The following is a 57,671-nucleotide window of genomic DNA, read 5'->3' as shown; positions in this document are numbered from 1 at the left end:
CGGCCCTCCCAAACGATCGCTTCTGCGTCCACTCCAGGAACGCGCGGCCAAGAACGGCATCACCGATCCAGCCGCTCGCGAACGCCGAACCCAGCGAGCACACACCGTCGGTTCGGTGTTCAAATCGGGCGTCTCGATCCTGGTGCTCTGCTGGGTCGTCCTTCAGACCCTCGACACCCTCGGGTTCAACGTTGCACCATTCATCGCGTCGGCCGGTATCGCAGGTGTCGCGCTCGGTTTCGGCGCCCAGAATCTGGTTCGGGATTTCATCTCCGGCATGTTCATGCTGCTCGAGGACCAGTACGGTGTCGGCGACGTGGTCGATGTAGGCGACGCCATCGGCACCGTCGAATCGGTCGGGCTCCGTGTGACGACGATCCGCGACATCGACGGGACGCTCTGGTACTGCCGCAACGGTGAGATCCTGCGCGTCGGCAATATGAGCCAGGGTCACGCCTTCGCGGTGGTGGACGTGCCGGTCGCCCCCACCGCAAACGTCGACCGCGCCCAGCAAGTGGCCTTCAAGGCGGTGCTGGACACGGCCGAACGTGAGGATCTCGCTCAGTACATTCTCGAGAAGCCCGAACTGCTCGGCGTGAACTCGGTGACCGCGGGCGCGGTGACGCTGAGGATGACGGTTCGGGTGCGAGCAGGCAAGCAGTGGGCGGTTCGGCGCGCTCTGACCGGCGCGGTGCTCGAATCGTTCGACGCGAACGGCATCGAGTCGCCGTCGCTGATGCTCGCGCCGGTCGCCGGCTCTTAGGAGACCGCAATCTCCTGTTCGGTGGCCTCGGGTTCCCTGCGACGACGAGCGGCGTCGATCGCGATGGTGCACAGCAGCGAGACACCACCCCAGATCGCGAACGTCGCGAGGTGGCCACCGACGTTGTCCGCACCGAAGTACAGGATCGACCTGATCGATTCCACCGCTGCCGGCAGCGGCAGAATCTCGTGCAGCACACGGAAGACCTCCGGGCTCATGAAGATCGACATCGCACCGTTCGACGCCGGCACGCCCACGAACATAAGGACCGCGACGGCAGGGATGACAGCGAGCATGCCGAACAACCTGGTGAGCACCGTGGCGAACATCGCAACGCAGAAGATCGCCACGATTCCGGTGCCGAACAACTGCAGGAAATGCCCGTCGACGGCGCCGGTCAGCGGATCGGCGATCACCCACACGACGGCCGACATGAACACCGAGAATCCGGCCGCGATCGGCAGCAGGGACTTCAGTCGCATCGCCTCCGGAGCGGCGCTGTTTCCCACGACGGCGAGCATGAACCCGGCCATGATCCAGCCCATGGCCACGTACAACGTCACCGTTCCCATAGTGTCGGACCCCGGCAATGGCGCAAGATCCTGCGTGGTCAGCGGCACCTGCATGCCAGCAGAGACCTGCTCGAACGTCATTGCCACTACCTGCTGCTGACTCATCCCGGCGGATTCGCTGGTGATCAGCGTCGCCGTCGGCGACTCGGCCGACGGCAGCACGAACGCGGCAACGACACTACGGTCCTGCACTGCGTCACGCGCCTCGTCGACAGACGCCGACGCGGTGAAGTCGAACAGGCCGCTCATACTCTGCTCGAAACCTGCCACTGCCTGCTCTGCAGCGCCCTCGGTGGCGGCCACCACCGTCACGGGCATCTCGCGCGGCGCCGGCTGGTACATCGCACCGAGCATGACCGAGAACATCAGCACCACCATCGCAAGCGGGAAGCAGCCGAGGGTGACGTAGCGGACCCAGTTGCGCTGGGGACGCGGACCGGCCGTCAGCGAGGCCACTGTGATTTCGGGGTCGCCGCCGGTGGGGTTGCGTTTGCGCTTGATCGCATCGACACCGAGAATTGCGGCAAGCGCCACCACCGTGCCGATGGCCAGGACGAGCACGTACCCGCCGAGTCCGTCACTGTCGAAGTACAAGAGCGAACGGAGCGCCTCACCGGTCGCCGGTGTCGGCAGGAAGGTGTGCAGCGTCCCGTACAGCGACGGGAGGGTGTGTATCGACATGCCCATGTTCGACGCAGGAACACCGAGCACCATGATGAAGAGCATGCCGACGAGCACGGCCATCGGACCGAAGATCTTGGTGAGGAACAACTGCACCGACCCCACGGCGAATACCGCAAGCCACGAGATCCCCAGAACCGCGAAGACATGCCCTTCGATCGCGCCGAGCACCGGACCTGCGACGAACCACACGAGTGCAGCGATGAGTGCGGACCACCCGGCGAGAAGCGGCACCGCACGTCGCGTGCGCAGCAACTCGGGTGAATTGGACAGCATGATGCTCCAGGGCATATAGCCCGCGAGCATGAGTGCAGTCGCCATGAACATGGCGGCAAGGCCTGCCGTGTCCTGCTCGGGCAGCGGGGCGAGGTCTTCGGACACGAGATCGAAACCCTGCCCGATCACCTGCGGCGCGAGCAGGCCGGTGACGGTCGACGACTGCGACGCACCCGCAGCACCCGCCGTGTAGAGGGTGGCGGTTCCGGTGTCGGACAGCACCACCGCGCCGGCAACCTCACGGCCGAAGACCAGATCGCGTGCTTCGTCGGCGGAAGCCGCGATCCGGACATCGACTGCGTCGGGATCGCTGTCCTCGAGTGAGCGAGCGAACTGGACGGCCTGCTCGGTGGTGCCTGCCACCGCAATCGGCATGTTGTTCGGCGCCGGAGCGTGCATCGCGGCGAGGTACCCGGTGATCATCATCCCGACCATCAGGAAGGGCATGACGAAGATGGCGACGTAGCGGCCGATCGCTTCCTTGCGGGCGCGATCGGCGTCGGTGGATCGGTCATCGCCCGGCGGTCCGTCCGAAGCTTGCTCGAGGGTGGTCGTGGACATCGGCGGCACTCCTCGGATAATTACGTTGCTTGACTTAAAAAACAGTACGCTGGGTGTCTTAAATCCTTCAAGCTGTAAGACTGGTGACGTTCGTCCCACGACGCCGGAGGACGTTGGACCACGAGGAAGCGACGGAAACGAGCAATGGGCAATTACGGTGATCGAGTTCGGCAGGCTCTGCTCGACTCGGCCGAAGAACTCTTCGCACAACACGGCATCGACGCGGTGTCGAACCGGCGCATCGCGGAGCACGCAGGCAACTCCAACCACTCCGCGGTCCACTACCACTTCGGCGGTCGCGACGACCTGATCCGAGCCTTGCTGTACCGATTCTCCGACGACACCCGCGTCCGGCGTCGAGAGCTCTTCGCCATGCTCGGCCCGAATCCGGGCGTGCGAGATCTGTTGACCTGCCTCATCGTTCCGTTCACCGACCAGCTGGCAGCGATACCGTTCCCTGGTTGGCGTGCACGATTTCTCCGGCAGCTGCGAAGCGTCCCGTCGATTGCCGAGATCGTGGCCGGGACCATCACGGCCGATCCGGTCGTCGAGGAACTCATCCGTCGCTTACGCCTGCTGCTGACCGAGATCCCGCCGTCGGTACTGACGGGCCGGTCGTGGATCCTCGGTCGCATCGTCACCGACCTCTGCGCCGACTACGAGGAACGGCTCGGGGCCGAGCAGATCGAGCCCAACTGGAGCGGCTTTGCGAACTTCCTCATAGACGCATGCACAGGACTCCTCGAAGGCCCGGTCACCAGCGAGGGAGATTTCCTCGGGGCGCGCAGCTCCCTGGTCTGGCCGTGACCGCCGGGCGGTGATCAGCGGGCAGTCAGCGCCTCACGCAATGCGGGCACCGAGGTGACCGGTCGATCACACACGAATCCCCGACAGACATAGGCGGCGGGCGCTCCGTCGACGAATGACCGGCCGACGAAGAGCGCGGAGGATTCCGGCTCACCACCGACGACGAGCGATCCACCCGGTGCCTCCCGCCGCGCCACCTCGAGCAACTCTCCCCCACCTACGACTGCCACCTGGATCGGCCCGCACACCGCGGCCTCGGCGACGGTGAGCCAGTGCCCCGCCGAGCGCGGGGCCCGGTCGAGCAGGAGTGACGCGGCGCTCAACGACGCATGCGCCGCCTCCGCGTAGCGGTCCCCGTCGTCGACCACCGCAGCCAGTGAGAGCATCGCCTCGGTGATCAGCGAGGCACCGGACGGCGTCGCGCCATCGACCGGATCGCGCGGCCGCGCCACGAGCTGCTGGGAGTCGTGGGCGGTATCGAACCAGCTTCCCGGCGTGTCCGGATCGGCGAAGTGGATCAGCGTGGTGTCGGCCAACTGCCTGGCAGGGTCGAGCCACCGGGCGTCACCGGTGGCCTGGTACAGCGCGAGCAGAGCGGTGATCAGAGCACCGTGGTCTTCGAGCACACCGGCGGGCACACCCACCGATCCACCGAGTGACGCGCGCCGCAGACGACCGTCAACCACGTGCGAACTCACCAGCGCGCGAGCGCACCTCGCGGCGGCGTCGACCCAGTCCGGCCGACCCGACGCAAGACCGGCCTCGACGAGACCGGTGATCGCCATCGCATTCCACGCGGTGACGACCTTGTCGTCGCGCCCCGGCTGGGGCCTGGCCTGCCGCGCAACGAACAACCGGGCGCGCACCGAGTCGAAGCGCTCGGTCTCGTCCGGATCGGCCGGCAGCTGCAGGACGGAGGTGCCGGCCTCGAACGTTCCGGAATCGGTGACGGCGAACACGTTCGCTGCCCACGCGCCGTCGTCGTCGCCGAGAACTTCGGTGAGCTGCTGCGGCGTCCACGTGTAGGTCAGCCCTTCGATTCCGTCGGTGTCGGCATCGAGCGCCGACGCGAAACACCCTTCGTCGGTGCGCAGGTCGCGGAGCAGAAACTCGACGATGCCCTCCGTCACGCGACACGGCATGGGCGCCGTAGTGATGCGGGCGAGGTGCGCGTACGCGCGCAGGAGCAGCGCGTTGTCGTAGAGCATCTTCTCGAAATGGGGCACCACCCAACCCGAATCGACACTGTAGCGGGCGAAACCACCGCCGAGCTGGTCGTGGATGCCGCCACGCGCCATGGCCTCCGCGGTGCGGTCGACGAGCCCCAGCATCTCGGGCGCTCCCGTGCGTTCGTACCCGCGGAGCAGCCCCTCGAGCAGGTTCGACGGCGGAAACTTCGGTGCGCCGCCGAAACCACCGTGCACTCTGTCCTCGTCGCCCGCAACCGTCGCTGCCGCCGCGTCGAGAAGCTCCGGGCCGACGGTGCGGGTACCCGGGGGGAGCCCACCGCTGCTGCGCCCGAGTTCGGCGACGATCGCGGCCGCCGCCTTGGCAACATCATCACGACGGTTGCGCCACGTGTCGGTGATCGCCCCGAGCAACTGACTGAACGACGGCATTCCGCCGCGCGGCGCGTTCGGGTAGTACGTGCCGCAGTAGAAAGGTTCTCCGGCGGGCGTGAGGAAGCAGGTCATGGGCCATCCGCCCTGCCCCGTCATGGCGACGGTGGCGTTCATGTACACCGCGTCGATGTCGGGACGCTCCTCCCGGTCGACCTTGATGCACACGAAATCCGCATTCATCACCGACGCGGTGGCATCGTCCTCGAACGACTCGTGTGCCATGACATGGCACCAGTGGCACGCGGCGTAGCCGATGGACAGGAGGATCGGCACGTCACGGCTACGGGCCTCAGCGAGCGCGTCGTCGCCCCATTCCTGCCAGTGCACGGGGTTGTCGGCGTGCTGACGCAGGTACGGGCTGAGGGACTCGGCAAGCCTGTTCGCCATGCACCCACGCTACGTGGGACTCACTTGCCGCCGTGCGGAGTCTGTTTCCCATCCTTCTCGGTGGCGTCCTCTGCGCGTGCCTCCGCCGCGCCGCGGTCGGTACCGTCGTCCGCCGCCTGGTCCGCTTCCGGGCTCTCTGGCTCGAACGTGTCGGGAAGCCTGCTGAGACGCTTGTTCATATTCCAGATGAGCAGGACGATCGCGACCAGGAGAATGAGAACCAGGGCCAGTCCGACCGGCGACGCCTTGCCGAACTCGGGGCCCACAGGGTCCTGCGCAAGCACCTCGATTGCCAGCGTGCCCAACGTCATCTCACCTGTCCGTCCTCGATACCCGCGAACAGATCCGACTCCGGGATCTTCGTGGTGACACGGGTCTTGGCCAACTCGAACTCCTCGGTCGGCCACACCTTCTGCTGGATGTCCAGCGGCACCGCGAAGAACGACCCGTTCGGATCGATCTGCGTTGCGTGTGCCCGAAGCGCATCGTCGCGATTCGGGAAGTAGTCACCACAGGTTATCTGGGTGGTGACCCGCGCCATGAGGTCGCCCTGCTCGGTGCGCCAGCGGCTCAGCCACTCCTCCATCGGGAACGGTTCGCCACGGCGTTCGTACTCGTCACGGAACAGTTCGATGCGCTTACGGATGAAGCCGTGCGAGTAGTAGGCCTTCTGCACCTCCCACGGTTCGCCGAGCTCGGGGTGATACTCCGGATCGGCTGCCGCGTCGTACGCCGCCATCGACACCTCGTGGCAACGGATGTGATCGGGGTGGGGGTAACCGCCGTTCTCGTCGTACGTGGTCATGACGTGGGGACGGAACTCCCGGATGACCTCGACGAGCTTGCGTGTGGGCCCGTCGAGCGGCACCACGGCGAAGCACCCCTCGGGCAGCGGCGGCTTGGGATCGCCCTCGGGAAGACCGGAGTCGACGAAACCGAGCCAGCGATGCTGCACGCCGAGGTGACGGGCGGCCGCCGCCATCTCTTCGCGACGGACATCGGGCATGCGATCCCGGATACCGGGCACGTCCATCGCCGGATTGAGGATGTCTCCTCGTTCGCCACCCGTGAGGGTCACGACGAGCACGTCGTTCCCCTCCGCCGCGTAGCGGGCCGTGGTGGCGGCACCCTTGCTCGACTCGTCATCGGGATGGGCATGCACGGCCATGAGCCGTAGTCCGCTCACGTGTTTCCTCCACCTCACCGTCGTGTACATCTCGGGACCGGACAGCGACCGCCGGTGCGGGCCGTTCGACTCCCTCCCCTATAGTTCCACCTGACAACTCCTCCGTCAGCCGTGGCCCCACGGGAGCACCCGAACTTCGGCCCGGGCACGAAAGAAAACATGATGACCGACACCGCAGAACCACCCCGGCGCAGCGCGAGATATCCGTCCAGAACACGGACGGCTCGCGGCAAGAAGTGGGGGTTCACCGCGCTCGGCGTCATCGCGGGAATCGGCATCGGATTCATGATGTACCAGCAGTTCGGACCCGCCGAGATCGAATACGAGGTGGTTGCGTTCGACGTCGTCGACGACGACACCCTCGACATCAAGATGTCCGTCACGCGCCAGGACCCGTCACAGGAAGCCGTGTGCATCGTCCGTGCGCGATCGCGGGACGGCAGCGAAACCGGCAGGCGTGAAATCCTCGTCCCGGCGTCGGACTCATCGACGGTGGTCCTGGATTCGACGGTCAAGACGTCGCAGCGCCCCGGCATGGGCGACGGGTACGGATGCAGCTTCAATGTTCCGGAATACCTGCGCACACCCTGATCACGGTGCCGTTACGCTGCGATTTCGGCGCGTAGCCCGGATCGGGTGTTAGAATAGGCCGATACACGGTTCCACCCATTGGGGCCGTGTATTGCTGCATAAGAGAAATTGCTGCACCAGAGCCAGTACGACCCCGTTCACCAGATTCCAGGGGGGAACGACGAGGGTCGTGCTGTTGCGGTCGTTGCGTATGCACGACTTGTCCGCGGAGCCGGGGGCTCCAACCCGAAGGAAGTGATCGATGATGACCGAGACCCAGGTGACCTGGCTGACACAGGAGTCCTATGACCGCCTCAAGGTGGAACTGGACCAGCTCATCGCCAATCGTCCCGTCATCGCGGCCGAAATCAACGAGCGGCGTGAAGAAGGTGACCTCAAGGAAAACGGTGGTTACCACGCCGCCCGCGAGGAACAAGGTCAGCAGGAAGCACGCATCCGTCAGCTGCAGGAGTTGCTGAGCGCCGCGAAGGTCGGCGTCGCACCCACACAGTCCGGTGTCGCGCTGCCAGGCTCGGTCGTCACGGTGTACTACGACGGTGACGAATCCGACAAGGAAACGTTCCTCATCGCGACCCGTGAAGAAGGCGCGCGCAACAGCGAGCTCGAGACGTACTCACCCAGTTCCCCGCTCGGCAACGCCCTCATCGAGGCCAAGGTCGGCGAAACTCGCGAGTATGCGCTGCCCAATGGCAAGACGATGAAGGTGACGCTGGTTTCCGCAGAGCCGTACCACGGCTGATTCCGACGTACGCGCCAGCGAACCCGGGCCGGAGTTTCCGGCCCGGGTTCGCTGTGTTCGCACCGCGTCAGATGATCCGACGTGCCTTCATGTCGGGGAAGACAGCGCCGACACGCACCACGTCGCCGGTGGTCGGCGCGTGCACCATCTGTCCACCGCCGATGTAGATCGCGACGTGACCGGGCCCGCCGGCCTGCCAATTACCGAACAAGAGATCACCCGGACGGGCGTGCTCGAGCGGAATCTCGGTGCCCACATGCCACTGGGTTTCCGAGGTGCGGGGCAAGGTGATGCCGGTCGCGGCGTGTACCGCGTAGGACGTCAGACCCGAGCAGTCGAAGCCGCCGCCGGACGGCCCGTGGATGTTGCCGCCGCCCCAGACGTACGGCAGCCCCAGGAATTTGAACGCGAGATCGACGACGCGGTTGCCGACGTCGCTCGCGCCCCCCAGACCGAGACCGAAGAACGGCGACAGCAGCCTGGAGAACGCCGCTTCGGTAGCCCGGATCTTCGCCACGTACGGCTTGGTCTGGTTCTCGTAGTCGGGCGACCCGGACGGCATGCCACCCGACCGGCGAACCGCACCCGCACCGGCGTTGTACGCCGCGAGTGTCAGATCCAATGTGTTGCCCTGGACGAGACCGCGCTCCTTCCAGTCGTCGATCTGCTTGTAGTTGTCGCACAGCAGGTTGCCGGACGCCATGACGGGATCGGCGATGCCGAGGATGTCGATCTTGCCGTCGCCATCAGCGTCCTTGCCGTACTCGCGCCACGTGCCGGGCATGAACTGGCCAGGGCCCTTCGCCCCGACGGGCGAGACAGGGGCGGTCGGTCCGAAACGGAAGCCGTTCTCGGCCGAGTAGAGTGCCGCGAGGACCGGCGCAGTGATCCCGTCGCAGATTTCACCGGCCTTGCGCAGCCATGGAGCGAACACCGCGATCGCACCGATCGGCGCCAAGCCCGTGCCCGGCAAGATCGCTGGAATCGACGGGAGGGTGACGCCTCCGATGGTGGCAGTGGGTTGCGGGCCGAGCGTCGGTGCCTGTGGCACCGGTGCATTTCCGAACGCGCTCGGCCGCGGCGCGGGTGGCGCCGGCACGAGGTCGGATTCGGGTTCCGGTGGGTGGAGCGCTTCGAGCGCCTCCTCCGGCAGGTGCGGTTCGATGGCCGCGGCGACAGAATCGGTGGTGTCGGCGACCACCTGTCCGGCTTGGTCCTGCACCTGCTCAGGTAACGATGCGACGAAGTCCTCGACCTGCTTGTCGGTGTCCGGGGCCCCCGCCTCGAACGATTCGATCGCCGACATCACCTCATCTTGTATCTCTGCTGGTATGTCCGCTCCCTGCACGAGCGCACTCGCTGCCGTGGCCACTGCCACGATGACCGCAGACGGGTCTACCGACATACGCAACCCCCACATCCATCTTCGAACGACCCCAACCGTACTTGTGATACCAGTCACGAGCATGGGTTCCGCTTATTGATATCACATATATTTAGGAACACGTTCTAGTCACTCGACAAGGTGGGGTTGGTGTGACGGGAGGTACTTTCCGTTATCCGTCCGTTGTCTCCGCAGGCTCGAAGAAACCGCTCAGCGCTTCGACGAGCGCGACTCCGGCGTACTCGTCGGCGCGCTCGCCGCCGACGAAGAGCCCGAGGATCGCATCGCCCTGCTCCTGAGTGACAGGTGTGGCGGCCCCCAGAATCCGCCACGTCTCTGCGACCGGAACGACTCGCGCGCACAACAGGCCGCCGACAGGGATGTCTCCTCCCACCTCGGGCGCGGTCAGCTCTCTCTGCCGGCCGGTACGCACGTCTCGCAGCGTCAGGCCTTCCCCGGCCCGGACGGCCTCGACCTCGTACACCGACCGCTCCACCGGCAGCCACTGCGCCAGCAGATCACGTTCGTCGTCCGGTAGCAGGTAGCCACGCACCTCCCCGAACTCTGCCAGCCCACCGCCTTCCCCGAGCATCACGTCGTCGAGCAGCGGATCGGACAGCGCCTCGAACAGATCGGCGTCGTCGGCGCTGTAGCCGCTCCACGCCTCCGCAAGCGCGAACCTGTGGTCCCGCCACGAGAACTGCAACAACTGCATGCAGGCCTTGAAATACAGCCAGGGGGCGCGATCCTCCAGCGAGTACTCGGCCGCTCCGAGATGGCACACCTTGTATTTGCGACCCGACCCGCACCAGCACCGATCATTGCGGCCCAGACCGGGACGCTCGACGGGCTGGAAGGCCTCCAACACCGAGTACAGCGGGTGATCCGGACCGTCGAGCGACCGGCCCAGCAACGACAACGCGCGGACCGCGTCCCCGCTGTCGGAGACATACCGGGCGAGGTCCTCGAGCGCCGGATCGAACCCCGAGTCCAGGTCCGCGGAACGCTCGAAGTAACGCGCCGCATCATCGATGCGAGCATCGGTCTCCGCGGCCTTGCCCGCAATCCAGCACGCCGCCGCACCGACCTTCCGCGGGCCGTGGTCCTTCATCCACACCGCGGCCCGTTCGATCGACGCCGGATCGATCGCCTGCTCGAGGAGTTCGTCGACGACCGTCATTGCCACATCGGGGTCGGCCAACGCCGCGAAAAGCCCGGACTTACCCTCCGCGAACCGCGACTCGAGGTCGCTGTCGTCCCCGTCACTGATCGCATCGACCAGCGACGCGAACAACACCACCCCCGGCACTGCCTCGACCGGGACACCGACCTGCTCGGCGTAGGAATCGACCGCGCTCTGGGCGAGATATCCCGCGAAGTCGAACCCGGGCGGTGCCACGAGACCGCCCGAGATCTCGAGTCCCGCTTTCGCGATCTGTTCCGACAACGGCAGGGACGGAACGGTGAACGCAGTGGGCGTATCGACCAGTGCCGCGAACACCGACGATTCGAGATGCGCCGGGTCGCCCGACGCGAGGGTCTCCGTCAGCACCGCGGCCAACGCGGGAACTGTGTCGATCTCGGCGGTTGCCGAAGCAATTGCCAATCCCGTCTCCGTCACGGTCGCGGCCACGAGGTCGCCGGGCGACAACTCGGCGAAAGCACCCCGGGGGAACACGAGCGCCTCGTGGCCGAACGGGGTGAGGTCGGTGATACCGCGACCGTCCAGCCGGTCGGGTTCGTGGTCGACCTCGACGAGGTCGTAGTCCTCGTAGCCGGTCACGAACACGAGAAGCGGAGAAAGCTCGTCGATGGGCAGCACAGCAGACGCCACCTCGGCGTCGGTGAGCCGATGCGTCAGGACACGGCCGCCGAGGAGCGCGTCGAATGCGGCGTATCGACCATCACTCAGGTAGACCAGCATCGGATGCTGGGGCAGCTCATCGATGGGCAGATTCAGATCGTCGGCTCCTGCAACCGATACGAGTTGCTCCCCTATCTCGTCGAGTGTGAGCGGGCCGCGCTCCCGAAGTAGGAGAAGCACGGCGGCGATCAGCGCATCATCGGCGGCGAGGTCGTACTCGAAGTCCGTCACGCGTGCGATCGTACGGGCCGGATGCCCGGTCAGTCGTCTTCCTCGATCACCTCATGGTGATCGTGGTCCGCCTTGCCCCGACGCCAGTACCCGTCGACCTTCGCGCGGCCCCGCGCAAGCCCCAGCTCGCGGGTGAGATAAGAACGGATCGGCTTGATCGATCCCGCCTCGCCCGCCACCCACGCGAACATTTCCCCGTCCGGGAAGTCGCACGCGCGGACCGCGTCGGCGAGCAGTGTCGTCGCACCCGGTTCCGCCAAGCCGCGATACAGGTAGGTGAGCTCGACTCCTTCACGTCCCGGGGCGGCGAGTTCGGAGTGCTCGTCGGCGACTTCGGCGAAGGCCAGCACTCTCGTGCCCGAGGGCAGTTCTTCGATCCACCTGCAGAGCGCAGGAAGTGCGGTCTCATCGGCAACCAGCAGATACCAGTCAAATCCCGTCGGGTAGACGTGCGAGCCGCGCGGCCCGAGCACACCGACCTCGTCTCCCGGCGCTGCCTTCGACGCCCACTCACCCGCGATGCCATGCGAGTGGAGAACGAAGTCCAGTGTCAGCTCCAGCAATTCACGATCGAACGCACGGACGGTGTAGTCGCGGGACACGGGCCGCGACCCGTCGGACGGAACACGCATTCCGTTGGGACCAATCTCGGGCATCACGATGCACCCGGTCGCGGCATCCGGGAAGAACAGCTTGACATGCTCATCCGGAGCCATGCTCACGTATGGAAAGCCCGCCAGTGCACTACCTCCCACGACGATCCGGCGCATCGTACGCGAGAGCTCCTCTACCCGGACCACGCGCAGGATCCGCGGTGTCAGGTCGTGCATGACCAGCTCGATCTCACCGCGTCCTTCGGATACGGCCTGCACGGAATCAGCGCTCATCGATCATCCTCTCGTAGTGAACTGCGAATCCGTCCAAAAGGATTCGCAGCTGTCGGTCGAAATGGTGCCGCGGTCGCGACAACCTGTCCTGCTCGACGGCCCGCATCTCGGGACCGAGAACTCCCAGTCGCGCATCCAATGCCTGTACCGCACCCGGCCGCTGCTGGAATGCGAGCAGCAGTCCGTAGTCCGCGGCGGCGGCGGCGATGGCTGCGACGACTCCGCGCGCGTCGACGAGGTCGAAGCCGGCGGCCGCGACCCGGAGCGCCACCCACTCGTTGCGGTGTACCGATGCTACGACAGGTCGCCCGGTTCTGGGCCATGCCGCGACCAGTTCGGGATGCCCCTCGTACAGTCCCCAGCGTAGGTCGCACTCCTGCTCGAGCAGACTTCGCCAGCCTCGGAAGGGATCCGGCCGGGGCGTCTCGGCGATGAGAAGCTCGAGAGCTCCGATGACGATGTCGTCCTTGCTTTCGACATGCCGGTAGAGAGCCGCTGCCGAGCAGTCCAGCTGCTCGGCGATCCCGGTGATGGTGATCTCTCGCGAGGTCGCCAGCGCGGCACGCAGGATCACCTCTCGCGACAATCGGGCCTTCGGCCCTGGCTTGCGGGACGGAAACATCATCGCGTCGACACCGTCATTCCGGGGTTCCGGTGGTAGCGATCGGGTGGTGGCTACGTGAAAGTGTCGCCTCGAAATCGGCGTAGCGTCCGCCGGCGGCCATCAGCTCGTCGTGGCTACGGGCTTCGATCACCGCACCGTGCTCGAGGAAGACGATGCGGTCGGCGTTCACGATGGTATGGAGACGATGCGCGATGACGAGAACCGTCCGGTCGCGGCACAATTCGTCGAGAGCAGCGAGTATCGCCGTTTCGTTCTCGCGATCGAGTGCCGACGTCGCCTCGTCGAGAACGAGCACCGGCGGATCGGCGAGAATCGCACGCGCGATCGAGATGCGTTGGGCCTCACCCCCGGAGAACGAGACGTCTTCTCCGACCACGGCGTCGTAGCCGAACGGCTCTTCCAGGATCCGGTCGTGGATACGTGCCGCGCGCGCCGCAGCGTGGACCCGCTCGTTGCTCGCCTCCGGATCCGCGAGGCGGATGTTGTCGGCCACGGTTCGTCGCAGCATGCGCACATCCTGGAAGACGAATCCGATCAGCCGGTAGAGCTCGGCAGGATCCAACCGGCGGATGTCGACCCCGTCGACTGTGATCGCGCCGCCGGTGACATCCCAGAATCGCGGCAGCAGACGGGTCAACGTCGACTTCCCCGACCCGGACGGGCCGACCACTGCGGTCACCGTGCCTGGCGCCAGCTCGAGGTCGAGATCATCGATTACCTTTGCTCCCCTGTTGTATTCGAATGTGACGTCGGAGAAACGGAGGGTGATGTCGCGGCGTGCGGCAAGCGTCCGGTCTCCCGTCGGGAGTTCCGGGATCGCGAACACGCGGTCGAGCGATTCGGTGAGGACACGACCACGACGAATCAGCGTGCGCAATGTCGGCACGAGCCACACGGCGCGCGACACAATCCAGCACATCAGCAGGAACGGGATCAGATCCGCCGCGACCACAAGGTCGGCAGCGACGAAGACCGCACCCCATACGATCGTCCACACCAGGATGAACGACCACGACGAAAGCGTCAGCGGAAGCCGCCCCCGCTTGTCCCGGGCATGTTCCATCGCAAGATAGGAGCGGGTGTGCTCGTCGATGGCATCGACGAATCTGTCGTCGGCGAGGCGAGTACCCGAGAACACCCTCCAGACGGCCATACCCTGGCAGAGTTCGGTTGCGCGCTCACTCAGCCCCCGTGCCGCGCGGCGATACTCCCGTTCGAGGTCTGGGGCTACCGGCGGACGGCGGATCAAGAGTACGGAAGCGATGATCACCGGCAGGACGACCACTGCCGCGAAAAGCGGGTCGATCCAGACGAGGTAGACGATCGCGAGGATCGACACACCCGCAAACCGGGGCGCGAGCGGAATGGCCTCACCGATCAGACCGGTGAGGCCGGCCACGTCGCTGCTCACGAGCTTGCGTAGTCCACCCCCGGTGACGCCACCGAACCAGCCCAGCGGCACCCGCGCGAGATGGCCGACCAGGTTCCGCCGTGTCCGGTACTGGGTGTCGCGGCTCGCGCCGAAGCTGAGCGAAAACGAGAAGCTGTGAAGGAGCGGCGTCACCAGCAGGGCTACCACCGCGACCCACACCCAATTCCAGGAGACGCCTCCGCCGTGGAGCAATGTCCGCGTGACCTCGGCTATCGCGAGGAATGGAAGCAGGGTTCCGATCGCGCAGAACACCTGCAGCGCACCGGAAACCAGCAGCCGAACGCGTACCGGATGCAGCAGGCCGCGAAGACCCGATCCCGCAGCCATAGATTGCATGCGCCTTTCCTGAACGACATTGATCAGGCTAACCTTAGCCAATTGCGAAATAGTTTCGCAATTACGCGTGCCCCTACGGTACCGCGTTCCTTGCCCCACGAGAGGTCCCATGTTCGCCATACGTTCACGCCGCAGAATCGGAGCCGGTGCTCTTGCCGCAGCGGCAAGCCTGGCCCTGCTTCTGACGGGATGCAGTTCGTCCGGACCGGCCGAGACCACTCCGACAGAAGCCGACGTCCGCACGGTGACCGACGGCTCCGGAGAGGTGGACATCCCCGTCGACGCCGAGCGCATCGTCGCCATCCATCACATCGCGACCCAGCCCTTGATCAACCTCGGAGTCGTCCCGGTCGGTCGCGGCGCCGTGGATGAAACGTCCGTCACAGCGGAAACCTGGGAACAGATCGCGGATGTCCAGGTGGTGTCCAACGGGTCAGAACCCGACATCGAGCAGATCGCCACCCTCGAACCGGACGTGATCATCGCCCACAACCGCATCGAAGACAGCGACCTTGCCCCGCTGCGCGAGATCGCACCCGTGCTGGTACTCGACATCGCCGGACCCGGTCGCGCCGACTGGCAAGGGCGCGTCGAGCTCGTCGCGCAGGCACTCGGTAAGGAGGACGCCTACGAGCAGCTGACCACCGACTTCGACGAGCGCGCCGCACGCATCGCCGAAACACACAGCGACACACTCGACACCGAGACGTTCGCACTGCTCGGCTCCTGGAATGCCGGCACCTTCAACACCTACAGCGGCGAAAGCATCTGGGGAAGCGTGTTCACGAAGGCCGGCGCGCGCATCGCACCCGCCGAGGAAGCCGTCGCGGGCGCAGAGTCGGCCGGTGAAGCCGAACTGAGCGTCGAGCAACTTCCCGTCGTACTCGACGGCACCGTGCTGCTCCACGTGACGAACCTTCGCGGGGAGCCGAACGCAGAACTCGAGGCCGTCATGACCGAACCTCTGTTCCAGGCGGTACCTGCGGTCGGCGCCGGCACCGTGTATCCCGGCGGCAAGGACACCGTGGGCGGGTTCGAGGATGCGAACTACAACCTCGACCTGTTCGAGCACGCGCTGACGACACTCGAGTCACAGCGGGGTTGAGCCACTGACTCAGCGCGGGAGTGCCGTCGAGTCCTGGCGTTCGGCCTGGTCGTCCTGTGCGACGGCGAGGCCGGCCTACTCGATCTCCACCACGTAGCCGGCCTCACGCAACGCGTCGAGCACCTCGCCACGGTGTTGCGCGCCACGGGTTTCCATCGTCAACGCGACCTGCACCTCGTCGAGGGCGAGCTGCCCCGCCGTGCGCGAATGCACGACGTCGACGACGCTGGCGTCCGAGTCGCCCACCACGCTCAGCAACCCCACCAGGGCACCAGGCCGATCCGGAATCGGTACTCGCACAGCGAGGTAGCGTCCGCCTGCCCGAAGGCCGTGCCCGATCACATGGGTGAGGACGAGCGGGTCGATATTGCCGCCGGACAGGATCGCGGCCACTGGACCGTCGAACTCCAGGCCGGCGGTCGACAGCGCAGCGACCGCAGCGGCGCCGGCAGGTTCGACGATGAGCTTGGATCGTTCCATGCACAGCACCAGAGCTCGCGCCAGAGCATCCTCGCTGACAGTGACGACACGTTCGACATGGTCCTGCACGAGCGGAAACGGTACGGTCCCGGGCATCCCCACAGCGATGCCGTCCGCAACGGTGGACATGTCGTGCACTCGTTCGGGGTGCCCCGCTCGCAATGACTCGGGCCACGCGGCTGCACCCTCGGCCTGCACACCGATCACCCGAACCTCGGGCCGGACCGCGGCGAGCGCCGCTGCCACCCCGGCGAGCAGTCCACCACCGCCGGTCGGTACCACCACAGCACTCACGTCGGGGATCTGTTCGGCGATCTCGAACCCGACGGTGCCCTGTCCTGCCACGACATCCTCGTGATCATAAGGGTGGATGAACACCGCCCCCGTCTGCGCCGCGAAGTCCTGCGCCGCCACCAGTGCGTCGTCGATCGTGTGGCCTGCGAAATGTACGTCGGCGCCGTAGGACCGGGTCGCGACGATCTTCGGCAGAGCAGCGCCCACCGGCATGAACACCGTCGAGGCAATGCCGAGCCCGGTCGCCGCCCACGCGACCCCCTGCGCATGGTTTCCGGCGCTCGCTGCCACAACACCGCGCGCACGCTCGTCCGGTGCGAGTCGCGCAATGCGGTAGTACGCACCCCGCGGTTTGAACGAGCCGGTGTGCTGGAGGTTTTCACATTTGAACCACACCGGGACGCCAGTCCGTTCGGAGAGCACACGCGATGGCAGCACGGGCGTTCGCCGCAGGACGGGCTCGAGTTCCTCGTAGGCCGCACGAATCTCCGGTTCACCCACGCGCACCTGATCGAATGCACCCACCGCCTCAGGGTAGGCGACCCGGAATGCGAAGAGGCGCCCCGAAGGGCGCCTCTGGTCGTGTCGTCACGAAAACGATGTGGTCACTACCCCAGTGCCTGCTCGATGTCGGCGAGCAGATCTGCGGCGTCCTCGATGCCGACCGACAGCCGCACGAGATCGTCCGGCACCTCGAGCGCCGAACCCGCCGTGGACGCGTGGGTCATGGCGCCCGGGTGCTCGATGAGCGACTCGACGCCGCCCAGCGACTCGGCGAGGGTGAAGATCTCCGTGCGCTTGCAGAAGTCGAGCGCGGCCTGCCGCCCGCCGGCGAGCCGCACCGAGATCATGCCACCGAACCGGCGCATCTGCTTCGCAGCCGCCGCGTGGCCCGGGTGCGAGTCGAGGCCCGGGTACAGCACCTGGGTGACCCCCTTGTGCCCGGCCAGTGCATCGACGATCTTCTCGGCGTTGTCGCTGTGCCGCTCCATGCGCACCGCAAGGGTCTTGATGCCGCGCAGTGTGAGGAACGCGTCGAACGGCCCGGGGACGGCACCCGCACCGTTCTGCAGAAATGCGAACGCAGTGTCGAGTTCTTCCTCGTCGGTCACCAGTGCGCCACCGACGACGTCGGAGTGACCTCCGATGTACTTGGTGGTCGAATGCAGCACGACATCGGCCCCGAGCGACAGCGGCTGCTGCAGGTACGGCGAGGCGAACGTGTTGTCGACGACGAGTTTCGCGCCACCGCTGTGCGCGACGTCGGCGAGCGCGGCGATGTCACCGATATTGAGCAGCGGGTTGGTGGGAGTCTCGATCCATACGAGCTTGGTGTTCGGCCGCAGGGCCGCGCGCACCTCGTCGAGGTCGTTGACCGCGGCCGGCGTGTACTCGATGCCCCACTGTGTGAAGACCTTGTCGATGAGCCGGAACGTGCCACCGTAGGCGTCGTTGGGGATCACGAGGTGATCGCCGGGCCGCAGCGCCGACCGCAACAGGCAGTCGGTGGCGGCCATCCCCGAACCGAACGCACGGCCGTAGGTGCCGCCCTCGAGTGCGGCGAGATTCGCTTCGAGCGGACGGCGAGTGGGGTTTCCCGTGCGCGCGTACTCGAAGCCGTTGCGCATCTCACCGACGCCGTCCTGAGCGAACGTCGACGACGCATAGATCGGCACGTTGACCGCGCCGGTCTGGGGATCGGGCTCGAAGCCGGCGTGAATGGCGCGCGTGGCGAACCCGTGCTGGGTGTTGTCAGTCATGGGGAATCGGTGTCCTATCGGCCTTCGGAGATGAAACCAAGCAGATCGTGGCGGGTGATGACGCCGACGGGCTTGCCGTCGTCGATCACCATGAGCGCGTCGGTGTCGCCGAATGCCTTCGTCGCAGCCGAGATGGATTCGCCGACGCCGATGTTCGGGAGCGGCGGACTCATGTGCTTCTCGACGGAGTCGGCGAGGTTGGCGCGTCCTTCGAACACCGCACTGAGCAGTTCCCGTTCGCTGACCGACCCGGCGACCTCACCGGCGGTGACGGGCGGTTCGGCACCGACGACGGGCATCTGCGACACGCTGTATTCACGAAGGATCTCGATCGCGTCGCGCACGGTTTCCGACGGGTGGGTATGCACGAGCGCGGGCAGGTCGCCGGATTTGCCGCGGAGCACATCGCCGACGATGGAGTCGTCGGGCTTGCCGTCGAGGGGAGCACGCAGAAAGCCGTACGAGGCCATCCACTTGTCGTTGAAGATCTTCGACAGGTAGCCACGGCCGCCGTCGGGCAGCAGCACCACCACCACCGCGTCGGGGCCCTCACGCTCGGCGACCTCGAGTGCCGCGACCATCGCCATGCCGCACGAGCCGCCGACGAGCAGGCCTTCCTCGCGAGCGAGGCGACGGGTCATCTCGAACGAGTCGGCGTCGGAGACGGCAATGATCTCGTCGGGGATGGCGGGGTCGTATGCGGAGGGCCAGAAGTCCTCGCCGACACCTTCGACGAGGTAGGGGCGGCCGGTGCCGCCGGAGTACACGGACCCTTCCGGGTCGGCGCCGACCACCTTGACCTTGCCGCCCGACACCTCCTTGAGGTAGCGGCCGGTACCGCTGATGGTGCCGCCGGTACCGACACCCGCGACGAAGTGGGTGATCTTGCCGTCGGTGTCGTTCCAGATTTCGGGGCCGGTGGTCTCGTAGTGGCTGTCGGGGCCACCTGGGTTGGCGTACTGGTTCGGCTTCCAGCCGCCGGGCAGTTCGCGCGCGAGCCTGTCGGAGACGGTGTAATAGCTGTCGGGGTGCTCCGGCGGTACCGCCGTCGGGCACACCACCACTTCGGCGCCGTACGCCTTGAGGACGTTGCGCTTGTCTTCGCTGACCTTGTCGGGGCAGACGAACACGCACTTGTATCCGCGCTGCTGGGCGACGAGCGCCAGGCCGATCCCGGTGTTCCCGGAGGTCGGCTCGACGATCGTGCCGCCCGGCTTCAGTTCTCCCGAGGCCTCGGCCGCGTCGATCATCTTGACGGCGATGCGGTCTTTCGAGCTGCCGCCGGGGTTGAGGTATTCGATCTTCGCTGCCACCAGCGCCGATCCGGGTTTGACCACCGAGTTGAGTTTGACCAGGGGGGTGTTGCCGATGAGGTCGACGACAGAATCCGCGATGCGCATACCACCATGTTCTCAGACCGCGGTTGCTCGGGGCCGGGTACCCGTCCCGCATCGGGCGACTCGACGGCCGGCGCCGGGAGACGACAACGGCCGGACCACCCTGTGGATGATCCGGCCGTGTGTGCTGGAATCTAGTCGCTCTGGAAGTAGCTCAGCAGTCGAAGGATCTCGACGTACAGCCAGACCAGGGTGACGGTGAGACCGAGCGCCACACCCCACGCCGCCTTCTCCGGCGCCTGGGCCCGGATCAGCTGGTCGGCGGAGTCGAAGTCCAGCAGGAAGCTGAACGCGGCGATGCCGATGCACACGAGGCTGAAGATGATGGCGAGCGGGCCACCGTCGCGCAGGCCCAGCCCGCCGTCCATGAAGAAGCCCGCGACCAGGTTGCCGAGCGCGAGGATCAGCACACCGACGAGCGCGCCGACGATCATGCGGGTCAGCCGCGGGGTGACGCGGATCGCGCCCGTGCGGTAGACGACGAGCATGCCGAAGAACACACCGAAGGTACCGAGGACCGCCTGTGCGATCAGCGTCCCTGCACTGGTGCCGCTGACATTGAAGGTGAAGAGGAACGACAGCGCGCCGAGGAAGACACCTTCGGCGGCGGCGTAGGCCAGGACGATGGCAGGGTTGTCCATCTTGCGACCGAATGTCGCGACGAGGACGAGGACGAGCCCGATCAGACCGCCACCGATCACGAAGGGCAGCGCCAAGCCGGTGTTGGAGTTGACGAGGACGTACGAGATCAGCGCCGTGACGGCGAGCACGCCGAGCGTCATACCGGTTTTCGTGACGACGTCGTCGATCGTCATGGATCGCTGATCGGTGGGGCGTGCCCACGGATCAGCAGGCGCATGCTGAGGCTGTCCGAATTGCTGGGTGGCCTGAGCGGCGCCCGCTGTCGCAGTGCCGAATGAGGCGTATCCGCCGCCCTCTTGCTTGGGCAGGTTGCGGAACACCGGATTGCTGGTGGTGCGCACCGTGCACTTCCCTTCTGATGGTTCGCTTCTGTCCGTTGAACCTACTGTTCGATGAACGAGGCAGCCGCGGCGGAAGTTCCCGTCGCGGAGCGGACCGTCTTCGAGCCGCCGAGCGGGCCCCGGACAAACCGGACTCTACCGGGCGCGGACAGATCGGGTCACGGTGAACTTACGGTTGCGACCCGCAACCGTGGTCCTGCCGACAAGTTGTTGCAGGTTGCGGTGGTAGCCGAGGTTGGAATTGTGCACGGTCCACAGTTCGCCGCCGTCGCGGAGAACGCGGGCAGCGGCCTCGAACATCTTGACCGCGACTCCGGTGTGCACCGCAGCGCCGACATGGAACGGCGGATTACATACCACCACGTCGACGGAAGCGTCGGGCAGCGAGCCCCCGACGTCGTCGCGCAGGGTCTCGATTCGGTCGGCCAGACCGTTTGCGGCAGCGGTCGCGGACGCCGACGCAACCGCGGCAGCCGAGTGGTCGGTTGCGATGACCCGCGCCGACGGGCGGAGCCTGGCGAGTTCGGCGGCGAGGATCCCGGTGCCACACCCGAGGTCCACCGCAACACCGATGTCGCGCGGGGTCTGGCGCAGGAAGTCGAGGAGATAACGGGTTCCGATGTCGAGCCGCGGCCCGGCGAAGACGGCGCCGTGCGCGACCACTGCCAGGTCGAGGTCGGCCAGGGTCTCCGTGACCGGATAGGTCGGCTCGCCGGGAATCGGCTCCCGGGCCGTGAGCACCCTCGACTTCTGCCGGCCTCGCGACGCACGGACCTGACCGAACGAGCGCCCGAGAACATCGTTCATCGCCACGGTGATGTGCTTGTCCCGGCCACCTGCGAACACGGTCACATCGGGCGACGCGTGCAGGGCGACGGCCTCCGCGATCTCGGCGAGCGCACTCAGCGAGCGCGGCAACTGCATCAGCACCACCTGCGCGCCGATGAGAAGCTCCGCATCGAGACCGTGGGAGGTGAACCGATCCGACAGTCCCTCCCGATCGGCATTCGAGGCCAGCGCGCGTTCGGCGACGATGGAATCCTGATGGACCCGCACTCCGGACGCGTTGTGCCGCACCGCGGTGCCGAGGGTGAGCGCACCGAAGTGGTCGTCGATGACGACGATGGATCGGGCGGGTGCGTCCGCGAGAGCGGCGTCCGCCTCGTCGAGAATCAGGCGGTCCGCCGCATCGACGGCGAGCAGATTGGGCGCTTCCACGTCGGGGAAGCGCCGCAACCTGTCGAACAACTCGCTGCTTATGAGCACTGCCCCTTACCGGCGTCTTCGATGGCACGAAGAGTATCGGCCTGCTCTTCTTCGCTCAGGTTCTCCCATTCGGGCAGCTGCTGCTGAGCTTCGGCGACACCGGCTGCCGCCTCAGTGCGATCCTGGCCCCATTCCTCGAGTTCGTCGAGATACGGAAGCAGTGCCGCGCAGTTGTCCTCGTAGCTGTCACCGAGGGTCACCGCCGGGCTGCTCGGCGTGCCGGATTCGGCCGATGCCGATGTGCTCGTGCCGGTGGTGTCCTCGGTCGAGTCGGATGCCTCGTCGGAGGATCCACACGCCGCCGCCAGCAGGACCATGCCTGTACCGAGCAGCGCCGCGAGAGTCTTCTTCATGTGTGTGTGTCCACTTCTCGTCGCAGTGTCGTTTTCGCCCGGGTCATCGGCTTCGTCGACGCGCCCCGGCGGCACAAAGGTAATCGAGGACGGAGGAGTGATCAGCGCCGGGCGTGCACCCAGCGGGACTATCCTGGAGAAATACCTGAACGAGGCGCCCCGATGACCGACAACGACCCACTCGCCACCCGAGCCGCGCTGGTCCTCACCGCGAACGAGGCCGACACCGTTCGAGCGCTGACAGCCGCCGGATTCACGAATTCGGAGGAGATCGGGCGAGGCGGCTTCGGGGTGGTCTATCGATGCCGCCAGGAGTCTCTCGACCGGACCGTGGCGGTGAAGGTGCTCAGCACGACCCTCGACCCCGACAACCTCGATCGGTTCCTACGCGAGCAACGCGCGATGGGCCGGTTGTCCGGTCATCCGCACATCGTCACAGTGCTGCAGGCCGGCACCGGCAACACGGGACTGCCGTACCTCGTGATGCACTACCACCCGCACGACTCGCTCGAGGCACGAATCCGCCGGCACGGACCGCTGGGGTGGCCCGAGGCGGTGCGCATCGGGATCAAGGTTGCGGGAGCGCTCGAAACCGCGCACCGGAACGACGTACTGCACCGCGACGTGAAGCCCGGCAACATCCTCATCACCGAGTACGGCGAACCGCAACTGACCGATTTCGGCATCGCACGGGTCGGTGGCGGGTTCCGCACGTCCTCAGGAGCCATCACCGGATCACCGGCATTCACCGCCCCCGAGATCCTCCACGGCACCACCCCCACCGCCGCGGCCGATGTGTACGGCCTCGCGGCGACCCTCTTCGCCGCGATCACCGGCCACGCCGCCTACGAGCGCAGGGAGGGAGAGAGGGTCGTAGCGCAATTCCTTCGGATCACGTCGGAACCCATCCCCGACCTCCGGGGTGGTGGGCTCCCCGATTCCCTGTGCGACGTGCTCGAACGCGCCATGTCGACCGACCCGGCACTACGTCCGCAGACCGCCATGGAATTCGGGGAGGAACTCCGGACACTCGAACGCACCTTCGATCTTCCTGTCGACGACATGGCATTACCCGACAACATGGCACTATCCGAGGACACTCCCGGCCGATCGGCACACGAGTCGCTACCGTCGACCGCCTCGACCGCCGCATCAGGAGGACGGTTCCCGTCGTCGTTCACATCGCCGTCCACCTCCCCCGCAACCCGCTTCCGACCGCCGGCTGCGAACCGACCACTCATCGACCGCACCCGGCTGATCGATCTGCTGCGGGCCGGCCAGCGACGCCGGCTCACGGCGATCCACGCGCCCACCGGTTTCGGTAAGTCGACCCTCGCGGCGCAGTGGCGCGACGTGCTCGCAGGCGACGGGGTGGAGGTCGCGTGGCTCGCCGTGGACAGCGACGACAACAATGTCCTGTGGTTCGTCACGCACCTCGTCGAGGCGGTCGATCAGGTGCGCCCGCAACTCGGCCGGCAACTCGCACAGATCCTGGAATCACGCGGCGACGATGCCGAACGCTACGTCCTGAGCACCTTGATCGATGACCTGCACCGCACCGGTGCCCACATGACCCTGATGATCGACGACTGGCATCGCGTCACCTCACCCGAGACGATCGCCGCTCTGGACTTTCTTCTCGAACGCGGATGCCACCACTTGCAGATCGCCGTCACCAGTCGCACGCAGGCAGGATTACCGCTGAGCCGCATGCGAATGCGCGATGAACTCGTCGAACTCGATTCGAGCGTCCTGCGTTTCGACACGGACGAGTCGGAGTCGTTCCTCCGCGAAGTGAGCGGGCTACACCTCGATCGGGACGATGTCCAAGACCTCAACAAGTCGACCGAGGGCTGGGCAGCAGCGTTGCAACTCGCCTCGTTGTCGTTGCGCGACAGTGACGATCCGACGGGGATGATCGAGAACATCACCGGCCGGCACCACGCGATCGGCGAATTCCTCGCCGACAATGTGCTGTCCACGCTCGAACCCGAGGTATACGAATTTCTACTGTCCACCTCCATCACCGAATCCATCAGCGGCAGTCTCGCTTCTGCCCTCACCGGACACCCGCGAGCGCAGGCGATGCTCGAAGAGATCGAACAACGCGACCTGTTCCTCCGGCATATCGACGACGAACGCATCTGGTTCCGGTATCACCACCTGTTCCTCGACTTCCTGCGGCGCCGGCTCGAACACGACCGTCCCGACGAAATCCCGGGTCTGCATCGCAAGGCTGTGGCATGGTTCGAGCGTCACCACATGCTCAGCGAAGCCGTCGACCATGCTCTCGCGGCCGACGACGAACAAAAGGCCGTCGATCTGGTGGCCGCCGACGGAATGTTCCTGATGGAGCACTCACGGATGTCGACGCTGCTCGCACTGATCGATAAGCTACCTCCACCCGCCGTCGCCGTCAGCGCACACCTGCAACTCACGCAGGCATGGGCACAAGTTCTTCTCAACCGCAGGCACGAATCCGTCGAATCTCTCGAGACTGCGAGGAAACTCCTCGCCCACAGCGATCTCGGGACAAGCGCGACAGAGGTCATGCTCATCGAATCGGACGTTCTCGAGGCGGTCATGATCTGCCACACCGATCACATCTCCGGCGTCGATCGCCTGATCGCCGCGTGCCTCGAGCAGGCAGAGGCGATGTCGCCGTGGGTGGTCTCGGCGGCAGCGAACGTGGACTCCTTCTCCGACATCTACCAGTTCGACTTCGATGCAGCACTACGACGACAGGAATGGGCCCAGCTGTTCCACAGCCGCACCCGCGGCGCCTTCAGTTCCGTCTACGGTCAGTGCCTCGCCGGGATCGCAGCAAACGAACTCCTCGATATGCACGATGCCGAGGAGCACTTCCGCGCCGCACTGCGACTGGCACGCCGCAACGGCGGAATCCACTCGCACGCAGCACGCCTGGCCGCGGCGATGCTCGGTGAACTGTTGTACGAGTCGGGACGGGTCAATGAGGCCGAATCCCTCCTCGACGAGAGCCGCGAGCTCGGGATTCGAGGTGGCATACCCGATTTCATGATCGCCCGGTTCGTCATCGGTGCGCGCCTGAAAACGATGCGCGGACGACGTGACGATGCCATCGCTCTCCTCGACGAAGGCCTGCGCGCCGCCATCGAGTACGAGCTGCCGCGGCTCCACGCCAGAGTCGAGAACGAACGCGTACGACTCGGGCTTCCCCTCACCTCACCGCTACCCCGGACGATGCCCACATCGTCGGATCCGAACCCCGACGGGTTCGTGGAGATCACCGAACAGACCGAAGACGCTACCGCGATCCGCCTGCTGTACCGCAGTGGCAAACTCGAGTCGGTGGCCCGAGCAGTCGAGTGGGCACGCCTGTGGCACACACGCACCTCGGGCGGTCGCCGTCCACGCGCGCATCTGCAGGCCACTCGGTTACTCGTCGCCTGCCTACACATCGCGGGCCTCGACGACGCAGCCGAACACGCCGCTGCCCCCGCGGTGGAGCTATGCGGCGACCGCGGCATGCTCAGGTACCTCGTCGACGGCGGCACCCATGTCGTCGCCGTACTCGCCGCGCTCCGCGACAGGTTGCGCGAAGATCGCTGGCCGGCGGAATGGCCCGTCGTCGACGCAGCGTTCCTCGACGAGATGCTACGACTCACCGACACCGGAGAAACCAGCACCGAGCTCTGAATACGGCACACTTCGACCATGGCCAGTCTCCCCGGAGGGGTGCGTACCCGGTTGTGGCGCGACGGTGCGCTCGTCGCGGACGAGTTCCCCCTCGACGACGTGTCCGAGCACCTGACGGACGACCGAACCCTGGTGTGGGTGGATTTGTGCGACCCGAGCCACAGTCAACTGAACGCACTCGCGGCCGAGTTGGGATTCGACCGCCACGCGGTCGAAGACGCGAGTGCACGCGGCGAACGCACCAAGACCACCCGCTACCCCACACACACTTTCCTCACGGTGTATACAACCCATCTCGATCGGGAGTCCGATGCCGCGGAGACCGTCGAGTCACGCCTGTACACCACCCGCGTATCGGCGTTCGTGTTGCCGCGCGGGGTCGTGACGGTGCGACGGGGACAGGCATTCGACATCGACGAGGTGGTGGAGCGGTGGGACGAGCACGCCGACCTCATGCAGTTCGGCACCGGCGCGCTCATCCACGGTCTGCTCGACGTGATCGTGGACGGTCAGTTCGACACGATCCAGACTTTGGACGAGGCAATCGAGACCATCGAGGACGGCCTGTTCGGCGCGACTCCACTGACGCGCGCGACCCAGCGCCGCATCTACCGGCTTCGCAAGGAGCTCGTTCAACTCAGACGCGTCGTACTACCAATGCGCGAAGTCGTGTCCACGGTGATGCGGCATCGCGCCGAGACCGGGAGCCACCCTGAACTCGACAGCTGGTACACCGATCTCTACGACCACGTGATCCGGGCGACGGAATGGACCGAATCGCTGCGCGACATGGTGAGCACGCTGTTCGAGACCAATCTGTCGCTTCAAGATGCCCGCCTGAACACGGTGATGAAGAAACTGACCGGATGGGCCGCGATCATCGCCGTGCCCACGGCGGTCACCGGGTGGTACGGCATGAACGTGCCCTACCCGGGCTTCGGCCACGGCTGGGGTGTGCTCGCGAGCAGTGCTGTCATCGCAGCATCGGCGGGATTGCTCTACCTGGTGTTCAAGCGACGCGATTGGCTCTGACCAGTGCAGCGGGTTCAGATGAGCGCGAGAACCAGCACGATGATCAGCACCACCACGATCAATACTGCGACCACCCATGCCGTGGAGTTTCGGCGAGTGCCCGCGTCACTACCTAGGAGTTCTGGATCCGCGTCGGGGGCGCCACCGATCGGATCGTCGTCGCTCTGTCGAGACATGTCACCTCCCGCAATCCGTGCGTCTTCAGGCAGTCTCGCACGGTCGGGGTGCCGGCCGGTGGATGTTTGTGTTCCTGCAGACCGGGTATGCGTGGCTGGCACGGTGATTCCATCGGCAACATGAGGAGGATCGATGGCCGACTTCATCGACAAGGCGAAGCACAAGGTGGAAGAAGCGACCGGCAAGGCCAAGGAAAAGACCGGCAAGGCCACCGACGACCGCGACCTCGAAGCCGAAGGCAGAGGCGATCAGGCGTCGAGCGGGCTCAAGCAGGCCGGCGACAAGGTCTCCGATGCTGTGGACGACGTGAAGAACGCGTTCAAGAGGTAACCGCTGAACCATGAAACGAACGAGGGTCGGTGTACGAGAAATCCGTACACCGACCCTCGTTCGTGCGTCTACTCCGACGCTCCCTCGGTGCTGTCGAAGAAGTGCCAGGTCCCGTCGGTCTCGTGCTGCGCCTCCATGCGCCACCCGAGTTCGGTGTTGTCGGCCCGAATGTCGACGAACCATGCGTGCGCATCATCGGCACTGTCGATGTCCTTGGTGTCCACTACGTCCCCGCTGGGGTCGATCACTCTGTACATTGCCATGTAGTACGGCTTCCCGGAGGGGCAGGTGACCAAACGTCGGTAGAGCTCAGTCAGCTGCCGCCCAGGTTGCCGGACAGCATCTCGACACGTCGCAGGCTTGCCCCGTCGAGACCGACGATCTGCGCGGTTTTCCCCTTCTCCGCGTACTTCTGGAGCACCGAGTCGAAGGTCGCGACCGTCGACGCGTCCCATACTTCAGCAGCGGTGAGGTCGATGACGACGCGGGCGGGGTCGTGGGCGTAATCGAACTGGTAGACAAGATCGTTGCTCGACGCCCAGAACAGCTCGCCCGACACCCTGTAGGTGCGCACGCCGTCTGCATCGTCGACCGCCTGCACTCGCGTCATGTGTGCGACCCGGCGCGCGAACGCAACCATCGCGGTGAGCACACCCGCGACCACCCCGACGGCGAGGTTGTCGGTGATCAGGGTTCCTATCACCGTCACCAGCATGACGAGGGTCTCACTGACGGGCATCAGTTTCAGAGTGCGGGGGGTGATGCTGTGCCAGTCGAACGTGGTTGCGGCGATCACGATCATCACCGCGACGAGCGCCGCCATCGGGATCGCACCGACCACATCGCCCACCGTGACGCACAGCAGGAGCAGGAACAGACCTGCGCAGAATGTCGAGATGCGGGTGCGGGCGCGGCCCTCCTTGACATTGATCATGGTCTGGCCGATCATCGCGCAGCCACCCATACCCCCGAACAGGGCTGCGGCACCGTTCGCGACGCCCTGGCCCCACGCTTCGCGAGTCTTGTCGGAATGGGTGTCGGTGATGTCGTCGACGAGCTTCGCCGTCATCAGCGACTCCATCAACCCCACCAGCGCCAGGCCGACTGCGTACGGCGTAATGATTCCGAGGGTCTCGACCGTGAACGGCACGTCCGGGATCATCCACGCGGGGAAACCACCGGGCAGCTCGCCTTGATCTGCCACGTCCGGAACGTCCACGCCGAACAGTACGACGATCCCGGTCAACACGATGATCGCGATCAGGGCGGCCGGCACCGCGGTGGTGAGCTTCGGGATGAACACCACCATCGCGATGCCGAACCCCACCAGGGGATAGACGAGCCACGGCACGTCGAACAGATGCCCGAGCTGAGCGCTGAAGATGAGGATCGCCAGCGCGTTGACGAAGCCGATCATCACCGAACGAGGAATGAAGCGCATCAGTCGCGCAACGCCCACCAACGCCAGCACGATCTGCAACGCCCCCGCCAACCAGACCGCCGCGATCAGATAATCGAGCCCGTGCGACGCTACGAGCGGTGCGATGACCAGGGCCGTCGCGCCCGCAGCCGCCGACACCATCGCCGGGCGTCCACCGACGAACGCGATCGTGATGGCCATGACGCATGACGTGTACAGCGCCACTTTCGGATCGACCCCCGCGATCACCGCGAACGAGACGACCTCGGGAATCAGGGCCAGCGAGGTGACAAGGCCGGCGAGAATTTCGGTGGTCAACCTCCGAGGCGATCGGAGCGTTGCAAGGACGGTACTCACCGGTGAAGTCTAGGCACGCCCGCCGTGGCGTCGCGCGTCGCAGCCATGCGAGGTGTAGAGTTGGACCATCGACCGGTTCGCTGCATCCCGGATGTCCTTCCCGACACGAACCTCGATGATCATTCCTCGAGCTGCACGTTCCTGGTTCTGCGTACCCCGCACCCGCGTGTACCTCGCCAACACATGAAGTGGTCGAAGCAGTACCCGAAAGGACTCGTATGAGCCAGCACACCGAAGGCACCGGCCCGCTGTTCCTGCAGCCGGTCAACCCGAACCAGACCGAACCCGACGTGGTGGAAGCCGAACACCAGACGTCGACCGAGCCGTTCGACTACACGTCGATCTTCTCGTCGCGCGGAGCCTGACCGGCCTGCCTCTTCGCGAAGTCGACGAGTGCCGCCGAAGCCGGTTCGAGGCGCCCGTCGTTCCACTGCAGTGTGAGGATCCGATGCCGTGGTCCCCAATGCCTCGGGCGTGACCGAGACCGGAAACAGCTTGTCCTGCACGGGGATCTCCTCTGGTGAATCACCCGAAGAGTGCATGCCCGGAGTGCGACGGGCGATTTCGATGGCGATACGACTACACAGCGCGGGGCCGCGGACAGAAGCAACAGTTCAGGAACGCCGCTTCTGTCCGCTGGCGTTGTGGTTGCGCGGCACAGTCGCGTAGCGGTTGCCCGCCGGACTCACGCCACGCTGAGGACACCACCGCACGACGTGGTCGGAATGCTCCACAGCGGAATGCTGTTGACGGCACTCACCGTGAACTCGACATCGCCGGGACCCGACACCAGATCGAACGTCACGACGTCGTTGCCAGGATTCGACACGGTCGCGGTGTCATAGAGCGTGCCACGCTCGCCGGTGTCGACGTTGTGCCAGTCGAGTTTGACATCGGTCTGATATCCGCCGGTGAAGAACCACAGGCTCGACACGTCGGGCATCTGGAGTTGTGTTCTGCCAGGCTCGGTCTGCCAGCTGAACAGTCGCGCCGGGGCGTAGGGCTGGTCGAGGATGTACGGGCTCACACCCCAGCACCGATCCATCGGCACTTCGACAGTGTCTGCCGTGGCCGTGCCGGTTCCCACCGCGAGTCCTGTGAGCATGCCTGCGGCGGCAATCGTGGCGGCACCGACGCGGCGAAGGGCTCGTGAAGACATACATGCACCTTTCTCGTAGACGGACTGCCCACCCAGTGGACCATGATCAGAATCAGTTTTAAACATCCTTGTGAATTCTGGTACCAGGTGTAACACTCTGGACGATTTGGACGATCCTGCAGCGACACGGTCACACACGCCCGACAGATGTCTCCACATACGGCGGCCTATCGATCACGACGAGGAAACGACACATGCGCCTGACCGCACGATCCCTGACTCTGCGGCTCAGCACTGCGATCGCACTCGCCGTCACCGCGGCGCTTGCCACCGCGACACCCGCGATAGCCGACACCGTCGTCTACCCCGCCGCCAACAGCGACCCGTTCCACACCACCCCCGACGACATCGCCGATCGTCAGCCCGGCGATGTACTCGCCTCGCGTATCGTACCGGCACCACTGGGATTCCCCGGTACCGATGCCGTGCAGCTCAAGTATCGGACGACGAACTCCCACGGCGCTCCGATCTCCGCTGTGACGACCGTGTTGTCGCCACACGGCGCCGCACCGGGACGCCCGCTGGTCTCCTACCAAGCCATCATCAACGCACTGGGTCTCGAGTGTGCTCCATCTACCGCGCTGTACTCCGCGAACCCGCTCCGCGGCATCCGGGAATCTCCCGGACTGATCCTCGCGGTACAGCGAGGCTGGTCGCTCGCGATCCCCGACCACCTCGGTCCGGTCAGTGCATACGGGGCCGCGAAGGTCGGCGCACAGATCACACTCGACGGAATCCGGGCCGTGCAGCGGTACGCCCCACTCGAACTCGCCGACAGCCCGATCGGTATCGCCGGGTACTCGGGTGGTGGCATGACGACTGCGATGGCGGCGGTCCTGGCCTCGACGTACGCACCCGAACTCGACATTGTCGGCAGTGCATACGGTGGAGTCCCCATGGACATCGGGGAGATGGCCAAAGGCCTCGGTGAGTCCGCCCACCCCGCTTTCGGTCTGGCAATGGCCGCCGCACTCGGGCTCGAGCGCGAGTACCCGGACCGGATGCCGGTCACAGGTCAACTCAATGAGACTGGGATGGCCCTGCGCGACCGGATCGCCAACGGCTGCACCAGCGACATCCTGGCTTCCGGTGCAGGACTGAGCATCGCCGACGTCGCCGACCCCGAGGTCGGCATGTCACTTCTGGACAGCCCATCCGTGCAAGAAGTGCTGATGGAGAACAGCGTCGAACAGATCCCAGCAGTGCCGAATGCTCCGGTATATGAATGGCATTCACCCACCGACGTTCTGATTCCCCTGAACTCGATCACCACGACATTGCGCAGGTACTGCGACGCCGGAGTACCGGTTCGATCCGAACTCGTATCGAGCCCCGACCACATCACCGCCGCCGTGCTCGGACTTCCCGGCGCGCTCGACTTCTTCGACGCACGTTTCGTGGGTACTGCACCCACGTCAAATTGCTGACGCTGACGATCAGGTACCTTCGACGTTGAATATCTGCTGCTCGTGATCTTCACGAAATAGCGTCTCACCTGTGCCCCCAGTCGGACTCGAACCGACACTTGGCGGATTTTAAGTCCGCTGCCTCTGCCAATTGGGCTATGGGGGCTGACTGACTCACCCTAGCGTGTCATCCAATCGCAACAATTCCTGCTTCCCGCTGCAGCAATTGCACGCGCGGGAGACTGGGATCGTCGCGGTTACATCAGTGGGCGAGCGACATGGCGATCCCATCGAGGATGTCGTGCTCACTCACAACGAGTTCGGTGATCCCGGCCCGTCGACCGAGTTCCTCGGCGAGCACGGTGGTGACGATCGCACCGCCACCGATGACGTCGACGCGGCCCTCGTGCATCGGCCCGAGCGCCGCACGCTCGGCGCGGGTCGCGGCGACGAGTCCGTCGCACACTTGCGTCAACCGGTCGAACGGGACCGAGGACAGGTGGATCTTTGCCGGGTCGTACACGTCGAGATCGTGGGCGAGCGCAGCCAGCGTGGTCATCGTCCCCGCGACTCCCACCCAGGTGTGTGCCTGCGCAACAGGGACGCGGTCGAGCGCTTCGGCAAGCTTCTCCCCTGCGACCACGCGCGCAGCCGCGACCTGGTCGGCGGTGGGCGGATCGTCGTGCAGGCACCGCTCGGTCAGGCGCACGCATCCGATGTCGGTGGAATACGCTGCGCGCACACCGTTCTCGTCGCCCAGCACTACTTCTGTGGAGCCGCCACCGAGATCGACGACGACGAACGGACCTCTGGCCGGGTCGAGTTCGCCCACCGCGCCGGTGAACGACAAGCGTGCTTCCTCGTCGCCGGTGATGACTTCGGCTTCGGCTCCGGGGCTGACGCCGCCGAGCACCTCGCGGGTCATAGCGAAGAAGTCCTCGCGATTCTGGGCGTCGCGGGTCGCGGACGTCGCGACCATCCTCACAGCGGTGGCGCCGGCCCTGCGGATCAGATCGGCGTACTCGACCAATGCGACACGAGTGCGTTCGATCGCTTCGGGCGCAAGACGCCCGGTCGCGTCGACACCCTGCCCGAGCCGTACGACCTTCATGAGCCGGGTGACGTCGGTGAGGGCGCCGTCGTCAGCGATGTCGGCGATCAGCAGGCGGATCGAGTTGGTGCCGCAGTCGATGCCGGCAACGCGAACCGGGCTCACTGGCGTTCCCCGCGCAGCTCGGCGTAGGTGGGCCAGTCGGCGGGGAGCGCGGTGCCTCGGAGCCCTGCGTCGGCGGCCAGCGCCACCGATTCGTCTCCCAACGGGTTGACTCCCGGCCCCTTCGCGAGCGAATGCGCGATGAGCACGTGCAGGCACTTGACGCGGTCGGGCATGCCGCCGCCGGTGAACTCGGTGCCGAGGGATTCGATGGCATTGCGCTCGGCAAGGTACGACTCGTGCGCGCGCCGATACGCGGCGGCCAGGTCGGTGTCGGTGCCCAGCCGCTCCGTCATCTCCCGCATCACACCGGCCGATTCCTGACGACTCGCCTCGGCGGTGAGCCGCGGGTCGGTGAGGTAGTAGAGCGTGGGGAACGGGGTGCCGTCGGCAAGCTTCGGCGCGGTCTTGACCACGCCTGGCGCGCCGTCGGGGCTGCGGTAGGCGATGGCGAGGACACCGCGGGGTTCGCGCCCGAGCTGGGCGGCGACGGCGTCGAGGTCTTCCTGTGGAACGGGAGCGGTCACCCGGGGATATCTCCTGGTTCTGGGGGTGCCACGGGCATGTGCTGCGGCACCGGGTCGGTGTCGGGTTCGGGTGGCGGTTCGACCACCGAAAGCCACAGGTCGCTGTACCAGGCACCGGTGGACGGTGTTTCCGGTTCTTTCTCCTCGTCGACGAGGGTCACATCGCCTGGCAGCTGGACCTGGTACGGGATGTCTCCCGGCATCACGAAACGCAGTCGTTCGCGTGCTTGCGCCCGAATCCAGGCGGGATCGTCGATGTGCGCCTTCTGGTCTTCGAGCGCGGCGATTTCGCGTTCGAGTTGCTCCCGTTCCTGCGCAATCCGATCGGATTCCGATCGTTGACTGACGTAGGTGCGCAGCGGTACCGCAAGCGTCAGGGCAAGTCCGCACACGACGAGCGCGAGAATCACCGCACGAGGTGTCGACAGTCCGAAAAAGGTGCGTTCGGTGCGGGGATGCCGTGCGTCGCGGGGAGCTCCGACGCGGGTGGGCCGCGCACGACCAATGCTGCCTCGTCCACGGCGGGACGAGTGAGCGGGATCCTCCCTGCCTGCGGGGCGTGCACCCGCGGTCTCTGGACCGAGGTCGGCCGATGCGGTAGACCCCGACGGACGTGTGCGGCCGGTGCGACGGGCCCCCGCCGCACTCTCCGTGCGGCTGCGGCGGGCGCCGGGTCGAGATCTACCGCGCTGGCTCATACCTGGATTCAGCCCTCGATGTTGAAACGCGGGAACGCGAGCTCGCCGGCGTAGCGGGCAGCGTCGCCGAGCGACTCCTCGATGCGCAGAAGCTGGTTGTACTTGGCGACACGCTCGCTGCGGGCGGGGGCACCGGTCTTGATCTGGCCGCTGCCCACGGCAACAGCGAGGTCGGCGATGGTGGTGTCCTCGGTCTCACCGGACCGGTGGCTCATCATCGTCTTGTAGCCGTTGCGGTGCGCGAGGTCGACGGCGTCGAGGGTCTCGGTGAGGGTGCCGATCTGGTTGACCTTCACCAGCAATGCGTTCGCGGCCCCCTTGACGATGCCGTCTTCGAGGCGCTCCGGGTTGGTGACGAACAGGTCGTCACCGACGAGCTGGATCTTGTTTCCGATCTTGTCGGTCAGCGCGACCCAGCCGTCCCAGTCGTCTTCGGAGAGCGGGTCCTCGATCGAGACCAAGGGGTATGCCGAGAGCAACTCGTCGTAGAAGTCGGCGAGCTCGTCGGCCGTCCGGTTCTTGCCTTCGAACGCGTAGCCGCTGGCCTCGGTGTAGAACTCGGTGGCCGCGACGTCGAGCGCGAGCGCGACATCACTGCCGAGCTTCAGGCCGGTCTTGGCGATGGCCTCGCTGATCAGATCGAGCGCTTCCTTGGTGCCCGCGACGTCCGGCGCGAAGCCTCCCTCGTCGCCGAGGCCTGTGGCCAGGCCTTTGGACTTGAGCACCGATTTGAGCGAGTGGTACACCTCGGTGCCCCAGCGCAGCGATTCCTTGAAGGTGGGAGCCCCGATCGGGGCGACCATGAACTCCTGGACGTCGACGCCGGTGTCGGCGTGCGCGCCGCCGTTGAGGATGTTCATCATCGGTACCGGCAGGATGTGCGCGTTCGGGCCGCCCAGGTAGCGGTACAGCTCCAGACCGGAGGTCTCTGCGCCGGCCTTCGCGACCGCAAGCGACGCACCGAGCAGGGCGTTGGCGCCGAGGCGACCCTTGTCGGGGGTGCCGTCGGCGTCGAGCAGTGCCTGGTCGACTGCGCGCTGTTCGGTGGCGTCGATGCCGATGATGGCCGGGGCGATCTCGTCGAGGACGGCCTCGACGGCCTTCTCGACACCCTTGCCGTTGTAGCGGTCGCCGCCGTCACGCAACTCGACGGCCTCGTGCTCGCCGGTGGAGGCACCGGAGGGCACGGCAGCGCGAGCGAAACTTCCGTCCTCGAGCAGCACCTCGACCTCGACCGTGGGGTTGCCACGGGAGTCGAGGATCTCGCGGGCTCCTACCTGCTCAATGATGGCCACTGGCTGATTCTCCTTCGATGGACGGCCGCGCTGCGGGGTCTGCACGTTGGGAACAGCCTAACCGCCACGACCAGGCTGTGAACCACGGGCGCGCCGCCCTGGGTGATACGGGCGCGCCGCCCTGGGTGATACGGGCGCGCCGGCTCGGTCGGGGATCGGACCGTCATGGCCGCGCGCCCACGCCGTATGCGGCAGCGCGGTCGCGCACCAAGGCGAGATAGTCGCCCGAGAGGTTGTAGGCCATCAAGGCCCTCGTCCAGCCTTCCGCGGTGGTCAGGTCGCCTCCGCGATCGCACAGGTACCGTCCCGCGGTGAGGGCTGCGTCGTCGATGTTGTCCGGGTCGGCGACACCGTCGCCGTTCGCGTCGACACCCCAGCGCGTCCATGTTTCGGGGATGAACTGCATGGGCCCCATCGCCCTGTCGAGGATCGGATCGCCGTCGAGTTCACCGCCGTCCGTGTCGCGGATCTCGGCAAGGCCGGGCCCGCCGTCGAGCGGAACTCCGCGGATCGCCGGGGTGGCGGTTCCGCTCTGGTCGAGGCTCGCTCCCCCGTGTCTGCCGTGGTTGCTCTCGACGCTGCCGATCCCTGCAAGCGTGGTCCACGCCAACCCGCATCCGCTGTTCGAGGAGGCCAGGACGGCCGCGGCGTGCCCGTAGGCTTCGAGCGCGATCACCGGAATACCCAGGGTGTCGGCCTGAGGTTCTGCCCAGTCGCGCAGGAGCGCGGACGTGCGACCGGGCCCGTCGAAGTCGATGGACGGCACGGGCACACCGGGCCCGGGCGGGACGCCGTCGGGAATTTCTATTCGTGGCAACTGGGGTGAACGAAGATTGGAACCCACCGCGATGATCACCACCACTACCAGCGCACTGAATACGAGCAGCGGCCAAGCCGAGCGACGACGTCGTGGAGCGGGGTACACGCCTCCATCTTCCACATGCGCAATCACCCGCACGTGAATGCGTCTGCGCGGGTGATCTTCGAGGATCACCCGCGCAGACTCGGACGGTGGAAACCCCGAGGGGTTTATTGGGCTCCCACCGCGAGTACAGCGTCATGCTCCGACGCAGTCTTCGTGGTCGTCCTCGACGCCGACCATGCTCCCCACGCGCTGCCGACGATGTCGTCGAGGTCGTAACGTGCGTGCCACCCGAGTTCTGTGCGGATCCTGGCGGCATCGGCCACCACGCTGGCCGGGTCACCGGGGCGGGGTTCTTCGATCCGCCAGTCGAACGGCACGCCACTCGCCCGGCGTGCCGCACGCATCACATCGAGCACACTGGCGCCACACCCGCAGCCGACGTTGTAGACGACCGCCATGCGAGCTGTGTCCATGGCGTCGACGACGGTGGCGTGTGCGTCGGCGAGATCGGTGACGTGGATGTAGTCACGGATGCACGTGCCGTCGGGGGTGTCGTAGGTGTCGCCGAACACCGATGGCGACTCGCCACGGTCGATCGCCTGGAACACGCGGGGAACGAGGTTGTGGATGCCACGGTCTGCCAGTTCCTCGCTGCCAGCACCGGCCACGTTGAAGTACCGGAGCGCTGACCAGCTGATGCCCTCTGCGGCGGCGATGTCGCGAAGCAGCCACTCGCAGATGAGTTTGCTTCGTCCATAGGGCGATTGGGGCAGCGTCGGAGCGTCCTCCGTCACCGTGTCGTCGCTTACAGCACCGTACACCGCCGCACTCGACGAGAACACGATTCTGCGCACCCGCAACCGCACCATCGCGGCGAGCACACTCTGCATGCCGTACACGTTCTGCCGGTAGTAGTAGGAGGGACGGGTGATGGACTCGTCGACGGCCTTCCGACCGGCGAGATGCACCACGCCATCGATGCCATAGGTGTCGATCACGTCCATCAGAAAGTCGGTGTCGAGGACGCTTCCCACTTCGACAGGCACTTCGGCTGGGAGCAGTTCCGGATGCCCGGCCGACAGGTCGTCCACCACCACGACGTCGCGGCTGCCCGAGCTCAGGGCGCGCACGACATGGGTGCCGATGTATCCCGCGCCTCCGGTCACCAATAGCATAGTTTCCACCCTTCATGTCGGGACTAGCGCTTCTCGAAAATGCCTTCTTGATCAGTTCGGCTCGATCCGGTCAATACGTTCTTTCGCCACGAAGGACGGCAACAGCAGTTCTGCACAGGATCGACAGGTCCATGGCGAAGGTCCAGTTCTCGATGTATCGGAGATCTGCCCGGGCTTCGTCCTCCCACGAGAGGTTGCCGTGTCCGCGGATCCGCCACAATCCGGTGACGCCCGGCTTGACGAACAGGCGGCGCGCCCCACCCCCCTCGCCGTACCGCACCGGCTCGGATCCGATCGGTGCTCGAGGACCGACGAGCGCCATGTCGCCTCCGATCACGTTGAACAGTTCGGGCAACTCGTCGACGGAGTGCCTGCGGAGGAATCGGGCGACCCGGCCGGCCCCCAGACCGTCTCGAAAGACGTACATGGCGAAGGTGTGGCCGTCACGACCCACTCGGTCCCGCCGGACGAGCACCGGTCCGGGACTGTCGAATCGGATGGCAGCGGCCGCGAGTGCGAGCACGGGCGAGGCGACGACGAGAAGCACCAGTGCGAGCATCCGGTCGACGACGTTCTTGACGGCCCATGCCGGTCCGCTGTATCGACGGGCGCTCATCTGAAGGAGGGGAAGCCCCGCGAGCGGCGAGATGTGCAGGCGTGGGCCGACGACGTCGATGAGCACCGGGGCGATGAGGAGGTCGACCCCGAGATCCTCGAGGTCCCGGTCGAGCGTCCGCATTCTCGCGCATGAGCATTTGTCGGACGGGAGCAACGCGACCGCGTCGAACTTGTGAGTCTCGGTGAGGCGGAGGATGTCGGCGTCGGTTCCCAGCACTGGCACGTCGTCGATCGCCACGGGTGATTCACGGGGACCCGGAGGGGCGTCTCCGTCCGAAGTGGCTGCGAGACAGACGCCCTCGACCTTCCAGCCCGATTCTGCCGGTCCATTGGTACGACTGACGAGTTCGTGGACTTCTTCCGCATTCCCGACGACTAGGACTGAACGCAGGCACCGACCTCGCCTACGGGCACGCAACACCACGACCCGCAGCACTCTTCGAGCAACGAGGGTGAACACGAGCGCGAGGGGTAGCGCTCCGAAGATGAATGCGCGGGCCTGATCTGCACCGAGCGAATATGCGAAGATAGCCGATCCCGCCACCGCGTAGAGATACGCACGGAGGATTCTGCGGTATTCTTCCAGACCTGATCCTAGAATTCTTCTGTCCCAGACTTTCTGACCTGCAATCGACAGCACGGTGATGGCGGTGCTGACCACGAGCACGGCTCCGCGTTGCCCATCGGCGAATGCGGCGGTCGGGCGGTATCCGACGGCGACGATCAGGTTCGCCAGCGCGAGACAGAGCAGATCGCAGCACAGCACCGACACTTCGTAGCGACGCTCCCACATTGCAGGGCGAACGATACGGTCGAACACGGCCCTTCGGGGCGCCGCGACCGCGCGTGCCGGAGCCATCGGATCGTGCGCCGGTGCGGCGACTGCAGCAAACTCGCCGATGCGCTTGTACATCAAGGTCACCCCTGTTCGGAGCCGTCGGACCCCCGACTCTCAAACCGTACCTTGAGACTGTTTTATTCGCAATAACAAACCAAAGGTTCAAGACTATAACGCGACATCTCCGAGGAACATTCGGCGCGCGCCACCGGTGTCGACATTCCAGGGGAGAGGGAGGACACCTGCTCCCAACATGCGCTCGACCCCCTCCGGACCCATCGGCTTGCTCATCAAAAATCCTTGCGCACGAACACAACCCAGATCCAAGAGGTAACTCACTGCGCCGACGGATTCGACGCCTTCGGCGACCACGTCGAGCCCGAACGACGCGGCCAGTCCGACGATCGAATCGACGATGACCCGGTCTCCTTCGCTTCGATCGAGATTCTGCACGAACACCTTGTCGATCTTGAGTGTGTCGACCGGTAGCGACTTGAGATGCCCGAGGGAACTGTATCCGGTTCCGAAGTCGTCGATTGCGATTCGCACCCCCAACCGCTCGAGCTTCGCGAGCGTGGACCGTGTACGCCATAGATCGTTGACGACTACGTTCTCGGTGATTTCGAGACACAGTTCCGAGCCGACAAGACCGTACTGCTCGAGAACCTGTTTCACATAGACGTCGAAGTCCAGAGTGACCAACTGGACCGGCGACACGTTGACACTCATGGCCAGGTCGAGATCGCGGTAGTCGTGCTTCCACTGCCCCAGCTGGGCGCACGCGGCGTCGATCACCCAGGCACCGAGCTCACCTGCCAAATTGGTCGATTCGGCGACATCGATGAACTCGAGCGGCTGCAGCTTCCCCAGCACTGGGTGATTCCATCGCACGAGCGCTTCGAGGCCGAGGATTCTGCCGGTGCGCAGATCGACCTCGGGTTGGTATTCGAGTACGAGATGGTCGTCGTCGATCGATGTGCGCAGGTGCATCTCGATGGTCGCTCGCCGCTCCCTCCTGTCGTTCATATCCTCGGTGAATACGCCGACACTATTGCCCCCCTGCACCTTCACAGACATCATTGCCTGATCCGCCTGGCTGAGCAGTGTGACCGAGCGAATCTCGCCGGGCTCTCCGAGCGCGACTCCCACACTGACACCGCGCCCGACGATCTGGCCGTCCAGGGTGACGGACTCCCCGACGTACTTCAGCATCGCTTCTGCACGAGCGATCACCAGATCGAGCGTTGTCGGGCCGTCGAGCACCACCACGAACTCGTCACCACCCAACCGCGCGACAATATCGTCGCGCCCGTTTCCTTCCGACAGCCGTTCAGCGATCCGGCACAGGTAGGTGTCGGCCGCGCGGTGACCGAGAAAGTCGTTCAGTGCCTTCAATCGGTCGAGATCCAGGAACAGTACTCCGACCGGGCCGGGCCTCCCTGCGTACAGCCGGTCGTCGAGATACTCGAGCAGGGCCCGTCTGCTCGCGAGTCCCGTCAGTGCATCGTGGTAGGCCGCGTACCTCAGATCTTCCTCCGCACGAATGCGTGCCTGCACCTGAGTCAAGAGTACGGCGATCAATTTCAGCGTGGTGACCTCGCGATCGGTCCAGGCCCGATCGCCCTGTTTGATCAGCCCCAGGGCACCGGTGGTGATCCGCCCGGACACGAGGGGCACGGCCGCCACCGACACATCGGGCATCCCCGACCCCTCGAAAACTCGGTGACCGTATCCTTCCCAGTCCGAACCGGCGGCCTCCTGTCCGCCTGGACGACTCAGCAAGGGTTCCTTCATAGAGGCAGAGGCCGCGAAGATCGGGTCTGCGTCGTGGAAGTGGATCACCCCCAATGGGTCGGGATCCGGAATCACCGGCCTCGGCGGCCATTCGGCGACCAGTCGTGTCGCACCGACGTCATGATCGTTGTATCGGAGAAACGCGGTATCGACGCCGAAATGTTCGACGAGTTCACGGAGCACTTCCCGCGCCACAGCGACCTGGGTGGCAACATCGGCCGGCATGAGGTACGCGGCGATGCGCATGACCAGTGCATCCAATGTGTGCTCGGTGCCGGGCATCTCTAGCCTCCATCAGGCATGTCCAGTCCGGTGGATGTACCGAACTCGGTCCGAACGACGACGGCTGCGCTCTGTCGCGTGCCGGGTCCTCCCGATCCTCATGACGAGTGCAATTCGGTCGTCGTCCGCAAGACCCAGCGACACGCCGAGTCTCCTGCGTAGCGAGTCGAGGACTCCGGCGTATCGATGCGACAACCGATCCAGATCGGCTCGAGTGTCGGCGTAGAGGAAGATCGGTGAGACGGGCTGGACCGCCAGCCCGAGGGCCTGTGCATGCACCCAGACATTTTCGACCACCGTTCCGGCGTGAACGTAATCGCGTGCGTCGCCGCCCTCGGCGACGACCGCTACCAAGGCTGCACTTCCCCGCACCCGGTCTCTCGTGATGCGCCCGAGTCCGCCTCCCAGGCCCCAGTGGTCGAGCTGGTCGAGGACGTCGTCGCGCACGACCACATCGAGCATCGCGCTCTCCGCCGCGTCGAGCCCGAGTGAGCTCACCTCGATACCGCTGTCAGCGCTCTCGCTGCTCGGCCAACGCAGCTCACCGACCATTTCTCGTCTGAGTTCTCCGGTCAGATACCGGATTCGATCCGACTCGGCCAGAATCTCCGCGCTCTCTTCGAGGCTTGCACGATCGGTCACGATTCGGATCCGGCCGCCTTCCGATATCGCCGCGTCATGCAACGCCACCGCCTCGTTCCGGGAGAGAACCCAGTCGTGGGTGAGATGCCGGTTCGTCGCACGCGCGAGCATCGGAGCGTACAACTCCGAAAGACGAGGGTCGGCGTCGTCACCGAAGTTCAGAGTCGCGACAGGGCGATTCGGATCGATTCGGTCAGTGGAAAGCAGACTCACGGAGCCGAGAATTCCGTGGGCCGCTGCAGCGACCTTCGCGTTGAACAGAGCCGCGCCGACTGCGATACAGCTGCCTCGATGGTGGAGGTCCATCAGCGTCGGTGCGGGCTCCGGGGCGATCGCAAAAACGAGACGTCTGCGTTCGACGGTAATCGACCAGGGCTGGCTGTTACCTCCGGACGGTGCCCGAACCGCGGCGTGGACCAGTGCTTCGACCGGATCCTCCGGCACAGAGTGGTCGTTCGGTCGCCCCGGTTCCGTGTCACCACCTGTCTCCGGAGACTCCAAGCGATCGAGAAGCCGATCGAGGTCGATTCGCCCACGGCCCGAACCGATCTCGTTCCCGAGCGCAATTCTCCGGATCGCCCCCGCGATCGTTGCGCCGCCGAGCGCCACGTCGCTTGCCAACTGCGGCCAGGCTTCGAGCGTCTCGTCGATCTCGAGCATGGATGCGGCCAAGCGGGTAGACAGTTCATTGGCACCGAGGATCCGCAGCACATGCGGCACCTTGTCTCGGCTGGACAGTTCCGAGAGAGCCTCGACATCGACGTCGCCGAGCAGCCCGTGGAACGGTAGTCGCTCCGGCTCGAGGTCGAATCGCTCGACGTCGACCAACCCCCTGTCGCTGGTATGCATCACGACAGGTATTCGTCTCCGTGACGCTTCCGCCCGCAACAGCATCTTCACGTCCAAGGAGTCACACTCGTCGACGAGGACGTCGAGACCATCGAGGAACGTGCCCACGGTCTGAGGAGTGACACCGTCGCACCAGGCCCTGACAGGCAAGTACGGGTCTGCCTCCGCGATACGACGAGCGGCGACCACCGCCTTGTTGATCCCCAGATCGAGCAGTGTTCCCGGTACCCGGTTCAGATTGGACAACTCCAACACGTCGAAGTCGGCCAGGCGAACCTCACCGCACACCCCTTCGAGCGCGAGGGTGTGCGCCACGGCATGCCCGACACTGAGACCGACGATGCCGACCGTCACGGATCCGAGCTGCGCCTGCTCGGTGGCCGTGATCTTGTTGCGGTTGCGATCGAGCCGCAATCTCCGGAACGACGCCGGTCCGAGCACTCGGACCGCAGTGCGCCGCCACGGGTAGTACGCCCATCGTGAGGCCTCCTCACGAACGGAAGCGACACCGAGACGAAGCAGACCCTCACGCTGCTCTCTCAGCCGATCGATCAGCAGAACCCCGACCTCGTCACGCAGTCGCTCGAGCTCATCCGCATGGCTCGGATGCTCCTCGGACAACAGCACCGCCGAGTACGCTTCGTCGTCGCCCGTGCTCGCGCTCATCCGGTACCTGTTGTCTGAATCTTCCCGAGTTCGCGAGTCCGCTCACACGACCGGTTGTCGCGGACATCCCAGAGCAGAAGGCGCGTGCGATACCGCGAATCCGGGTACGGACACGGGGGGATCTCCTCGACGATGCGAGCACCACACTGTGTCCACATGTCCAGGGCGTTGTCGGCAGCGGTACCCACGAGATACCTGGCACCGAGGAGCTCCATGCAGTAGGTCGTGGTACGCGCGACTGCGGCACTCAGTTGCTGCCGTCGCGGAACTCCGTCGGCAACCCAACCCATCTTCGACTCGACCAGACCGTGAGGCAGGCACCCACCGAGTACGCGGCGGATCGCAGAGCGGTGTATCGGATCGGACCACTCGACCATCGGGTGCGCCTCGTCGGCACGTCGATAGGGCCCCAGTGTTCTCGACCCACCCACCACTACGCCTTCCGCGTCGAGCGCAGCGAAAAAGTAGGTGGTGGAGGCACCGTCGATGATCTTGCTGTACTCCACAGCCGATTCGACATCATGCTTCTGGTACGCAGTGAGACCTCCGGAAACGAACGATTTCCACAGGCCAGGTTCCGCGGCAGGAGACGCTGCAACGAAGCGATATCCAGAATCCTCGTCATGGTATTCGAGGGTCCGCCCCCCGAATGCCGGAGTCAGCCAGTCGTCGCGGTGCTCCACATCGGCCTCCAATCGGCGCCCGTCCGCGCACACCCACAAACCGGACACCCGCGAACAGCAGTTCAGGGTCGACGCCAGCGCATCGACGGCCTTGACGAGTCGCTGTCCACACTCACTCACGGCCGGTGACGGGTCTACTCCGATATGGTTACCCATGCTGGCGCCATTCGTTACCGTTACCGGAATTCCGAGGCAGAGTCATGCTGGCGAAGTGATCATCCCAGGGACACATAGAGTCCGGCTTCGCCGTGCTCCGGAAGAACGAGAATCTCCTCCGTGAATGCTCGCGTAATCTCGCCCTTCTTGTCCGCCGCCTCGACCTGGTCCCACAGGTCCTCACACTGGTTGCGTGATGCACCGTCGGGAACGAACCGCGCTGCGTACATGTCGGACACTCTGACCAGCGAATCGCCGACGGTCAACTCGTCGATGTTGTCGCAACGGTATCCGGCGACGGCAGACCATCCCGCTTCCGGGTGTCTGGCGTAGACCACCGTCAGATCCCGGACACCGCGGTAACGGAGTCGCTCCACGGTGAAGTTCATCAAGTCCGCGGCAGAACCGAGAACCCCAGGCGCAGCACCGGGCACCACGAGCCCCCCGACCTGATACGAAGTGACTTTGACAATGGAGAATGTCACTGCGGTTCACCGCGCTTCACGGATCGCACCGCTACGTACAGGTCGATCCCATATGCATGCGGGTAGCTTTCGAAGTCGCCGGTGAACGTCCGCTCGATCTCGCCACGGCGTTCCGCCTCCCATATCTCATCCCACAGCCGGGAGAAGGTCTCCGCGAAATCCGAGCCCCTCACAGAGAACTTTGCATACGTCCCCGCCGGTAGTCGGGAGATCATGTAGCCGGCCGGCACGTCGTCGAGCGACTCGCAGCAGTATCCGACCGTCTGAATGTAGTAGGAGCCGACTTCCTCGGCGTGATCCGTGTAGGTGGACGCGAGCGGCCCCGACGTTTCCCCGTTCAAGACTGCGAACCACGCCTTCTCCAACTGTGGGTCGCGTACTCTCCCGAGTGCCCGGCGCGGACTTCTCACCGGCAGACCGGCGACAAGGGTTTCTTTGCGGTCGATCAGTCGATACGGCATCGGGCATACCTCCATGCGGCGCGAATTCCCTCCCCCTGCGCGCGCTGCCCGACCCCTCACACGCAATACCGGGACAATTCGAGACTAGGCCCAAAAGCTTCCGGTTTCAAACATTCCCACAACTCAACCTGAGGTATGTTTTTACTTGTATTATCAATCTTTGAGTTCCCACGTTCGAGGCAGCTCCTTATCCTATCGATCTCCGGCACCGGCCCACGACTCTGCCAACGTGAACCACCTGACCTCGTAGGCCGACCACTCGAACTGCCGACCGTCCACAGACGCACTGAGCGTTGCGTCCGTGGTGTTGACGACCACGCGAGCAAGGTCCGTCTCGAGGGCGAGCAACCCGTCCGCCAACTGCACGGTTCGCCGATCGACGGTCGGTGGAAACCAACGAGCGAAACGCTGGAGGATGTCGAGGAACGGTAGCGGCCTGCCGCCGTCGATGTTCCAGGTGTCGGTCCAGAGGCAGGTCGCACACGCCACCCCGTGCGGTCGCGGGTTCCAGTACAGAACTGCGTCTGCTCCGCTACCCGCGAGTTCGATCATCGCGGCAACCCGCAGAGCAACCTGACGCTCCGAAGACCAACCGGGCTCAGGCGGCTCGACATACCACTCGGCCCACCAGATGGGAAGGCCTACCTGCGTGCGCAGCCATTCGTTGACCGCGGCAAACTTCTGAACTGCTGTGAACGCGTCCGGCGCACCCTGAGCGGTGGTCGCGTGCGCATCGACGACAACGAAATCGGCACCCTTCCGATGCATGTTCCAATACACGAACGCATCCAAATACCGTTGATCGACCGCTCCCCAAGGTCCCTCCAGCTGCGGGGACGTACCGAGCGAACCCACCGGCTTACTCGCAAACTCGACGTAGGGTCCGCCGACCTGATTCCTCGGATCGACCTGTTTGACCGCGTCGTATACCGCGTTGTACAAGGTGGTATACCCCTGTGCATCCCAGCGATCGATGTCGTCGTCGAAGAACCCTTTGAACTCGTTCCACACAAGGAAGTGGCGGACCTGCGGATAACGCCTCGCCACCTTGGCGCTCAGCGCGGCGAAATCTGTGAAGTGGTCGGCATGCGGAGCAACCTCCAGTCGGTCCCAGTCCGTCTCCCCCGGCTCGCCACCTTTCATCCAGTCCGGCGCACAGCACAACACGATCACCGGGGTGCCACCGCTGTGGAGAATGAAGTCCATCCGGCGGTCCAAACTTTCGAAGTCGTATCGGCCCGGCGAAGGTTCCGGGTTGTCCACCCCCCACCCCATGATGGCCTGCGCCTGCACCATCGGCACCGACCCGACTGCTCTCTCAGCGGCGGCAACCGCCAAGGGGTCACCCGTGTCGGCGCTGAACTGCGTGTGGGTGAAACCCCAGCCGGGAGTCCAGATGCTCTCGACTCCATTCGACGGAGGAATCCCTGGATACCCCAGATGCACGGCGAGAAGCAATGCGGCCACAGCAGCCGTGATCGACAATCTGACCGTGCCCCACCGCCGGATCGCGCTTCGTGTGACCAGCCGGGTCCGGATACGGTGCGTCATGACCCCGTGTCCTCGCTGTCAGGCGTGCGTCGATCCGCGCTCGGACGTCGCGAAGACCCCTTGCGGAATGCGCGCTCGCAAGCCCAGGAAGAGCACGACATTGACCGCTACCAGCAGGACGAAAACGACCCCGAACATACCGACAAGCAGCAGTAGTGCGCGTATCACCAAATCTGTCATACCGATTCGATTCCTTTCTCATCCTCGGGCCCGGATGACCCGACTACCACGGCACACACGTGAGTTCGCTGTAGAGGTCGTCGATCTGCGCTGGCTGCAGGTTGGCACTGCGGTACATCTTCGGCCAGCCGTCCAACTCGAACGACAGCTGTGGCCGACGCTCGATCATCCGCAACTCGGCGAGCGTCGCCACAAGTCCGTGCCGCATCAGCAGGTGCCGCGTCAATGGCATCAGAGCACGATGAAACAGCTCCGGATTGCTCACATGTAGCACCATCGCAAACACGGGCACGCCCTTGTACCGGCACGTCCGATACATGACGTAGCAGGACCCCTGCCCGCGGATCACCACGAGATGACGCGCAGCAAGCGTATGCGCGTGGTCGTGGTAGAGGTCGAGTTCTGCTCCGGTGAGCGTGCGCGCAATGACCCGTGGGTCGGAACTGACCCTCGTTCGCGAGAACGTGGCGGGCCACGGGAGGTTGGGGACGAGCGCCGCGGAGGTATCGAGGTGACGGAACCCACGCCAGGCCAACACTTCCCGAGGCCCCTCTTCGGGCGACAGCACGGTGAAGTGGTATCCGTCCTGCGCCAGCAAGGCGTCGAGCAATGACATGCTGCGCGACCGGTACTCGGGCAGCACACACCACGATCCCATGTTGCAGAACCACTCCGTCCGCCCGTCGAATTGCCGCTGGGAGTACAGAGCCAGCAGTGTCCCCACCACATCGGGTCCGTCCCGCAGCATGAATCCCAGATTCGGCGCATCCACCTTCCACGACACTGTCGCGAACGCAGTACCCCAGGGGACCCGGTCGTTGTGATGGAGGCGCAAGAAGTCGGCTACCGCAGTCAGATCGGATTCGGAGATCGGGTGCATCTCGACGGTCATGGCACAGGGACCGTTCCGGAAATATCGTGTGGAACAGCGCACGCTTTCCGCCACCACGCCTGCCCGGATGCCGGAAGCGTGTCGATCGGGTCGTAGTACGGATAGACCCGGTTCAACGCGTCGATGTCCCTACCGTCCAGACCGGTGCGATAGTTCTTGCTCCAATGCGAGATACCGCGAATCCGGTCGTAGTACACCACCTGGTGAACCCACCGCTTACCGACGAACGGGACGTCGCACACGATCCGTGGCGTCGCGAAACCCGGCAGGTACCCCATCATCTCCTGCTGCAGTTGCTGCGCCTCCCACAGTGCAACCCGCCAGTGCTCGGCGTGCGGAATCATGTCGCACATGTAGAAGTAGTACGGCAGAATGTTCGCTTCACCCTGCAATGCGAAGCACAAGTCGAGCAGGTCGGTGGTGGTGGCATTCACCCCGCGCAGTAACACTCCCTGGTTGCGTACGTCGCGCAGACCCGCGTCGAGGAGGGCCCGCGTCGCCTCTGCGACCAGCGGAGTTACCGACTGCACATGGTTGATGTGGGTGTGCAACGCCAGATTGACACCTCGAGCCGCAGCGACGCGGGCCACGCGAGCGACTCCGTCGACCACCTTGCCCTGCAGCCAATGCTGCGGCAACCCTGCCAGCGCCTTCGACGCCAAGCGAATATCGCGCACGGTGTCGATCTCGAGCAACTCCATGACAAAGGCTTCCAGCCGCGGCCACGGAAGGTTCGCAACGTCACCACCGGACACCACCACGTCACGCACGGACGGTGTGGCGCGCAGGTATTCCAGCATTCGTTCCTGCCGGTCGGCGGGACGCAGATCCAGCTTCGCCTTGCCGACACTCGGTGTGGAATTACCGACGAGATCCATCCGTGTGCAATGACCACAGTATTGCGGACAGGTCGACAACAGCTCGGCAAGCACCTTCGTCGGGTATCGGTGGGTCAGCCCCTCTGTCGCCCACATATCGCTCTCGTGAAGCGAATCCCGCTCAGCGTACGGATGAGAAGTCCACTCCGGATCACGATCGCTGAGCACCGGCAACATATAGCGGCGAATCGGATCGGCATAGAAGCGCTCGGTGAATCCACGGCGTGTGGTACCCGACGACGTCATGGTGTTCAGCATCTGCGGCGGTAGCAACATCGACATCGTCGCCCGCTCCTGCTGATCAGCGGCGAGGTCCGCGTAGAACTGTTCGTCGAGTAGATCACCCATCACCGCGCGCAACTGCGCGATGTTCTTCACGGAGTGCGCGCGCTGCCATTGCGCATCGCGCCACTCGGAATCGGTGACCGCCGCCCACCCCGGATATCGTCGCCAGTCCGGCTCGGTCAATTCCCTGCGCACATACGTGTACGGCTGATCGGTGGCGTAGGCGAATCCGGTCTTCTCGGATTCCATGTAGGTGGTCATCGTGATACAGCCTTCCGCGAATCGGTCTCCGGAATTCCGGCCGAGATCAGTTCGGTGGCGACGCGACGGCCGGATCTGATCGCCCCTTCCATGAGCCCGAAGAACTCCAGGCTCGTTTCGGTACCGGCCCAGTGCACTCGACCATGAGGTTCGAGCAGGCTCGGCCCGAGCCGCAGCCAATCACCGGGGCCGAACAGCGCGGCATAACATCCCTTGCTGTACGTCTCGGACAGCCAGTCGGTCACGGTGCACTGCGACGGCGCCGGCAGCTGTGGGAACAGCCGACGGGCGTGGGCCAGTGCCGCCTCCTTCTGCGCCGACTCCGGCATTGCGGAGAAGGCAGATGCTGCAGCACCTGTGACGAATCCGGTCAGTATGCCGACGGATTCGTCCGGCGGGGAATCATCGACTGTAGACAACAAGGACCCCTCTGCACTCACAGACCACCCGGACAGGCCACTTTCACGCCATATCGGCGCCGGGTAGCTCAGGTGCACCTTCACCGCACATCCTCGCCCGGTCGCCGTCGTCGCCCGCGGCTCGGCCAGACCCGGCCAGAACTCGATCTGCTGGGCCAGCAGCGGCGGGACGGCAACCACGACACGGTCGGCCCGGTACGTCGTGGACACCCCCTCACTGTCCGGACCGCAGTGCACCACAACCTTCTCCCCGCCCTGGTCGATCGAACGAACAGGACGCTCCAACCGCACTCGATCACCGAGTCGGTCGGCGAGCGCCTCACACAGGAGATGAGACCCTCCGTCGACCCGCCATTGCTGCGCCCCGCCCTCGAACGCGTTGAGATAGCGGATTCCGCCTCCGGACGACAGGTAGAACGCCATGTGTAGTACGGAGATCGACGCGGGGTCAGCCGCCATCATCTCGCCGAGGAAGAGTGGAAGGAACGCCCGTGCATCCGCATGATCGATCTCCTCTGCCGCCCACTCGGCAACCGAGATCCGGTCGAGGTGTTCCGCGTCCAGGCTCAACCACGGGGCGTCTGCGCGTACCGACGCGACAAGCTCGTCCAACCGATCGAACAGATCACCGAGTGCCACAGCACCCAGTGGTGGTACCCGACCCGTGGTGGTCGTCCTCCTGCCCGCCATCAAGAACGTGCTCTCCCCGGTCATCCCCGTGGAAGCCAGGCCGAGTCCGTACTCACGTAACTGCGTGAGAAGCTCGGTGTGCCGCACGCCGAGATAGGCGGCTCCCCCATCCGCCGAAACACTTTCGGACACCGGAATGCCGTGCATCCGTCCACCCACACGGTCGCGCGCCTCCAGGACCGTGACGTCCGCGCCCGCCGCCACCAGATCCACCGCGGCGGTCAATCCGGCGAGTCCCGCACCGATGACGACGACCCGCATTCGCATCCCGTTCATGGCGCCACCGCCGTCACTTTCGCGAACAGCCCTTCCGCCGAGGGTGCATCGAGGAAGTCGTCGTACGGCAGTTCGATGCCGAAATCCCGAGCGATTGCACTGAGCACGCGGGTCGCCAGAAGCGAATCGCCACCGAGTTCGAAGAAGTCGGATCGGGCATTCACATCGGGGGTCTCGAGGACCCGGCGGAAGATCTGGACAATATGGTCGGGACTCATCGTTCTACTCCTTCGATGTCTTCGCTCAGTGCGGCACGCTGTGTCGCCGATCGATCGATTTTTCCGTTTGCTGTGTGTTCCAGTCCGGCGACGAAATTCACTCGGGAAGGGACGAATTGGCTCGGCAACCGCTCGCGCAGGAAGCGCTTGAGATCGACCGGCGTCGGTGCCGTTCCCCCGGCCGGAACCACATAGGCCGTCAGCGACATTCGCCCGAGCAGCAGTTCCCCGACCACCACTGAACCCGAGACGGCGGGATGGGTGTTCAACTGCGCCTCGACTTCCGCCGGATGCACCCGCACGCCGAGTACTTTCAGCTGATCGTCGGCGCGACCTCGCGAGAACACCAACCCAGTGTCGCTGCGAGTCGCGAGATCCCCGGTCCGGAACCACCGGGCGGGTCCGGCTCCGTGATCAGCGACGGGAAAGCCCGTCGCTGTGTGCTCCGGCATCTCCAAGTATCCGGTGGCCAGCGATGGCCCGGACACCAGGAGTTCACCGTCTTCGGTGACGTGATCACGTACGTGAGGTAGCGGGTACCCGAGCGGCGCGTCGGTGTCGAGTGTCTCGACCTCCGCCTCAGTGCCCGGTCCGCTCAGCTGCACCGCGTGGGTGATCATCGTCGTCTCCGTGCACCCGTAGGTGTTGAGCAAGACGATGTTCCCGACGGCGAGCGCGCGCCACTGCCGCAATCGGGTCGGATCGACCCGCTCACCGCCGATCACCACCAACCGGAGACTGTCCGGCAGACCGATCTGCTCTTCGTGCAAGTAGAGCACGAACTCGTGCCAGTACGCCGTCGGCAGGTCGATCATCGTGATCTCCTGCTCGGCGAGCATCCGCACGAAGAACCCGAACGATCCGAGGTGAGCCGCATCGTCGAACACCACTGTCGCGCCGGCGATCAACGCGGGTACCATCTCCTCCAGGCAGGTGTCCCAGCCGAGAGAGGCGAATTGGAGCACACGGTCATCGGGTGTGAGTTCGAAGAGGTCACGCAGCGCACGCGCGGTGACGGTCAGCGCGTGGCGCGAGATCACGACCGGTTTCGGGGCTCCGGTGGAACCCGAGGTACACAGCACGTACGCGGGATCGACACGATGATCGTCGACGGCCGGACCGTCCTGGAGCCATGACACGTGCGACACATCGCTGTTCACCGCAGCCAGGTCGCCGAGCGCGTCGATCCGCAGGATGTCCCGCTCCCAGGTGTCACGGTCGGTATCGATTACACGATCCACTCCGAGGGCCGTGGCAAGAGCGTGCTTGCGGCCCGAGGGAAGAGCCGAGTCGATCGGACAGTAGGTCGCACCGGCCTGCAGGATTCCGAGCAGGTGCTCCACCACGGCGGGTGTGTGCGACACGACCGCACCGATCCGGCCGGACCCCGTGTGTGTGTCCGGCCGGATCATGCGGTACCTCGACGCGGTGAAGCGGACCCGCTCGGCGAGGTCCCCGTAGGTGATCACGGACCCGTTGTGCACGAGGGCCGCATGTCCGGGCAGATCCTGCGCCGCAGCGACGAAGTCCGTCACCGCGTCACCGGTGAGAGCGATGTCGGCGGTCTCGATGCCGGGTTCGGAAAGAGTGTTGTGAGACATGGTTTCCTCGTTGTCGATGGAGTTTTGTTGCGGGGAGGTTTGCTCCTTCTTCATGACGTCAACATCGCGAAACGCTCGAGAACGACGAGCACGAATCCGATGAGAAGCGGTACTGCGATGAACGTGAGTGGACGCAGACGTCTGTATTCGTCGGGTGCGAGGCGAAGGCGCCACGCTTCACGCACGCCCAGGATGCCGACGAGCAGGACCAGGAAGGCAACGCCGACAGCAGTCCACGGTGTGAGCCACACCTGCACTCCGGTGGACATCGGCCCCGTGTGGTCGGCTTCGGCCTCCGGAGGCCAGTCCAGTGAATAGACCGTGGCATCCTGGTTCTCGACGACGACGCGGAGCCCGGGCGCGGCAGCAAGCGAGTCGCGGAACTCGTCACCCCAGCCGAGGGGGTACCCCTGGCCGAGCTCGACGAACGCCTCCTGGCTTCGCGTGGTGATCAGGTAGGTGTCCGGCCCCTTGTCGCGGAGCGCCTGCAGCACACCTGCTACGTCGGTCGAATCGAGCGGCGCCATCGTGTTCGACCAGTGGACGCGCTCTACGTCGCGGTAGCCGAGCGGCATGAACGGTGTCGAGTTGAGTTCGGGGACTGCGGTGACGTAGAGGAACCGCACGTCGTCTGTGGTCTGGTCGTAGACCGATCCCACCGCGCTCACCGCACCACTGTCGATCCGCTCGAAGGGCTCATTTCCGTATCGGGTGATGAAGAAGGAAAAGAGCATAACCAGACCGAGGACGCCGGCCAGGCACCGCGCCAGGAGCGACGGCCGCGACACCGGGCGAGGGAACAGGGCGAGCGCGACGAGCACCGACGCAGGGGCAAGTGCGAACAGATAGACACGCAGCGCCATCTCGCCGCCGTAACTCTGCATGAACGCCAGGCCGATCGGAGCGGCGATCAGGACGAGGAGCACGCGGTCCTCGATTCCTCCCCGTCGCCTACGGAGCAGACCGACTCCAGCGATCACGAAAACCAATACGGTACTGAGCATCCGGGCACGTACCACCCATTGATGTTCGGGGTTTCCGAGTCCTGCCCGGTCCGAAATGTTCGCGGTCACCGTCGACCCGACGTTCCCCACACCGCTCATCACCTCACCGAAGTGACCGCCCCAGTACGCCTGGGTCATATAGCTCACCCACGCGAGGAGGATCACGACGAGCAGCACGGGAAGTCCCCGAAGCATGCATCGCCGCGCGACGACCAGCCCAGTGACGCTCATGATCATGGCGAAGGGTGTCAGCTGGTGGCAGACGGTGGCTGCAGCGAACAGCCCCACGACGACAGCGAAGATCACGACCCGTTCCGATTGGGTGGCCTTCCTGGGTGGCAACTCGCCGCGTGATGCGCCACCCCACAACCGTCGCCACAGCCTGCTTCCAGGGCGCAACGGCCACGGCACATCTCCCGACGACACATGAGGCGCGCGGAACCAGATGACGAGAAAACCTACGAACAGCAGGTAGAGCAACAGCGCGAAGCCCTGCGGCGCGAAGTAGTCCTGTCCGATCCAGTTGAGGAGGCAGAAGAACATGGCCGCCAGCCACTTCGCCTGCCAAGAAATCCGGAGCGGGCTCATCAGCGCCCCGAGAGCGACGAGATACAGCAGATTGGTGACCACCGAGGCCACGGACACGGCGGCGTGCAGAGCCGTCAGGTCCCCCGATCCGCCCCAGAACGCAGCGAGCGCGAAGAACCCCGGCCAGGACCATCGGGCGTCGAGGTCCGGTGCCGTGGTCCCCGTTCGGGCAATGTATTCGACGAATCCGATGTGCACCCAGCTGATCGGGAATCGTGGCTCCGACTCCAGCAGCAGTGTGATGCCGTGCAACATGAGTACGAGCAGGACGAGGTAAATCCCGAGCAACCAGATGTACGGCCGCGCAAGCGACAACGTCCCGATGAAACCGAGGACGAGGAGAGCCGGTCCGAGCAGGGTCGATACCGTCAGAACCGAAATCAACCCGAGCCCGGTCATGGCGTCGAGATCGACGCCGCGCAGCCCGCCGAGGTATAACACGATCGCCACGATGGGCGCGATGCAGAGAATCACCACGGACAGACGCTGCCCGCGGTCCTTCGGAGGCGGCAACGGCCGAACACCGGTTTCGGCGGACTGTTGAGCGATCTCGGCCGGATCCGGCCGGCACTTGTCCGCGTCGATCAGGGACATACGGTCTCCTCGTATGTCTCGATCTGCCGGTCGGGCTGTTGACGCCGCAGCAGCAGCCTCCCGAGATCCGGAAGTACGGTCAGCATCGCGATGAGCTGGCCGAGCAGCACCGCAACGCCCACGGCGGTGAGCCGGGGATCACCGAACTGCGAGAACACCCCGTGGTATTGCTGCAGGAGGACAACCAGTCCCAGTACGGCCATCGCCCGAAGCGACTGAACGACGATGATCCGCCGGCTTCGGGTCCGTGCTCGCAGCGTGCCGAGGTAGATGTCCACCACCGCGCTGGCCAGGCTCGCAAGGGCCAGCAGTTGCAGCAGCGGCACCGCGTCGAGGTATCCGTCACCGAGCAGTCCCATGCCGTACGGCGCCCCGAGGCCGATCACGACGAAGCCGACGACGAGCAGACCCAAGGTCCTGATGAGTGCAGCACGACAGTAGCCGGCCAAACGCGCAGGAGCGCACACGCCTTCCACTGCCAGAGACACGGCACTGTTGATCGCCACGAGAGTCAACATGTTGGAGACGGCCCAGGCCAGGAAGAAGTATGCGTACGTGTGGGGCGCAACCCGCAGCGCCACCAGGACGGGGACGAGGAAGATCGTGCCGTACTGGAGGAGCGCACCGAAGTAGTCGGCGGCGAAGAACCGGCCGACCTGCGCGGCCCTCACCGCGACGTCGTGCGTCGACCTGCGCACATACCGAGGCAGGAGTCTGCCGAAGATCAGGAGGTTCACCGGGAACACCACGATGAACATGGCGATGATCCAGGAGAAGAACACTCCTGTGTGGGGCATCGATTCGGCCAGTAGCACGAGCAGACCGAGTTTGACGACAGCGAACGCCGCGTTCCACAGGGGCACCCAGACGGCTACTCTCAGCCCGGTCAGGACACTGTCCTGCACCGTGATCACACTTGCGACCACCGCCGCGGAGACGAACCACAGGCGCATGGTCGGCTCACGCAAGATGTCGTAGGCCGGACCACCCAGCATGTCGAGCGTGAAGAGCAATGCCACGGCAAGGACCGCCACCACACCGGAGGTCAGGAGGTATACGAACACGACGGCGCGCACGGTGCGCTTTCCGGTCTTCGGAATGAAGCGGTTCAGCGTGCCCGCGAAGTTGGCCGACACCAGTCCGGTCAACAGCATCAGCGCAGAGATGGCGGCGGAACCGCGACCGACGTCGGCATCGTCGTAGTAGCGCGCAGCGAGAATCCAGTATCCCAGGCCGAGCACGCCGCCGATCCCGGCGTTGAGCACGAGCGCGTAGGTGTTCCGCAGGAACAGCGAACCGTCACCCCGACCGCTGACCAACCGATCGATCCCCCGACGACCGCCTGTGGAGCCACCGTCGGGGGCATCGATCGAGACTACGGTCTCACCCATGTCGTACGACCCGTTTACCTGCTCGCCGAGCACCGCGTACGGTCGCGTACCCCGCGGTCAGCACGCGGTCCCGCAGGTAGAAATTCTTGTTGCCGTCCATGATCGAGGCGAAGTCGTTGTCGTCGGTACTCCGGCGGATGGTCAGCCTCGGGATCATGAACGGGTCGCCGGATGCGGTCGCGCGAATGTTCCGCACGGATGCTGCACACTGATAGCCAGCCGCTCTGGCGGCCACACGCACCCGCGGAGTCGAGTAGCCGAAGGGATAGGCCAGCGAGCGGACTGGGGTACCGACACAATCTTCGAGAAGGATCCGGCCGATGCGAAGTTCGTCGCACAGCGCAGCATCTGCGCACTGGTCGAGTTGAGCGTGGCTGTGGCTGTGGGCCCCGATCTCGACGCCGGCGGCCGCGAGTTCCCTGACTTGAGCCCAGGTCAGCATCGGCCCCAGAGGGTGTCCGGCAGCGTTGGATCCGGCGTCGTCGATCCAGCCACTCGTGACGAACACTGTCGCAGGGAAACCGCGGCGACGAAGAATCGGCCAAGCAACCTGTGCGAAGTCCGCGTATCCGTCGTCGAATGTGAGCACCACCGGCTTCTTCGGCAGGGGCTTGCCGCCCGTCACCGCATCAGCGAGGTGGGAGAACGTCATCCCGCTGTAGCCGTTCTGCGCCAGATAGCTGACCTGTCGGTCGAGCGCGCCGGGTTCGACGGACAGACGACGTGTCTCCGCGGTGGGGGCTTCCGAGACCGAGTGGTACATCAGGATCGGGATCGACTCGTTCATGGTGCCCCCGTTCATGATTCTTCCGTCATTGCTGGTCGCCGGCGCAGTGGCGCACCGCCGCGGGCGTAACCGGCTGCGGCGGCGAGCAGGCCGACCGAAATGGCATACGAACGCTCGATGCCGGCTCGTTCTCCGCGAAGCGCATCACCTATTCCCCGTGCCATACCGCGAGTGAGGGTGCGAGTGGTGTAGCTACGCTCGGCCGAGAGCCCTTCGGCAACACCCACGCTGCGTGTCACTGCCGCCTTGGACAGCCCTTCGGCAAAACAGCGGGAGCGGAAGTAGGAGAAGGTCTCCCGCGCAGCCGGGACGCGATGCCAGATCACCGCCCTCGGTTCGAAGACGAAGGTCCAATCGGGACGATGTTGGCGCACGCGGATGCAGAACTCCGTCTCCTCGCACCCCAGAGGCCGACTCTCCTCCGCGGTCCGGCCGATGTGACTCGGGAATCCTCCTGCCACCGAGAAGACCTCACGACGAAAGGAAGCATTGCCGCCCAATAGGTTCCGGACCGGCCCCGGTTCTCTCCCAGTGAACGTGCAGCCCAGGACCCAATCGAACTCTTCCGGGAACCATCGAGGCCGCCCGGATTCCCAGGCGGGCAGGGTCGTGGGGGGGGGTCCCAGGCAGGCAAGGGAAGGGTCGGGGGGGAGGGCCGGGCCGCAGAC

52 protein-coding genes and 1 tRNA gene (1 of these 53 running past the window's edge) are annotated in these 57,671 nt (G+C 65.3%); 10 read left to right on the top strand and 43 right to left on the bottom strand.

All coding sequences use genetic code 11. The features are described 5' to 3' along the window. Positions 1-763, top strand: the 3' portion of a protein-coding gene (locus tag ACZI8W_RS01260; protein WP_463366671.1) for a mechanosensitive ion channel family protein. 170 nt of this gene lie to the left of the window's left edge; 763 of the gene's 933 nt are visible here — the last part of the coding sequence; its start codon lies off the left edge, out of view; it ends in the stop codon at positions 761-763. Here ACZI8W_RS01260 and ACZI8W_RS01255 read toward each other — a convergent pair. Next, positions 760-2,853, bottom strand: coding sequence for an ABC transporter permease (locus ACZI8W_RS01255; RefSeq protein WP_463366670.1), 2,094 nt, complete (start codon positions 2,851-2,853; stop codon positions 760-762). The genes ACZI8W_RS01260 and ACZI8W_RS01255 overlap by 4 nt on opposite strands. A 144-nt stretch (positions 2,854-2,997) precedes the next feature. Between ACZI8W_RS01255 and ACZI8W_RS01250 the strand changes: the two genes are divergently transcribed. Then, entirely contained in the window at positions 2,998-3,660 is a 663-nt protein-coding gene (locus ACZI8W_RS01250; RefSeq protein WP_463366669.1) for a TetR/AcrR family transcriptional regulator, read from the top strand. A gap of 14 nt (positions 3,661-3,674) precedes the next feature. Here the strand turns inward: ACZI8W_RS01250 and ACZI8W_RS01245 are convergent, their stop codons facing one another. From ACZI8W_RS01245 to mca, 3 genes are read right to left on the bottom strand one after another with little or no spacing between them, the layout of a single operon-like run. Further along, positions 3,675-5,669, bottom strand: coding sequence for a thioredoxin domain-containing protein (locus ACZI8W_RS01245; protein ID WP_463366668.1), 1,995 nt, complete (start codon positions 5,667-5,669; stop codon positions 3,675-3,677). 20 nt (positions 5,670-5,689) lie between these two features. Further along, the gene (locus tag ACZI8W_RS01240) at positions 5,690-5,980 is read right to left on the bottom strand and encodes a hypothetical protein (protein ID WP_463366667.1); all 291 of its coding nucleotides are present in this window, start codon (positions 5,978-5,980) and stop codon (positions 5,690-5,692) included. Next, positions 5,977-6,855 carry a mycothiol conjugate amidase Mca gene (gene mca, locus ACZI8W_RS01235; RefSeq protein WP_463366666.1) on the bottom strand — a complete coding sequence of 293 codons (879 nt, stop codon included), beginning with the start codon at positions 6,853-6,855 and terminating at the stop codon, positions 5,977-5,979. The genes ACZI8W_RS01240 and mca overlap by 4 nt, the downstream gene beginning before the upstream one ends. Positions 6,856-7,017: 162 nt before the next feature. On the opposite strand from mca, the gene ACZI8W_RS01230 reads away from it, so the two are divergent. Both ACZI8W_RS01230 and greA read left to right on the top strand, forming a co-directional pair. Beyond that, positions 7,018-7,446 carry a DUF4307 domain-containing protein gene (locus tag ACZI8W_RS01230; RefSeq protein ID WP_463366664.1) on the top strand — a complete coding sequence of 143 codons (429 nt, stop codon included), beginning with the start codon at positions 7,018-7,020 and terminating at the stop codon, positions 7,444-7,446. A gap of 244 nt (positions 7,447-7,690) precedes the next feature. Then, the gene (gene greA / locus ACZI8W_RS01225) at positions 7,691-8,185 is read left to right on the top strand and encodes a transcription elongation factor GreA (protein WP_463366663.1); all 495 of its coding nucleotides are present in this window, start codon (positions 7,691-7,693) and stop codon (positions 8,183-8,185) included. A gap of 67 nt (positions 8,186-8,252) precedes the next feature. Here greA and ACZI8W_RS01220 read toward each other — a convergent pair whose 3' ends face one another. From ACZI8W_RS01220 to ACZI8W_RS01200, 5 genes are all read right to left on the bottom strand, one after another. Continuing rightward, the gene (locus tag ACZI8W_RS01220; protein WP_463367019.1) at positions 8,253-9,590 is read right to left on the bottom strand and encodes a C40 family peptidase; all 1,338 of its coding nucleotides are present in this window, start codon (positions 9,588-9,590) and stop codon (positions 8,253-8,255) included. 151 nt (positions 9,591-9,741) lie between these two features. Continuing rightward, the gene (locus ACZI8W_RS01215) at positions 9,742-11,664 is read right to left on the bottom strand and encodes an SEC-C domain-containing protein (RefSeq protein WP_463366662.1); all 1,923 of its coding nucleotides are present in this window, start codon (positions 11,662-11,664) and stop codon (positions 9,742-9,744) included. 29 nt (positions 11,665-11,693) lie between these two features. Further along, on the bottom strand, positions 11,694-12,551 hold the full coding sequence (locus ACZI8W_RS01210) for a siderophore-interacting protein (RefSeq protein WP_463366661.1): 858 nt from the start codon (positions 12,549-12,551) through the stop codon (positions 11,694-11,696). Further along, positions 12,541-13,176 carry a hypothetical protein gene (locus ACZI8W_RS01205; RefSeq protein ID WP_463366660.1) on the bottom strand — a complete coding sequence of 212 codons (636 nt, stop codon included), beginning with the start codon at positions 13,174-13,176 and terminating at the stop codon, positions 12,541-12,543. The genes ACZI8W_RS01210 and ACZI8W_RS01205 overlap by 11 nt, the downstream gene beginning before the upstream one ends. 13 nt (positions 13,177-13,189) lie before the next feature. After that, positions 13,190-14,944 carry an ABC transporter ATP-binding protein gene (locus ACZI8W_RS01200; protein ID WP_463366659.1) on the bottom strand — a complete coding sequence of 585 codons (1,755 nt, stop codon included), beginning with the start codon at positions 14,942-14,944 and terminating at the stop codon, positions 13,190-13,192. 109 nt (positions 14,945-15,053) lie between these two features. Between ACZI8W_RS01200 and ACZI8W_RS01195 the strand changes: the two genes are divergently transcribed. Continuing rightward, entirely contained in the window at positions 15,054-16,049 is a 996-nt protein-coding gene (locus ACZI8W_RS01195; RefSeq protein WP_463366658.1) for an ABC transporter substrate-binding protein, read from the top strand. A gap of 75 nt (positions 16,050-16,124) precedes the next feature. On the opposite strand, the gene ilvA is transcribed toward ACZI8W_RS01195, so the two are convergent. The 6 genes from ilvA to ACZI8W_RS01165 form a co-directional block, all read right to left on the bottom strand. Next, positions 16,125-17,348 carry a threonine ammonia-lyase gene (gene ilvA / locus ACZI8W_RS01190; protein WP_463366657.1) on the bottom strand — a complete coding sequence of 408 codons (1,224 nt, stop codon included), beginning with the start codon at positions 17,346-17,348 and terminating at the stop codon, positions 16,125-16,127. Between the two features lie 83 nt (positions 17,349-17,431). Beyond that, on the bottom strand, positions 17,432-18,583 hold the full coding sequence (locus ACZI8W_RS01185) for a cystathionine gamma-synthase (RefSeq protein WP_463366656.1): 1,152 nt from the start codon (positions 18,581-18,583) through the stop codon (positions 17,432-17,434). A 14-nt stretch (positions 18,584-18,597) separates the two neighbouring features. Then, positions 18,598-19,983: a cystathionine beta-synthase gene (locus tag ACZI8W_RS01180; RefSeq protein WP_463366655.1), complete on the bottom strand. Its 1,386-nt coding sequence runs from the start codon at positions 19,981-19,983 to the stop codon at positions 18,598-18,600. Positions 19,984-20,114: 131 nt separating this feature from the next. Next, positions 20,115-20,963 carry a Bax inhibitor-1/YccA family protein gene (locus tag ACZI8W_RS01175; protein ID WP_463366654.1) on the bottom strand — a complete coding sequence of 283 codons (849 nt, stop codon included), beginning with the start codon at positions 20,961-20,963 and terminating at the stop codon, positions 20,115-20,117. Between the two features lie 135 nt (positions 20,964-21,098). Continuing rightward, positions 21,099-22,229 carry a class I SAM-dependent methyltransferase gene (locus tag ACZI8W_RS01170; protein WP_463366653.1) on the bottom strand — a complete coding sequence of 377 codons (1,131 nt, stop codon included), beginning with the start codon at positions 22,227-22,229 and terminating at the stop codon, positions 21,099-21,101. Then, a complete protein-coding gene (locus ACZI8W_RS01165) occupies positions 22,220-22,582 on the bottom strand; it encodes a hypothetical protein (protein WP_463366652.1) in 363 nt (120 codons plus the stop codon). Before ACZI8W_RS01165 ends, ACZI8W_RS01170 begins: the two co-directional genes overlap by 10 nt. A 162-nt stretch (positions 22,583-22,744) precedes the next feature. On the opposite strand from ACZI8W_RS01165, the gene ACZI8W_RS01160 reads away from it, so the two are divergent. Both ACZI8W_RS01160 and ACZI8W_RS01155 read left to right on the top strand, forming a co-directional pair. Then, on the top strand, positions 22,745-26,260 hold the full coding sequence (locus tag ACZI8W_RS01160) for a protein kinase domain-containing protein (RefSeq protein WP_463366651.1): 3,516 nt from the start codon (positions 22,745-22,747) through the stop codon (positions 26,258-26,260). An 18-nt stretch (positions 26,261-26,278) separates the two neighbouring features. Then, positions 26,279-27,292, top strand: coding sequence for a magnesium transporter CorA family protein (locus ACZI8W_RS01155; protein WP_463366650.1), 1,014 nt, complete (start codon positions 26,279-26,281; stop codon positions 27,290-27,292). A gap of 14 nt (positions 27,293-27,306) precedes the next feature. Here ACZI8W_RS01155 and ACZI8W_RS01150 read toward each other — a convergent pair whose 3' ends face one another. Continuing rightward, positions 27,307-27,468 (bottom strand): hypothetical protein, encoded by a 162-nt coding sequence (locus tag ACZI8W_RS01150; protein WP_463366649.1) that lies wholly within the window; start codon positions 27,466-27,468, stop codon positions 27,307-27,309. Between the two features lie 133 nt (positions 27,469-27,601). On the opposite strand from ACZI8W_RS01150, the gene ACZI8W_RS01145 reads away from it, so the two are divergent. Continuing rightward, positions 27,602-27,799 carry a CsbD family protein gene (locus tag ACZI8W_RS01145; protein WP_463366648.1) on the top strand — a complete coding sequence of 66 codons (198 nt, stop codon included), beginning with the start codon at positions 27,602-27,604 and terminating at the stop codon, positions 27,797-27,799. Between the two features lie 68 nt (positions 27,800-27,867). Here the strand turns inward: ACZI8W_RS01145 and ACZI8W_RS01140 are convergent, their stop codons facing one another. Together ACZI8W_RS01140 and ACZI8W_RS01135 are read right to left on the bottom strand one after the other, a co-directional pair. Then, complete coding sequence (locus ACZI8W_RS01140; RefSeq protein ID WP_463366647.1) at positions 27,868-28,062, bottom strand: hypothetical protein; 195 nt, start codon at positions 28,060-28,062, stop codon at positions 27,868-27,870. A gap of 50 nt (positions 28,063-28,112) precedes the next feature. Then, positions 28,113-29,576 carry a SulP family inorganic anion transporter gene (locus tag ACZI8W_RS01135; RefSeq protein ID WP_463366645.1) on the bottom strand — a complete coding sequence of 488 codons (1,464 nt, stop codon included), beginning with the start codon at positions 29,574-29,576 and terminating at the stop codon, positions 28,113-28,115. Positions 29,577-29,794: 218 nt separating this feature from the next. Here ACZI8W_RS01135 and ACZI8W_RS01130 point away from each other — a divergent pair, with 218 nt between their 5' ends. Next, complete coding sequence (locus ACZI8W_RS01130) at positions 29,795-29,941, top strand: hypothetical protein (protein WP_463366644.1); 147 nt, start codon at positions 29,795-29,797, stop codon at positions 29,939-29,941. 320 nt (positions 29,942-30,261) lie between these two features. Here ACZI8W_RS01130 and ACZI8W_RS01125 read toward each other — a convergent pair whose 3' ends face one another. Then, a complete protein-coding gene (locus tag ACZI8W_RS01125; protein WP_463366643.1) occupies positions 30,262-30,735 on the bottom strand; it encodes a hypothetical protein in 474 nt (157 codons plus the stop codon). A gap of 194 nt (positions 30,736-30,929) precedes the next feature. Between ACZI8W_RS01125 and ACZI8W_RS01120 the strand changes: the two genes are divergently transcribed. Then, positions 30,930-32,162: a lipase family protein gene (locus tag ACZI8W_RS01120; protein ID WP_463366642.1), complete on the top strand. Its 1,233-nt coding sequence runs from the start codon at positions 30,930-30,932 to the stop codon at positions 32,160-32,162. 71 nt (positions 32,163-32,233) lie between these two features. Here the strand turns inward: ACZI8W_RS01120 and ACZI8W_RS01115 are convergent. The 24 genes from ACZI8W_RS01115 to ACZI8W_RS01000 form a co-directional block, all read right to left on the bottom strand. Beyond that, positions 32,234-32,307 (bottom strand) — tRNA-Leu (locus tag ACZI8W_RS01115). A 96-nt stretch (positions 32,308-32,403) separates the two neighbouring features. Next, on the bottom strand, positions 32,404-33,357 hold the full coding sequence (locus ACZI8W_RS01110; RefSeq protein WP_463366641.1) for a Ppx/GppA phosphatase family protein: 954 nt from the start codon (positions 33,355-33,357) through the stop codon (positions 32,404-32,406). Beyond that, complete coding sequence (locus ACZI8W_RS01105; protein WP_463366640.1) at positions 33,354-33,881, bottom strand: DUF501 domain-containing protein; 528 nt, start codon at positions 33,879-33,881, stop codon at positions 33,354-33,356. The genes ACZI8W_RS01110 and ACZI8W_RS01105 overlap by 4 nt, the downstream gene beginning before the upstream one ends. After that, positions 33,878-34,291, bottom strand: coding sequence for an FtsB family cell division protein (locus ACZI8W_RS01100; RefSeq protein ID WP_463366639.1), 414 nt, complete (start codon positions 34,289-34,291; stop codon positions 33,878-33,880). Before ACZI8W_RS01100 ends, ACZI8W_RS01105 begins: the two co-directional genes overlap by 4 nt. Positions 34,292-34,587: 296 nt before the next feature. Further along, the gene (eno, locus tag ACZI8W_RS01095; RefSeq protein WP_463366638.1) at positions 34,588-35,874 is read right to left on the bottom strand and encodes a phosphopyruvate hydratase; all 1,287 of its coding nucleotides are present in this window, start codon (positions 35,872-35,874) and stop codon (positions 34,588-34,590) included. 163 nt (positions 35,875-36,037) lie between these two features. Beyond that, positions 36,038-36,799 (bottom strand): lytic transglycosylase domain-containing protein, encoded by a 762-nt coding sequence (locus ACZI8W_RS01090; protein WP_463366637.1) that lies wholly within the window; start codon positions 36,797-36,799, stop codon positions 36,038-36,040. A gap of 104 nt (positions 36,800-36,903) precedes the next feature. Beyond that, positions 36,904-37,914, bottom strand: coding sequence for a UDP-glucose 4-epimerase GalE (galE, locus tag ACZI8W_RS01085; RefSeq protein WP_463366636.1), 1,011 nt, complete (start codon positions 37,912-37,914; stop codon positions 36,904-36,906). 70 nt (positions 37,915-37,984) lie between these two features. Continuing rightward, complete coding sequence (locus tag ACZI8W_RS01080; RefSeq protein ID WP_463366635.1) at positions 37,985-39,445, bottom strand: sugar transferase; 1,461 nt, start codon at positions 39,443-39,445, stop codon at positions 37,985-37,987. A gap of 93 nt (positions 39,446-39,538) precedes the next feature. After that, on the bottom strand, positions 39,539-41,446 hold the full coding sequence (locus tag ACZI8W_RS01075; protein WP_463366634.1) for a putative bifunctional diguanylate cyclase/phosphodiesterase: 1,908 nt from the start codon (positions 41,444-41,446) through the stop codon (positions 39,539-39,541). A 12-nt stretch (positions 41,447-41,458) separates the two neighbouring features. Then, positions 41,459-43,603, bottom strand: a complete 2,145-nt coding sequence (locus ACZI8W_RS01070; protein WP_463366633.1) for an Rv1355c family protein — start codon at positions 43,601-43,603, stop codon at positions 41,459-41,461. Next, positions 43,600-44,442 (bottom strand): hypothetical protein, encoded by an 843-nt coding sequence (locus ACZI8W_RS01065; RefSeq protein ID WP_463366632.1) that lies wholly within the window; start codon positions 44,440-44,442, stop codon positions 43,600-43,602. The genes ACZI8W_RS01070 and ACZI8W_RS01065 overlap by 4 nt, the downstream gene beginning before the upstream one ends. A 59-nt stretch (positions 44,443-44,501) precedes the next feature. Next, a complete protein-coding gene (locus tag ACZI8W_RS01060) occupies positions 44,502-44,927 on the bottom strand; it encodes a hypothetical protein (protein ID WP_463366631.1) in 426 nt (141 codons plus the stop codon). Then, positions 44,924-45,388: a GyrI-like domain-containing protein gene (locus ACZI8W_RS01055; protein WP_463366630.1), complete on the bottom strand. Its 465-nt coding sequence runs from the start codon at positions 45,386-45,388 to the stop codon at positions 44,924-44,926. The genes ACZI8W_RS01060 and ACZI8W_RS01055 overlap by 4 nt, the downstream gene beginning before the upstream one ends. Positions 45,389-45,580: 192 nt before the next feature. Then, positions 45,581-46,939, bottom strand: a complete 1,359-nt coding sequence (locus ACZI8W_RS01050; RefSeq protein ID WP_463366629.1) for a GH39 family glycosyl hydrolase — start codon at positions 46,937-46,939, stop codon at positions 45,581-45,583. A gap of 18 nt (positions 46,940-46,957) precedes the next feature. Then, positions 46,958-47,119 (bottom strand): hypothetical protein, encoded by a 162-nt coding sequence (locus ACZI8W_RS01045; protein ID WP_463366628.1) that lies wholly within the window; start codon positions 47,117-47,119, stop codon positions 46,958-46,960. 43 nt (positions 47,120-47,162) lie between these two features. Beyond that, entirely contained in the window at positions 47,163-48,011 is an 849-nt protein-coding gene (locus ACZI8W_RS01040; RefSeq protein WP_463366627.1) for a hypothetical protein, read from the bottom strand. Further along, complete coding sequence (locus ACZI8W_RS01035; protein ID WP_463366626.1) at positions 48,008-49,435, bottom strand: KamA family radical SAM protein; 1,428 nt, start codon at positions 49,433-49,435, stop codon at positions 48,008-48,010. Before ACZI8W_RS01035 ends, ACZI8W_RS01040 begins: the two co-directional genes overlap by 4 nt. Beyond that, positions 49,432-50,820 carry a flavin monoamine oxidase family protein gene (locus tag ACZI8W_RS01030; RefSeq protein WP_463366625.1) on the bottom strand — a complete coding sequence of 463 codons (1,389 nt, stop codon included), beginning with the start codon at positions 50,818-50,820 and terminating at the stop codon, positions 49,432-49,434. The genes ACZI8W_RS01035 and ACZI8W_RS01030 overlap by 4 nt, the downstream gene beginning before the upstream one ends. Next, the gene (locus tag ACZI8W_RS01025) at positions 50,817-51,038 is read right to left on the bottom strand and encodes an acyl carrier protein (RefSeq protein ID WP_054806043.1); all 222 of its coding nucleotides are present in this window, start codon (positions 51,036-51,038) and stop codon (positions 50,817-50,819) included. Before ACZI8W_RS01025 ends, ACZI8W_RS01030 begins: the two co-directional genes overlap by 4 nt. Next, complete coding sequence (locus ACZI8W_RS01020; protein ID WP_463366624.1) at positions 51,035-52,639, bottom strand: AMP-binding protein; 1,605 nt, start codon at positions 52,637-52,639, stop codon at positions 51,035-51,037. The genes ACZI8W_RS01025 and ACZI8W_RS01020 overlap by 4 nt, the downstream gene beginning before the upstream one ends. A gap of 50 nt (positions 52,640-52,689) precedes the next feature. Continuing rightward, positions 52,690-54,825 carry a hypothetical protein gene (locus ACZI8W_RS01015; protein ID WP_463366623.1) on the bottom strand — a complete coding sequence of 712 codons (2,136 nt, stop codon included), beginning with the start codon at positions 54,823-54,825 and terminating at the stop codon, positions 52,690-52,692. Beyond that, complete coding sequence (locus tag ACZI8W_RS01010) at positions 54,816-56,216, bottom strand: lipopolysaccharide biosynthesis protein (RefSeq protein WP_463366622.1); 1,401 nt, start codon at positions 56,214-56,216, stop codon at positions 54,816-54,818. Before ACZI8W_RS01010 ends, ACZI8W_RS01015 begins: the two co-directional genes overlap by 10 nt. After that, on the bottom strand, positions 56,209-57,018 hold the full coding sequence (locus ACZI8W_RS01005; protein WP_463366621.1) for a polysaccharide deacetylase family protein: 810 nt from the start codon (positions 57,016-57,018) through the stop codon (positions 56,209-56,211). The genes ACZI8W_RS01010 and ACZI8W_RS01005 overlap by 8 nt, the downstream gene beginning before the upstream one ends. After that, positions 57,015-57,464, bottom strand: a complete 450-nt coding sequence (locus tag ACZI8W_RS01000; RefSeq protein ID WP_463366620.1) for a glycosyltransferase family 2 protein — start codon at positions 57,462-57,464, stop codon at positions 57,015-57,017. Before ACZI8W_RS01000 ends, ACZI8W_RS01005 begins: the two co-directional genes overlap by 4 nt. Between the last annotated feature and the right edge of the window lie 207 nt (positions 57,465-57,671).

Source organism: Rhodococcus ruitaii, assembly GCF_055230935.1.
Note: the sequence above shows the minus strand (reverse complement) of the source record. Positions and strands in the feature narration are given on the sequence as shown.

Excerpts from the sequence above, each read along its gene's own strand:
- ACZI8W_RS01070 (WP_463366633.1), bottom strand. The coding sequence starts at position 43,603 with ATGAGCGCGAGCACGGGCGACGACGAAGCGTACTCGGCGGTGCTGTTG.
- ACZI8W_RS01205 (WP_463366660.1), bottom strand. The coding sequence starts at position 13,176 with ATGATGTTTCCGTCCCGCAAGCCAGGGCCGAAGGCCCGATTGTCGCGA.
- galE (WP_463366636.1), bottom strand. The coding sequence starts at position 37,914 with ATGCTATTGGTGACCGGAGGCGCGGGATACATCGGCACCCATGTCGTG.
- ACZI8W_RS01030 (WP_463366625.1), bottom strand. The coding sequence starts at position 50,820 with ATGAACGGGATGCGAATGCGGGTCGTCGTCATCGGTGCGGGACTCGCC.
- ACZI8W_RS01130 (WP_463366644.1), top strand. The coding sequence starts at position 29,795 with ATGAGCCAGCACACCGAAGGCACCGGCCCGCTGTTCCTGCAGCCGGTC.
- ACZI8W_RS01210 (WP_463366661.1), bottom strand. The coding sequence starts at position 12,551 with ATGAGCGCTGATTCCGTGCAGGCCGTATCCGAAGGACGCGGTGAGATC.
- ACZI8W_RS01165 (WP_463366652.1), bottom strand. The coding sequence starts at position 22,582 with ATGAAGAAGACTCTCGCGGCGCTGCTCGGTACAGGCATGGTCCTGCTG.
- ACZI8W_RS01245 (WP_463366668.1), bottom strand. The coding sequence starts at position 5,669 with ATGGCGAACAGGCTTGCCGAGTCCCTCAGCCCGTACCTGCGTCAGCAC.
- ACZI8W_RS01160 (WP_463366651.1), top strand. The coding sequence starts at position 22,745 with ATGACCGACAACGACCCACTCGCCACCCGAGCCGCGCTGGTCCTCACC.
- ACZI8W_RS01230 (WP_463366664.1), top strand. The coding sequence starts at position 7,018 with ATGACCGACACCGCAGAACCACCCCGGCGCAGCGCGAGATATCCGTCC.
- ACZI8W_RS01145 (WP_463366648.1), top strand. The coding sequence starts at position 27,602 with ATGGCCGACTTCATCGACAAGGCGAAGCACAAGGTGGAAGAAGCGACC.
- ACZI8W_RS01255 (WP_463366670.1), bottom strand. The coding sequence starts at position 2,853 with ATGTCCACGACCACCCTCGAGCAAGCTTCGGACGGACCGCCGGGCGAT.
- ACZI8W_RS01250 (WP_463366669.1), top strand. The coding sequence starts at position 2,998 with ATGGGCAATTACGGTGATCGAGTTCGGCAGGCTCTGCTCGACTCGGCC.
- greA (WP_463366663.1), top strand. The coding sequence starts at position 7,691 with ATGACCGAGACCCAGGTGACCTGGCTGACACAGGAGTCCTATGACCGC.
- ACZI8W_RS01220 (WP_463367019.1), bottom strand. The coding sequence starts at position 9,590 with ATGTCGGTAGACCCGTCTGCGGTCATCGTGGCAGTGGCCACGGCAGCG.
- ACZI8W_RS01150 (WP_463366649.1), bottom strand. The coding sequence starts at position 27,468 with ATGTCTCGACAGAGCGACGACGATCCGATCGGTGGCGCCCCCGACGCG.
- ACZI8W_RS01065 (WP_463366632.1), bottom strand. The coding sequence starts at position 44,442 with ATGGGTAACCATATCGGAGTAGACCCGTCACCGGCCGTGAGTGAGTGT.
- ACZI8W_RS01195 (WP_463366658.1), top strand. The coding sequence starts at position 15,054 with ATGTTCGCCATACGTTCACGCCGCAGAATCGGAGCCGGTGCTCTTGCC.
- ACZI8W_RS01025 (WP_054806043.1), bottom strand. The coding sequence starts at position 51,038 with ATGAGTCCCGACCATATTGTCCAGATCTTCCGCCGGGTCCTCGAGACC.
- ACZI8W_RS01140 (WP_463366647.1), bottom strand. The coding sequence starts at position 28,062 with ATGGCAATGTACAGAGTGATCGACCCCAGCGGGGACGTAGTGGACACC.
- ACZI8W_RS01045 (WP_463366628.1), bottom strand. The coding sequence starts at position 47,119 with ATGACAGATTTGGTGATACGCGCACTACTGCTGCTTGTCGGTATGTTC.
- ACZI8W_RS01035 (WP_463366626.1), bottom strand. The coding sequence starts at position 49,435 with ATGACCACCTACATGGAATCCGAGAAGACCGGATTCGCCTACGCCACC.
- ACZI8W_RS01015 (WP_463366623.1), bottom strand. The coding sequence starts at position 54,825 with ATGTCCCTGATCGACGCGGACAAGTGCCGGCCGGATCCGGCCGAGATC.
- ACZI8W_RS01075 (WP_463366634.1), bottom strand. The coding sequence starts at position 41,446 with ATGCCCGGCACCGAGCACACATTGGATGCACTGGTCATGCGCATCGCC.
- ACZI8W_RS01080 (WP_463366635.1), bottom strand. The coding sequence starts at position 39,445 with ATGTACAAGCGCATCGGCGAGTTTGCTGCAGTCGCCGCACCGGCGCAC.
- ACZI8W_RS01040 (WP_463366627.1), bottom strand. The coding sequence starts at position 48,011 with ATGACCGTCGAGATGCACCCGATCTCCGAATCCGATCTGACTGCGGTA.
- ACZI8W_RS01020 (WP_463366624.1), bottom strand. The coding sequence starts at position 52,639 with ATGTCTCACAACACTCTTTCCGAACCCGGCATCGAGACCGCCGACATC.
- ACZI8W_RS01185 (WP_463366656.1), bottom strand. The coding sequence starts at position 18,583 with ATGACTGACAACACCCAGCACGGGTTCGCCACGCGCGCCATTCACGCC.
- ACZI8W_RS01180 (WP_463366655.1), bottom strand. The coding sequence starts at position 19,983 with ATGCGCATCGCGGATTCTGTCGTCGACCTCATCGGCAACACCCCCCTG.
- ACZI8W_RS01155 (WP_463366650.1), top strand. The coding sequence starts at position 26,279 with ATGGCCAGTCTCCCCGGAGGGGTGCGTACCCGGTTGTGGCGCGACGGT.
- ACZI8W_RS01005 (WP_463366621.1), bottom strand. The coding sequence starts at position 57,018 with ATGAACGGGGGCACCATGAACGAGTCGATCCCGATCCTGATGTACCAC.
- ACZI8W_RS01200 (WP_463366659.1), bottom strand. The coding sequence starts at position 14,944 with ATGCAATCTATGGCTGCGGGATCGGGTCTTCGCGGCCTGCTGCATCCG.
- ACZI8W_RS01120 (WP_463366642.1), top strand. The coding sequence starts at position 30,930 with ATGCGCCTGACCGCACGATCCCTGACTCTGCGGCTCAGCACTGCGATC.
- ACZI8W_RS01240 (WP_463366667.1), bottom strand. The coding sequence starts at position 5,980 with ATGACGTTGGGCACGCTGGCAATCGAGGTGCTTGCGCAGGACCCTGTG.
- ACZI8W_RS01055 (WP_463366630.1), bottom strand. The coding sequence starts at position 45,388 with ATGCCGTATCGACTGATCGACCGCAAAGAAACCCTTGTCGCCGGTCTG.
- ACZI8W_RS01010 (WP_463366622.1), bottom strand. The coding sequence starts at position 56,216 with ATGGGTGAGACCGTAGTCTCGATCGATGCCCCCGACGGTGGCTCCACA.
- ACZI8W_RS01050 (WP_463366629.1), bottom strand. The coding sequence starts at position 46,939 with ATGACGCACCGTATCCGGACCCGGCTGGTCACACGAAGCGCGATCCGG.
- ACZI8W_RS01125 (WP_463366643.1), bottom strand. The coding sequence starts at position 30,735 with ATGTCTTCACGAGCCCTTCGCCGCGTCGGTGCCGCCACGATTGCCGCC.